Consider the following 56,906-nt stretch of genomic DNA (forward strand, 5'->3'; position numbering starts at 1 on the left):
ACGGATACCTCACTGCCATATTTGATAACTACTAAGTCGGTTTGGGAAACTAAAGCGTGTGCTGGAGATTTATCTTCAAGCTCTGAGAACTGCGCTACAGAAACTGGTTTTTTCATAAGGTTAATTTTTTATATAAAGCCCCCTATGAAGAAATATGTTTTAGGAACGCCAGATCAGTCCACTTTCAAGTGTTTCTTCTTTAATTCTTTGGTTCTGATAAAATAGAGGTAGTTCGCAAGGAAATAAGCGCCTATACCAGAGAAAATATGCCAGAGAAAATGGGTGCCTATTGGTATTATACTAGTGTAATAATGGTCGGCTTGTCTGAAGTATATAGCAAGAACGAAGCAGACCGAACCTAAAACAATACTATACGTTTTCTCCCAATTGTTTTTACGCAGAATCAAAAATATGGGCACCAAAAAGGCTAAGCCACTTATGGCATAAGAAACGTTCAGACCGCTTTGCCCGCCTATTAGATTTAAGGCTGTAAACCTCATTAGGAAGACTGGTACAACCAGCACAAAGCTCATCCACTTTTTGGGGAGTACTTTCGACCAGAAATAGATGGTAATTAACAAGGTGAGAATCATGGCAGGAATAAAATCCATATACAGAAGCCATCTAGAAGTTCTCAAACCATGAAACAAGGTGCTTCCTAACCCATTGAGGAAAAGAAATGGAATAGCTGCTAGTAGAAATGAGTAGTCTTTAGGTTGTTTCCTGATTTTCCACAAGAAATATACGGCAGGTGCGGCTATGGCTAATGATGAAATAGCATTCCATGGCTCTACTATCAAGGCATCAGTAACATGAGTCTCTGCGTACCAAGGTCCACCGTCTGTAATTTGTTCTGGTCCTAAAATCATTCCGTATCAGTCAACCACATTGGATAAACGAAAGTTGCAGCTATTCTGGATTTTTAGAGGTGATCTACAATTCCTTTAATTTATCTGCAGCGGCTTTGAGGGTCTCTTCATTCTTGGCGAAGCAAAACCTAAGCACCTTATTATCTTGCCCGTCTTGATAGAAAACAGAGGTTGGTATGGCGGCAACGCCAATTTCTTTTGTCAACCATTCTGCCATTTCTATATCTGGTTTGTCAGATATGGCAGAATAGTCCATCAACTGAAAGTAAGTACCGCTAGACTTTACAGGTTTGAACCTTGAGCCTTCCATGGCCTTCAAGAAAAAGTCTCTTTTCTCCTGATACATCGCTGCAATAGACTCGTAATTCTCCGGTGTTTTTAGGTAGTCGGCAATGGCATATTGGCTGGGTGCATGTATAGTGAAGGTGTTGTATTGATGAATCTTCAGTATTTCTTTCATAAGAAAATCCGGTCCCACTAAATACCCCATTCTCCACCCTGTGGCATGAAAAGTCTTTCCGAATGAAAAGGTGGCTACAGCTCTTTTTCTTAATTCTTCTGATGCTAAAATAGAATTGTGCTCTTTGCCATCGAAGACGATGTGTTCATATACTTCATCGGAAAGCACCAGTATTTCAGTGTCTTTAGTCAATCTTTCCAGTTCCTTTAAATCATCTTTAGAAATGGTAGCTCCGCTCGGGTTGTGCGGAGAGTTGATGATGATCATCCGAGTTTTATCTGTTATGGCTTGTTCAACAGCTGGCCAATCAATGCTGTAGTCTTTAGGTTGTAAGTTCACCCCAACAGCTTTAGCTCCTTGTAAGTCGATGATGGCTTCGTAGGCATCATAGGCAGGGTTCATAATAATCACTTCATCACCGCTATGTACAAATGCGCTAATGGTGTTGAATATTGCCTCAATGGCCCCACAGGTTACTAGAACATTTTCAACTTGAGGTAACCAGTCATGACTTCTCTCAATTTTCTCTGCAATGGCTTCCCTCAGGTTCAGAACACCGGCCATTGGCGGATACTGATTCTGGCCTTGCTTCATGTAATGGCAAACCTTTTCAATAAGCTCTGGGGCAACATCAAAATCCGGAAAGCCCTGAGAGAGGTTAATGGCTCCGTATTCTTGAGCCATTTTCGACATTTTAGTAAATATGGTAATCCCTACATTGGGTAGCTTCGATTCAATTTGCATGGTTGGAATATAGGCATGCGAAGAACCTTTGACAAACTTCAATTGAAAAGAAAGGACTAGATTAGGGATTGTTTAAGTATAGGCAGATGAAAAGAAAGCCAAATTTTAAGTTCAATTGGAAATATGCCCTTGGTGAAATTGTGCTCATTTTCATAGGTATCAGTTTGGCCATGGGTTTTGATAATTGGAGTCAGAATAAAAGAGAAAGGGAACAGTTGGAAGGGTACTTGGAGACCATTAGGAAGAACGTGGTGAGCGATACGGCAAGTATTGCAGAAACTGATAGTCGTTACAAGAGCTTTCATGAAATAGCCTTGAATCACCTGAATATGGCCATTCACGATGAATATTCTGAAGAAACTCTTCTAGGGTCGTTACAGGTTTTGGCCGAACAATATGTTGTGATAGACCAATCGGGGTTTGAAGCCTTAAAGAGTTCAGGCTTTATAAAAGACTTGCAAGGTACTACCTTAGAAGATGCACTTTTTGCCTATTACACCTCTTATTCAAAAGCACTATTGGAAGAAAACAGCCTCAATAATTTCATAGAAAATATGGAGGCTGAACTTTATAATTCATCGAGTAAAGAGGTGACACATGTCCTTAAATGGACTTCGGCCAAACAATTAGGCCTAGAGTTAGAAGAAGAAGCTCAAATGAATTCCGCATTGAAATGGTTTTTCTCAGAACCTCACCTTTTAGGAATTATTCAACGCTATGCCGATGAAGATAGCCCACGTTACGAGTTAATGCTCTCCAATGCTAAGGAATTGATTAGCCAAATAGATTTAGAGTTGAAAAACTGATTAAGCCCTAAACAATTTCCTTCAACCTGCTTTATAAATTTATGCCAAAGCAGGAAGTTTCCATTGTCTGGTTTAAGCGAGATCTTCGACTCACAGATCACTTGCCTCTGAGAAGAGCGATTGAGTCTGGAGATAAGTTGCTTCTGCTTTACTGTTTCGACCCAGAACTGATTGCAGACCCACATTATGATGTGCGACATTGGCGATTTATTTGGGAATCTATTGAGGATATGAATGAAATTCTCAAGCCTTTAGGTCATCAGGTTGAGGTGTTTTACACTGGTTTTCGAAAATCGTTAACCTACTTCTCTGATATCTATCATCTAAAGTCTATATACTCTCACCAAGAAAGCGGACTTAAGGTTACTTATGATCTAGATAAATGGGTGAAGAAATTCTGCGGTCAGAATGGAGTGCAATGGAATGAGTATTTGCATAATGGTGTGTTACGCGGGGCTAAAAACCGGAAAGATTGGCTGAAGGAGTTTCATGGTTACATGAAGTCTGCTTTGGATCGACCAGATTTAGAAAAACTCCAAACAATTGAACTCGCTGAGTCTGTAAGGCAGAAGTTCGGCAAGCCGGTTCCTAAAGAGTTTCAATCGTACAATCCCAACTTCCAAAAAGGGGGAGCTTCAATTGGTAAGAAGTATATGAAAAGCTTCTTGACCGATAGAGTGCAGCATTATTCTAAGTCAATCTCAAAACCCGAAGAAAGCAGAAAAGGCTGCAGCCGCTTATCTCCTTATATAGCTTGGGGGAATTTGAGTCTCAGAGAAGTCTATCAGGCCAGATTAACTGCTAAAGATCAATTTGGCTTCAAAAGGCAGTTGGCCAACTTTGGTTCTAGACTTCAGTGGCATGCGCACTTTGTGCAAAAGTTCGAAATGGAAGACCGTTACGAGTTTGAGAACATCAACCGGGGATATGATTTCTTAGAGAAGGAAGAAAAACCAGAACTGATTCAAGCTTGGAAAGATGGTAAAACTGGAGTGCCATTGGTAGATGCTTGTATGAGGTGTTTGAAGGAAACGGGCTATATTAATTTCAGAATGAGAGCCATGCTTGTAAGTTTTCTAACGCACCATTTATGGCAACACTGGAAAGAAGGAGCCCAGTACTTGGCTTCACAGTTTTTAGATTTTGTGCCGGGTATTCACTATCCACAGTTTCAGATGCAAGCTGGGATGACCGGCATAAATACCATCAGAATCTACAATCCCATCAAGCAAAGCCAAGATCATGATCCTGAAGGAAAGTTTATCAAGAAATGGGTGCCAGAGCTATCAGATGTGCCTTCTGAGTACATTCATGTGCCTTGGCTGATGCCTCCCTTGGAGGCTCGTATGCTGAACATAAACCCCGAAGATCTTAAGCCAGTGGTAGATGTTAAAGCCGCGGCTGAAAGAGCTAGAAAAGCACTGTGGTCACATCGCAATCACACTGAAGTGAGAAAAGAAAACTACCGCATCCTGAAAAAGCATACCATTCCGGGGAGGCGAATGCAGTAGCCAAAACCTTTCCATATACACGGGGTTATTTGCCTAATGAAAAAAGGACAGTTACCAACCAAGATTTGCCCCGTTTGCAATCGCCCATTTGAGTGGCGCAAGAAATGGAGAAACTGCTGGCAAGAAGTGGTTTACTGTTCAGAAAAATGTAGAAGAAATAAAACCCCTTCGGTTCATGACGACCTTGCTAATAGAAATGGTGGGCTTTCCTGAAAGCTGGTAGAATTAAGGTTGGGTAGTGCTCCCATTGATAAGGGGAGCTGTCCAGAGGACTGAGGGGTAAGGGGTCTATGAAAAAACTAAGACTAATTCTAGGAGATCAGCTGAATCACCAACATTCTTGGTATCAAGAAAAAGAGGGAAATACGCTTTATGTAATGATGGAGATGGGGCAGGAGCTGACCTACACCATACATCATGTTCAGAAGGTTATCGCATTCTTTCTAGCCATGCGAGCCTTTGCTGAGCATTTGGAAAAGCAAGGACATCAAGTGCTCTATCTAAAGCTAGATGATGAAAGGAATCAGCAGTCCTTGACAGATAACCTCTCTTGGATAATAGAGGAGCATAAAATTGAAAAGTTCGAATACCAGATGCCTGATGAATACAGGCTAGATAAGCAACTTCAGGGGTATTGCGGAGCAATTGAAGCAGACTTCGAAGTCTTCGATACAGAGCATTTCATGACTTCTCGAACTGATCTTGCTGACTTTTTTAAAGGTAAAAAGCAGTTGCTCATGGAGTCATTCTACAGAAACATGCGCAAAAAGTATAAGGTGCTAATGGACGAAGGCGAGCCTGTTGGAGGTAAATGGAATTATGACCACGACAATAGGAACAAAATGCCAGAAGATACCTATGTACCTGAACCAAAGTCATTTCAAAGAGATGTAACAGACTTGGTTGAGCTGTTAGAGGAAAGAGGTGTTAAAACAATAGGAAATGTAGATTCTAAAGATTTTCTGTGGCCCGTAACAAGGGAAGAAGGGTTAAAACTCTTCGATTTCTTTCTGAATGATTGTATGCCATTCTTTGGCAAGTATCAAGATGCCATGACCACCAAAGGTTGGTCTTTATTCCACTCGAGAATATCTTTCTTACTGAATTCGAAAATCCTTTCTCCAGAAGAGATTATTCGAAAATCTGAAGAATACGGGCGGAATAATGAGGATGTTCCGCTTTCAGCAATCGAGGGCTTTATTAGGCAAATACTAGGTTGGCGAGAGTATATGCGAGGCATCTATTGGAAATATATGCCGGACTATGCCAAAGAAAACTTCTTCAACCATAAGAGAAAACTACCAGACTGGTTTTGGACAGGTGAAACCAAAATGAAGTGCCTTTCTCACACCATCGGACAATCTCTAGATTATGCTTATGCACACCATATTCAGCGATTGATGGTAACGGGGAATTTTGCGCTGTTGGCGGGCATAGATCCCGATGAGGTAGATCAATGGTATCTAGGTATTTACATAGATGCAATTGAGTGGGTGGAAATTACCAATACTAGAGGAATGAGCCAGTTTGCTGATGGAGGTATAGTGGCTACTAAGCCCTACGTTTCTTCTGCCAATTACATGCATAAAATGAGTCATTACTGTGGTTCATGTCATTACAAGTACAAGGAGAAATTAGGTGAGAAGGCCTGTCCGTTCAACAGTCTATACTGGGATTTTCTCGATAGAAACAGAGAGAAGCTCGAGAAGAATCATCGAATGGGCATGATTTACCGAGTTTGGGATAAAAATTCTACTGAAAAGAAAAACCAAATCATTGAACAAGCGGCTAAGTACCTGAATAAGATGGAGGAAATATGAGCAGGGCGATTTACTGGTTTCGGAACGATTTGAGGTTGGAGGATAATGAAGTCTTAAACAAGGCTGTTGAGGAGAATCCAGAGATTTTGCCCGTTTATGTTTTTGATGAGAGCCTATTGAGGGGAGAGCAGTGGGGTATTGAAAGAATGGGCTCTCATCGTCTTAAATTTCTCTTGGAATCGCTGGCGGATCTTAAGGCTCATTTACAACAACTAGGCTCAGACTTATTGATTAAAGTTGGAGATACAGTTACTGTACTTAACGATATCAGGAAAAACTATAATTGCGATGTGCTTTATGCTCAAAAGGCTTCTGCTTATGATGAAGTACAGTTGGAGAAAAAGCTCTCAGCAACCATAAACACTAAGTTCATTTGGGGTGAAACGCTCTATCACCTGAACGATTTGCCTTATCATTTAGATGAACTTCCAGATATATTCATGCAGTTCAGAAAGTCGGTTGAGAAAAAGGTCGATGTAAGAAAAATACTAGAAGCACCTTTGCAAATTCATTCGCCCCAAGGTTTCGATTCTGAAGTGCCTTCTATGGAAGACTTAGGCTTTGAGCCCGTTGAAGAAGATGATAGGTCAGTTATTCAGTTTCGTGGAGGAGCTAAAGCAGCCAATGATAGGTTGAATTATTATTTATGGGATAAGGAGTTGCTAGGTAACTATAAGCAAACGCGTAATGGCCTTATGGGAGGTGATTACAGCAGCAAGTTCTCTCCTTGGTTGGCTCATGGTTGTACTTCACCACGACAAATCTATTGGCAAGTAAAGAAATTCGAGAAGTACGTAAAGAAAAACAGCTCAACCTATTGGTTGGTTTTCGAACTGGTTTGGCGAGATTATTTCCACTTTGTGGCCAAGAAATACGGCAATCAGATTTATCAGAGAAAAGGAATTTTGGGTGAAGATAAAATCGACTGGGGATCTGATAAACTCTTTCACTTATGGCGAGATGGTAAAACAGGTGAACCTTTTGTTGATGCCAATATGCGGGAAATGAATGCTACGGGATTTATGAGTAACAGAGGAAGGCAAAATGTAGCCTCATACCTAATGCACCAAATGAAGATTGATTGGAGGCTAGGAGCTGCTTATTTCGAGAAAATGCTGATAGACTACGACCCATGTTCAAACTACGGTAATTGGATTTACATTGCCGGAGTTGGAAACGACCCAAGAGAAGGTAGAGAGTTCAACATTGAACGTCAAAAAGAGATGTACGATCCCAAAGGAGAGTACCAGGAGTTGTGGGCAGATTAAGCCTAATTCTTTCTACATTTGGCTATGCAAAACCTTCGTGTAGCTCTTATCCAATCTGATATTCATTGGCATGAAATAGGTGCGAACCTAGCCATGTTTGAAGAGAAAATCTGGCAAATACAGAATGATGTGGACCTTATTCTACTTCCAGAGATGTTCCAGACAGGCTTTACTATGGAGCATAAGGGGTTAGCCGAGCCCATGAACTTCAACACTTTTAAGTGGATGAAGCAAATGTCTGCGCAAAAGAATGCAGCTATTTGCGGTTCTTACATCGTCAAGGAGGAGGGCAAGGTGTTCAATAGGCTCTTGTGGATGCAACCCGATGGACAGTTTAAGACCTATGATAAGCGTCACCTTTTCCGAATGGCCAATGAGCACAAGCATTTCGATATGGGTGCAGAAAAGCTCATAGTAGAGTGGAGGGGCTGGAAAATCTGCCCAATGGTTTGCTATGATCTAAGGTTTCCTGTGTGGTCTAGAAATGTAGACTTAGCCTATGATCTGTTGGTTTATGTGGCGAATTGGCCAGCTGTTAGAGTAAATGCTTGGGATACTTTACTGGAAGCAAGAGCTATTGAGAATGTGAGTTATTCTATTGGTCTCAATCGTGTAGGGAAAGATGGAGTTGGCATTGGATATAATGGTCATTCAGCGGCTTACAGTCCAAAAGGAGAGCAGTTGGCGTTTTCTGAAAAGGAAGAGATTATTTACGTAGAACTTTCTGCTGAAAGCCTTCAGTCGTTCCGTAAGAAGTTTCCTGCTCACCTAGATGCAGATGAGTTTGAAATCAAGAGTTGATAGATTTAGTTAAGACGGCTTTCAACTGTGCGGTAGATTCAAAGTTGTGCACCGGTTGTTTCAACATCTGTAAGACTTTTTGCAGTTGTTGGTTTTTCCCATCAACAAAGAATAGCCGGTTTGCTTTGCTTTTTCTTAAGGCTTCTATCGCTTTGGAAAGAGCGCCTAGACCTTCTGATTCAACTACATCGAAAAAGCATATGACTTGTTCTGATTCAGCTATCATTTTAGCGATCTCCTGAACTAAAAATGGCTCCGATTTACTGTCGGCTTCCACAAAGTTAAACGCTGCATCAATTTCACTTAATACGTCTTTCTCGGTAAAGCTAAAAGCGATTCGCTCTATGGGTTTTATCTGAAAGTAACAGAAGAGGATCATCGCTGAATCAGTATTCTTTTTGTCAAACTCTTTCCGTTATTCGCTCTTACTCGAATAAGGTAAATGCCAGCAGGTAGTGAGCCAAATTGCAAGTTGAGTACTGTGGATTGCTGAATAGGAATAGCTTCTTGAATAAGCTTTCCATTTAAACTTATGATGTCTACACGCCCAGAATTATTAGTCAGTATTTGCGTTTGGTTGTCGGTTGGGTTTGGAGAAATAGAAACTCTCAAATCTGTTTCAGATGAGTTGTCATCTTGTATGTTCCTCAGAAATAATAATCCTCCCTTAGAACTGCCTACCACTAATGAGGGGCTACCGTCACCAAAAAGGTCTACCGCTGCCAAGTAGCTAGCTCGTCCCAGTCTAGTGTTGGTAAGGGTTTCATTATTTAAAAGTAAGTCTTGATTGGTGTCTGACTTTCTAAAATTTTCATCTGCTTGGTCGCTGTGCAGAGTAAGCATTCCACGACTATCTACGGTTATCACTTGTGGCTTTGCATCGGAAGAGAATCTCCCTATGGCAATTGAAAGGTTCTGTCTGCTAAAGTCATTTTCAAAACTACCAAAATCGGTTTGCTCATCGGAGAAAGTGAAGCTTCCTCGATTATAATATGCAGACATGCTTCCGAATTGTTGGCCTATGATGAAGTCATCAAGACCATCACCATTCAAGTCGAATAGAGTAGGGTTACTGGCTTCACTCACGTTTAGTTCTAGGTCTATTGGAGAACCAAAGTTTCCGGAGTTGTCTCTTGGAAGAACAAAAACTCTTGCATCCAAAGGGCCAACACGTGCTTGCAAGATTAGGTCTGTATTGCCGTCTCCATCTAAGTCGGAAAAAAGAGCTTTAAGTTGGCTGAACCCAAGGCTAGAGAGGCTCTGAAAGTCATTAGTTATAAGTTCGAAACTTGGGTTGAAGCGGTTGCCTGTGTTTTCATAGTGCCAAATAGTTCCTATAAATTCACCGTTGATTTGAGTCCCTGAGTTGCTGATGAACATATCCAAATCTCCATCGCTATCTATGTCGAAAAAAGTAGGAAAGGCATTCTCTCCAACATCAATCATCTCGTTTTGTAAAAAGGCTGAAGATGTGTTGAAATCAGGGTTCTCATTAGAGCCTAAATTGATGAATGAATTGACGTTTTTCTGAAAGTCTACCAAGTTGCCAACGTTGTTGTCAAGGTTGCTAGAAACAACGAGGTCCTTCAGTCCATCAAAATTGATATCTTCCAAGAAGGCAGCGGGAAAAAACTGAAGACTCACAGGGTCGTCTGGGGGGTAAGTCTCAAAGGCTGTCATTAGCGCTTGGTTAGCGCTTCCTTCATTCCTGAAAAAGTATAAATTCTCGCAGAGTTCATCGGAAGCAATGATGTCTATGTCACCGTCATTGTCGGCATCAAATGGGGTAATCGTTTTTCCTCCAGCATGCAAAATCACCTGTTGGTCTGAAGGTTCGCTTACTAAATTGCTGAATCCACCTACAGTGCCACAAGGCTGTCCAAACGAAAAATCGTTACATCCACAATCATAAAAATCGCCCCAAGTTCTAGTGACTCGCGTGAAGGTCAAGTTCCCACAGTTGCCAGTGTTTTCATAATAATCAATTGAACCTGCGCTCCCGAATCGGTAGGTGAGAATATCCAGTGCACCGTCTCCATTAACATCTGCAATACCCGGAATGTCAGTTGGAGCCACCTGAATGTTCGACCCAGAATCCCATGTCAGAAATTCGCTGGCCAATTCCCACGTAACACTGTTGGCAGTACTCGTGTTTCTATACACCTTAATCCCCAAAGCCGTGCTAGTGAAAAGGTCCTTTAGCCCATCGCAATCATAGTCTTTCAGAATCATCCAATTCACTACATCTTCAGGAAAAAGGTTTTGGTAATTAGGACTAAAAACCCACTGGTTATTTATGTTTAAGTAAGTTGAAAGGCTTCTTGAGATACGGTGAAAAATTACTAGATCTAAAATTCCATCACCATTTAGGTCCATTGTTTGAAACTGAGCCGAGTTCAATCCTCCTTCAAAAGCCCTGTTCATTATCTCATTGTTTTCTGAAACAGGAATACTCTGATCGAACTTAAATTGAACCTGAGCTTGTATGCTCAGAGCAAAAGAAAGTAGAAAGGCAGTTAGTGAGTACCGCATTGAAAGTTTTCAGCTGGCTAAGTTAAGTTCAACTGGTTAGAATAACGTAATTTCTGGTCGATTGATATTAACTTCGGGCTTATAACTATTTCGAATGATTGAACAGCTGTATCAAACCTTTTTAAAGAGCACTGGTGTTTCTACCGATACTCGTACTATTCAAGATGGAAATATCTGGTTCGCTTTAAAAGGGCCTAATTTCAATGCGAATAAATTTGCTCAACAAGCATTAGAATCTGGGGCCATGGCCGTAGTTGTAGACGACCCTGAATTTGCTAATAATGATCAATGCATTTTGGTTGAAGATGGTCTTGTGACATTACAGAAGTTGGCTAATCATCACCGAAAACAGTTCAAAATTCCGGTTTTGGGCATTACTGGAAGCAACGGAAAAACCACCACAAAAGAACTGGTTAGAGATGTGCTGGCTAAGAAGTTCAATGTTCTAGCCACAAAGGGTAATCTTAACAATCATATTGGAGTGCCTTTAACACTGCTTAGGCTAAATAGTGATATTGAGTTTGCTATTATTGAAATGGGGGCGAATCATCAGAAGGAGATAGCTGCACTTAGTAGCATAGCTGAGCCAGAGTTTGGACTGATTACCAATATTGGTAAGGCTCATTTAGAGGGCTTTGGAGGTCTTGAGGGTGTATTTAAGGGTAAGACAGAGCTTTATGAGTTTATCTCGGCTAGAAAAGGAAAACTATTTGTGAACAGCCGAAATGAAAGATTGCTAAAAAAGGCGCAAGCACTAGTAGACGAGGTTTACACCTATCCAGAAGAAGGAGACTATTTTCACGCTAAGTTGATGTCTAACAAGCCCAATGTTAAACTCAAATCTGATTCAGGCCAGTTGATAAGTACCAATCTTGGGGGAGAGTATAACTTTGAGAATATGTGTGCAGCCTTGTGTATTGGAAGATATTTTGGTGTGGAGGAAGATGATGCACTAGAAGCTATAGCTGCTTATCAGTCAGACAATAACAGATCGCAATTATTAAAAAGAGACTCCAATACTATCTTTTTAGATGCTTATAATGCCAACCCCACATCTATGAGTCTATCGCTACAAAATTTTGCTAGTGAAGAGGGGTATAAGGTGGCGATTTTAGGAGATATGTTTGAGCTAGGCGATGAAGCGCAGCAAGAACATTATGCCATTGGAGAGCTCAGTGCTACACTTTCAATAGACTTGGTAATATTTTGTGGTAAGCTGATGGAAGCTGCACATAGGGCCAACCCAGATTCATTGTACTTTGAGTCTAAGTCTGATTTAGCGTCATTTTTGACTGCTAATAAGCGAACAGACACGTCTTATTTGGTGAAAGGTTCTAGGGGTATGAGTTTAGAGAGCCTAGTAGAATTGCTTTAAAATAGAGAGAGGGACGGCACCACCCATCCCTCAACCTCAACCTAAGAATTGGTGACATGTACTGCTTAACCATTTAAACAATAGTCACCTTTTTTTAATGTCATTTAACCTTGAAGACGGCTGTGTTCTCCTCTTCATTAACTTCAAAGCCTCTACCTTTTTGAACTGCTATAGTTTGAGCTGCGTCTTTCAAACTCGAAAAAGTGGTTGTTATCGGGCTAGTCAATTCGCTTGAAGAGAAGTCATGTTCAATTTCAACCTTGTATAGTCTTTTTATTTCGTTGAGAACTTGCTCAAGAGGAATGCTCTCGTAATCATACTGGCCATTTCTCCAACTATCAATTCTGTCTGCCCTGGTTTCTAGTATTTCGGAAATTGAACCATTTTCTACATTGACGGCCATTCCTGCGGTCAGATATTGTTCATTGCTCTCGTCCTGAGTAGTAACTCTCACTTTTCCCGTTTTACATGCTACATGTAATAAGTTAGCTCTAGAGCGAACATTAAAACTAGTGCCTAGTACCTGTACCAAGCCATTAGTGGTTTCTACAGTAAAGCTGCTGCCCCGTTTCACTTCGAAAAAAGCTTCTCCAGTCAAAATGACTTTGCGAGCCGTGGCCCAGCCCTTCTCAGGAAATGAAACAGAACTTTCAGCATTTAAGTAAACTGTAGAGCCATCTGGTAGCTCAACATTGCGCACTTCCGCAAGGGAAGTTTCTATAGTGATTTGATTGGTATTCTGTTTTAGAATGAAAAAAGCACCGATTGCTAAGATGAAAGAGGCCGCTATTCCGATTACCCAACTTCTTCGCGAAATGGATATTACTTTAGGTGAATAGATTTCTGAAATTCTACTTTCAAGCTTACTCCAAGCCTCTGCTTTAGATATTCCATCTGGAATATTGAGCTGCTTGGCTTTCGAAACGAATTTGTCCAATGACTCGAATTGGAGATCATTTTTAGCCTTTTCTTTGGCTTCTTGACTAGAGATTTTACCCTCAAGCCAATCTTGTTCCCAATCCGTTAGGTGCTCTTTTCCGGTCATTGCGCTCTTAATACCCTGAGCGTCAAGAAGACCCTACTATTATTGGATAAAATTTAGAAGTTTAGATTCAGAAAAATAGATGGGGTCCTGTCTAGTAATATAATATTACGGAAGAGATCTTCTGGTAACTGGGCGTTCGATCCATCACTAATAGCACGCTCAATCTCATCTCTTTTTAGCCTTTTGCTGTGAATGTTCATTCGGTTATACAAGTTGAGTATAGATAGGCCAATCTCACCTTTCATATACTCGTTACCAAATTTCAAGGCAACAGAAATATCCATTCGGTGATAGGCTGGTAGCCTCTCTACTGTTTTTAACGTGTTTACTACCTCGTAGTCAATTATCTGATTTTGGTTGTCTCTTATAAAGTTTATTGTGGGACTATAAAATGGTTTACCACTGCCATATACCCATGTAGCAGATAGATTCCAGTTTGGTAGCTCTAAGATGTTCACCAATTTGAGTTCATTGCGCTGATCTTCTCGCGCAGCAAAAAACTCATTGTTGTTTATTTCTTCAAACCTGTTTTGAGCCCTGCTATGTGTGTAAGAAATCCACCCTTGGTAGTTGCTCCAGCGCTTTTGAAGGAGCACGTCTATGCCTTCAATTTCGCTAGTTCCTTGTGTTATGTTAATGGAAGGCACTTGTTGCTGTTCGGCCGTATTATACAAGTGAGAGATGTTGTATTCAGTGAGGCCAGAAACGTTCTTTTTATAGTACTCAACATCAAAGGTCAGGTCATTCTTCTGATATTGAAAACCGGCTATGTAGTGGTCGGACTCCATTACCGGAAGACTACTTCTACCGTTCGGATCATTTCTGTCGTATGCTAAGTTCCAGCCGTTTTCACTATTAGAATAGGGGTCGTCATACACCTCTTCTCGCATAAATTGAAAATACTTTCCTGTGGTGGCTTTCAGTTCAAGCGAAGGGCTGAGTTGGTAAATAAGTGCCAATCGCTGACCAAAATAGCTGTTGTCACTAACGTTAGTAGTGTTGAATCTCCCGCCTATTTTTAGCTGTAGCTTTTTGCTCAACGAAATATTATCAGAGAAATATGCCGAAAGAATATTGCCCTTAGCACTTGGGTCTCTATTATCGGGAGTTGCTCCAGAAAGGTCTCTAATATTGTTTTGACTGAATACATTGATATTAGAAAATGTTAGGCCAACATTTAAGTTGTGTCTGCTGCCTAAGCTTACTTCGTTTCTAAAGTTTAACTGAAAGTCTTCAACGGAGTTATTTCTTTCTAATTCATAAAGCCCCGTGATGTCACCAGTGTCGGTTCTACGTTCATTATTGTAGAAATAATCGAAGAAATGGCGAGAGTATGCGGCTTGGAGGCTAGAATAATAGTTTCTGTTCCAGTTTCTGGACCATATAAAACCTACTCCTGTATTACCCCAGTCAGCTTTTTCTTTGTAGCTATCTATTTGATCGATTGTCGATGGATCGTTAGGGTCTTGAAAACTGACTATATCAAAGTCAGTGTCTAAGTCATCATTTCCCTTATAAAGGCTCAAGCTCATTACATCTCGTGTAGATACTTTGTAAGAAGCCTTTAGGTTTACATCGTAGAAATGAAAGTCAGGCCTTATAAAATCAGATTCATTCTGGCCATTGTTGAAGGCCTGTTGGTTAACCTGATTCGATTTATTACGATAGTTAGAATATAGGTTTTCAAAAAGATTACTTCGGATGATGTCAGTATAAGCTCGTCTTCCGCTTATATGAATTGCTCCTCTGCCACTTGCAAATGGAAGATTAGCACTGAGTCTAGCACTTAATAAGTTAATACCGAAAGAATAATGGGGTTCATTAAAGTTTCCTGTGGTACCTGTAATGTCTACAACTCCTGATACTCTTCCTCCATATTTAGCATCGTAGCCCCCTTTGTAGACTTGAATATCTCTTACGGCATCCGCATTAATAGCACTAAACACTCCAAAGAAATGGTCTAGTCGGTAAATGGTGAACCCATCAAAAAGTACAAGGTTGTGTGCCGAAGGGCTGTTTCTGATGGTAAGTGCCGAAGAGGTTTCATCTGCACCACCTATTCCAGGTAAGTACTGCAAAGATCGGAAAATGTCTAATTCCCCTAAGCTGGGAAGAGCTGATAAGTTTTTCGGGTCGATGGTGATTTGAGATATTTCATCTCCATACTTTACAGTGGTGAATTTGTTTTCAACCACAGTGAAATCAGAAAGGTCTATCGCACTTTCTTGCATCAAAATTCTCATGGTTTGTTTAGAACCACCCGGCTGTAGTTTAACCTCCTCTTTTTTATAACCTAAATAATTGACCACAATAGTGCTGGTGTCTGATGGTACCTGAGGGAGGGAAAAGTATCCGTCTTTGTTGGTGATTACGCCTTTGCTGAGTCCACTTACACTTACTAAAGCATTAGGAAGGCTTTCTCCTGTGTTGGCATCTTGTACTAGGCCGAATACAGTAATGTCAAAGAGGCTTGGTGTGTTTAGGTCTAGGTCTACATTCTTGGGGATTAGAATTATTTTATCATTCAGTAATTGATAGTCAATGCCCTTATTGGCCAGGATTTTATTCAGAAAGTCGGTTACTGGTCTATTAGAGAAGTCGCCACTTACTGTAGTTCCAGTAATTAAGGCATCATCATAAGCAATTTTCAGGTCGTACTTGTTCTTAAGAATACGCAGTACTTTGGCTAAAGAAGCATTGTCGAAACTTTCTGAAATAACAATGGAATTGATGTCTTGAGCCAGACTGATTTGGCTGAAAATCAACAAGCATATAAAGCACTTGACTAACCGCACTACTCAACTATTACTTGATTGCCTTCGGTTTGAATAGATAACCCCATTGGTACGAAAACAAGTTGTAAGGCTTCTTTCATATTGGTTTTACTAAAAAAACCAGAGTAAAAGCGTTGGCCTATTTCCGACTTTACTTCAATCTCTATCTCGAATTGTCTTTCTAGCTCTTCTATCACGTTGTTCAATGGTTCGCTGTTAAAATAGAAGTTACCCTCTCTCCAGGTAGCAGTTTGGTTTAGGTTGAACTCACTGACAGCTAACTCTCCTTCTATAAGTTGAGCTTCTTCTTCTTTCTCGATAATTACACTGTTGCCTCTCGATTCTACCTGAACCTTACCTGTAAATACGGAAACCTTCAGTTGGTTAGATCTACTATAGACATTAAAAGAGGTGCCCAACACAGTAATGTGCGAATGATTACCTAAGACCTTGAAGGCTTCTCCATGTTCAACATCAAAGAATGCCTCTCCCGAAAGAGTAACCCATCTGTTTTTCTCAAAATCTTTCTCTTTGAAAGAGAGTGTGCTTCCTGCGTTTAGGGTCACAGTTGAATTATCGGGCAGTACAATAGTGGCGAGCTCGCCATCTGAAGCTGTATAGGTTGTTAGCTTTTCTCCTTTATTGAGGTAGCCAAAGACCGCTACTAGGGCTATGATAGCCGCAGCTACTAACCAGAGCCATGGAGTTTTTTTAGTACCGTTCGGTTGTAGGACTCTGAGATTATCTGATGGCTTTGACTCTATTTTGGCGATTAGATCACTCCATGCTTCCTCTTTACTCTTGCCAAAATCAGGCACTTTTAATCTCTCAGTGAATTCAATGACTTCCTCCACCTGAAGTTTCTCTTCAGTAGATAACTCTTTATCGAGCCAGTCTTGTATGAGTTGGTCTTTTTTCACTGTTCTAAAATAGCTTAAATTTTATACTTAATGTGCTCTCTAATATGGCCTAAAGCTCCATGCATTCTTTTTTCTACTGCTTTAACACTCAGCCCTAGCCGGTCAGCAATTTCCTTATAGGTCATTTCTTCAATGCGATTCATCAAGAATACCTCTCTTTGTTTTTCTGGCATGGCCGAAATAACCCTTTCAAGTTCAGCTTTGAACTCTTTCTCTTCTAAGGCAAATTCGGGTGATTGCTCTTCTTGGTGCTTATTCTGTTTCTCAGCAAATGTCAACACTACCTTGTCATGCCTGATTTTATTAAGCAACATGTTATTGGCAATGGTATAAAGATAGCTTTTGACAGTTTCTTGCTGTACATCGTCTCGCTTATCCCATAGCTTCATGAAAACATCTTGGGTAATGTCTTCCGCTAAATCACCGTCACCAGACTTGTAGTACAAGAAGTTCTTGATTGGGGAGTAGTACTGATCAAAAATGCTCTTAAATTCAGAAAGAGTCATGCAAGGTTAAAGCTTTGGCTAAAGATAAAGAAAAATAGATTTTTTGGGAATTCTCTAGGCTTGAGAGCTATGATGAAAAATTTATTAAAATATTTTCGCCTACCTATTTGCATTAATGAAAACTGGGGTTACCTTTGCACTCCCATTACGACAAAAGCAGCTAAAAACTGCGAAAAAGTCAGGAAATGGGCGCTTAGCTCAGTTGGTTCAGAGCACCTCGTTTACACCGAGGGGGTCGGGGGTTCGAATCCCTCAGCGCCCACACAAAAAAAGCCAGTTCAAAAGATCTGGCTTTTTTTATGCTCTATAATTTGGTGTTTGTTTCCCTAGGCATAACTTCATTCTTGTTATGCACACGCTTTATATTCTTTATTCAAAGGGCCTCGATCGATACTATGTCGGTGAAACTGAGGATTTCGATGTTAGATTAGAACAATATAATACAGGTTATTTCAAAGACTCATCAACATCAAATGCCAGTGATTGGGAAGAATATTTAACTGCATTTTGTCAAGATAGGTCTTATGCTAGGAGGGTTGAAATGTTCATCAAGAGGCAGAAGAACCGCGTTTTTGTAGAGTCTTTGAGGGGTGATAGTCAAAAGCTAGGTTCGATTATTAAGAGGTTTATGTAGGTCGGTGGTTCGCCCCGAAGCCTCGGGGCCCTCAGCGCCCACACAAAAAAAGCCAGTTCAAAAGATCTGGCTTTTTTTATGCTCTATAATTTGGTGTTTGTTTCCCTAGGCATAACTTCATTCTTGTTATGCACACGCTTTATATTCTTTATTCAAAGGGCCTCGATCGATACTATGTCGGTGAAACTGAGGATTTCGATGTTAGATTAGAACAACATAATACAGGTTATTTCAAAACCTCATCAACATCAAATGCCAGTGATTGGGAAGAATATTTAACTGCAGTTTGTCAAGATGGGTCTCATGCTAGGAGGGTTGAAATGTTTATCAAGAGGCAGAAGAGCCGCGTTTTTATAGAGTCTTTGAGGGGTGATAGTCAAAAGCTAAGCTCAATTATTGAGAGGTTTATGTAGGTCGGTGGTTCGCCCCGAAGCCTCGGGGCCCTCAGCGCCCACATAAAAAAGCCAGTTCGAAAGATCTGGCTTTTTTTATGACCTATAATTTGGTGTTTGTTTCCCTAGGCATATCTTCATTCTTGTTATGCACACGCTTTATATTCTTTATTCAAAGGGGCTCGATCGATACTATGCCGGTGAAACTGAGGATTTCAATGTTAGATTAGAACAACATAATGCAGGTTATTTCAAAAAATCATCAACATCAAATGCCAATGATTGGGAAGAATATTTAACTGCAGTTTGCCAAGATAGGTCTCATGCTAGGAGGGTTGAAATGTTCATCAAGAGGCAGAAGAGCCGCGTTTTTATAGAGTCTTTGAGGGGTGATAGTCAAAAACTAAGCTCAATTATTGAGAGGTTTGTGTAGGTCGGTGGTTTGCCCCGAAGCCTCGGGGCCCTCAGCGCCCACACAAAAAAGCCAGATCGAATGATCTGGCTTTTTTTGTGCCCTATAATTTGGTGTTTGTTTCCCTAGGTATAACTTCATTCTTGTTATGCACACGCTTTATATTCTTTATTCAAAGGGCCTCGATCGATATTACGTTGGTGAAACTGAGGATTTCAATGTTAGATTAGAACAACATAATACAGGTTATTTCAAAAACTCATCAACATCAAATGCCAGTTATTGGGAAGAATATTTAACTGCAGTTTGTCAAGGTAGGTCTCATGCTAGGAGGGTTGAATTGTTTATCAAGAGGCAGAAGAGCCACGTTTTTATAGAGTCTTTGAGGGGTGATAGTCAAAAACTAAGCTCAATTATTGAGAGGTTTATGTAGGTCGGTGGTTCGCCCCGAAGCCTCGGGGCCCTCAGCGCCCACACAGAAAAGCCAGTTCGGAAGATCTGGCTTTTTTTATGCCCTATAATTTGGTGTCGAGATTTTTGGCGATAACTACTAATACTTTTCAGGTACTATGAATTTCCTATTTAAGGGAGTCAATTATAAAAAGGCAAGTGGTTCAGGGGTTCGCCCCGAGATTCTCTTTAGTTTAAAACTGAAAAATATGGGTATCAAAAAGCCCTTCCATAGAAAGGGCTTCCAATATAAATCTATCACACTGAACTCAGGAAGCTCAGTTAATTACTCCTCAGGAATTTGATTGAGTACAGTTTGGTGTTCTTCTGAGTTTACATCTCCAGAAATAACTAAGGTTCCTTTTAAGCCGCCTTTAGATTCTAACGAATAAAGTGTCGATTCGTCTCCAGGATTGGTCATCCCGTCAAACCTATACTTCTTGATAATCTTAAGGTCGGTAGGCTTAAACTTTTGCTTAGACGCCAAAGCATTTACTCCATCTTCCGTTAATTCAAATTGTTCTTTATATCCTCTCTCATTTAATGTAGCCATTACCTGAGATAGTGTTTCTTCATTTGTTTTCATCATATTTATGAAACGGAGCAGTTCGCTGAATGTTTATTCAAAAGGCTGTTCAATCTGTCTGAATATCTATTTTCGTAGGTCTTTTTATGAAGCTGAGTATTATAATTCCCACACTCAATGAGGCTGCCATTATTGGCAAACAAATACAATCGATAGCCCAAAAAGCCAATACAAAAGACATTGAGATTATTGTGGCCGATGCGTATAGTGAAGACGACACAGCCGATATAGCTAGGGAGGCTGGTGCTAGTGTGGTTTTGGTAGATCGATGCTGCAGAGCTCGTCAAATGAATGAAGGAGCTAAGGTGGCTACGGGCGATGTTTTTTACTTTGTTCATGCAGACCTAACCTTGCCTGATGGTTTTTTCGATGATATACTGGAAGGAGTCGCTGCTAAACGGTCTTACGGTTGCTATCAGGTAGCATTTGACAGGCCTGTAAAGGGGCTTCAGTTTAACAGTAGTTTATCCAAATATCAGGGGATATTTTTTAGAGGAGGAGATCAGACCCTCTATATGACCAAGGCATTCTTTAGTAAGATTGGAGGTTTTGATAATGACATAGTCATAATGGAAGACTATGAGATTCTTCTTCGCGCTAGTCGTTACGAGAAAATAAATATTATGCATGCAAAGGTTATTATCTCAGCAAGGAAGATGGAGCAAAATAATTATTTCAGAACCAATTTGGTTAATGTGCTGGTTTTCAGTCTCTTCTTTCTTGGCGCTTCTCAGAATACCCTTGTTCGTATTTATCAGAGGTTTGTGAAAGGTGCAAAGTACAGAGAGATCGAATAGAATTTTTTTAATAAAAGTTGTCTTCGAAGCTGTTTTAGTAAAACATCATTTTGCATCTTTAGTACAGTCACGACAGGTAGGGCGTATGATTTTGTAGAGGTCGGGCTATTCAACCAAATCTTCTGCTATGAACGTTCTACTGAGTTACCCAATTTTCCCAACAAGTTTCTGGTCTTTTGAAAAAGCCGTACAAGGTATTGGCAAGAAAGCATTTATGCCGCCTCTGAGCCTTGTTACTGTTGCAGCTCTGCTTCCACAAGAATGGAATTTCAGACTTAGGGATAGAAACATTGAGCCTGTTACTGAAGATGACTGGGAGTGGGCCGATATGGTAATGCTTTCTGGTATGATTGCCCAGAAGGAGGACTACATGGCACAAATACAAGAAGCCAAGAGAAGGGACTTGCCTGTAGTTGTTGGCGGCCCTTATGCCACTTCCCTTCCGAATGATATGCTAGCTGCTGGTGCAGATTTTTTAGTTCTAGATGAAGGTGAGTATACCATAAACCTATTTGTAGAGGCCCTTAAAAGGGGTGAAACTTCAGGCATATTTAGGTCGAAAGATAAGCCTGACGTGACTTTGAGTCCAGTGCCTAGGTACGACTTGTTGCAGCTAGACGCTTACTTCTTAATGGCGATTCAATATTCGAGAGGCTGCCCTTTCCAATGCGAGTTTTGCGACATCATTATTCTATATGGAAGAAAGCCTAGGACGAAAACTTTTAGCCAGGTAGAAAAAGAGCTAGACGTCTTATTCGACCTAGGTTGGAGGGGAGGAATCTTCTTTGTAGATGACAACTTCATTGGAAATAAACGAACCGTGAAGCCATTCCTTGAGAACCTTATCGAGTGGCAGACTAATAAGGGGTATCCATTCAGCTTTACCACGGAGGCTTCCATAGATATGGCTCAAGACGATCGTCTTTTGGAGCTTATGGCCTTGAGTAAATTCTCTACTGTATTTATAGGTATTGAAACGCCAGATACGGATAGCTTGAAGCTTACTATGAAGCATCAGAATAACAGAAAGCCAATGAACGAGTCGCTGGAAAAGATTGCGAAATCTGGGCTCAGAATTATGGCGGGCTTCATTATTGGTTTCGATGATGAGAAAAAAGGTGCTGGAGAACGAGTGTTCCAATTTGCAACAGAGAATGCTATTCCTGGGGTAACATTCAGTATGCTACAGGCTTTACCGGGAACAGCTTTGTGGGATCGCTTGAAGGCAAGTGGTAGACTGTTGGATGACGCTAACCTGAATCAAACCACGTTGCTCAACTTTGTGCCTACGCGACCTATCGAAGAAATTGCTGAGGAGTACGTAAATGCATTCTGGAAACTCTATGACCCGAAAGTTTACTTAAAACGAGTGTTTGATCACTTTATGCTGGTTGGGCAAGCCAAGGTTCACCAAGACCCTGAATTAAGAAAGAAACTTGCGAACCAACATAAAACGGACTTCGATCTTAAAGGAGTTTTGTTCGGTCTGAAAATGCTTGCTAAGCTAGGCTTTGTTAGAAGTACACGCTTCGTTTTCTGGAAATACCTCTACTTAATGTTTAAGAAGAACCCTGGTGGAATTGGCAACTTCTTGTCATTCGCTGCATTTATGGAGCATTTCCTTCCATATCGTAAAATGGTGAAGAAAGAGATTCAAGAAGCGTTACAGGCCAGAATCGATGGAAAAGTGAAGGTGTTAGATACCAACATTGAGCTATCGGATGAGCTCACAGAAGGAGTAGAGTGGTATAAGGCGAGTTAATTATTTCAGTATATCTAGCAATTTTTTAGGGTCTTGTCTGTTGTCCCAGAATGCAATAATTATGATTCTGCCTTCTTTGACCTTATAGAATAGACTATAATGATTCATTGCTGCAACTCTGACTTCTGGTAAAGAGGTTTGTGGGTGTTCAAGAGGGAAAGAAGCAACAAGTGTAAGTCTCTGATCTATTTTGTCGAGAAGCTTATTAGAAAATCGATTTGAGTGTGTGCGTTTATTCCAAAAAGAAAGTACCTCTCGAAGCTGTTTGCTGGCTGTCTGTGTCCAGATTATTGTGTTTTGAGCCATTCGCGTTCTTGATCGAATAGTTCTTTATGAGGGATGGTCTGTCCGCTCTCTAAGTCTTGCAGAGACATTTCTATCATCAGCATTTGCTCTTTGGTGAGCTCAATTTGTTTCTCGTCAGAAAAGGTGCTGAGTAGCTTGTCTACGGCATTAAGTATATCCTTATCACTTACTGCCATGAGCTTAGTGATAAGTGTATTTCGAAGGTTTTCAACAGTTGCCATGCTTAAAATTAGAAAACGATTTGATTAGTACTTAGTTGCAAACCCAAAAAAAGCAGTCTTCCCAAACTGCCTACTCTTAATTTATAATCTCTAATTACACATTAATTCCAAAAGCAGGTTGTATTACTTGATCTAGGAATCGAGTAGTTATGCCTGTCAATGAGATAAGAGTATTATGTAGTTTTATCTCGTCAATAAATTAAAACACACACAAATGGAATATCAATCTTTAGAGGTTATTGCTAGCCTCAAAAAACAAATCAATGACGACAAGATCTTTGCTCAAGCACTTGTTCTATCGCTAAAGACAGCAAAAGAGAATGCTACAGGTGGTAAACTCAATGCAGACCTTTATGATGCATTGAATAAGTTGTATGACGACAATGCTTGGCCAACAACATCTGACGATTACCTCAGGTATCTCAAGACTTTTGCTGAAGTGGTTCCTTCAGAAAACCAAGTGCCTGGCTATACAGCCTGGAATAATAACGATCAACAAAACGGCTATAGCCAACAGGTATATGATAGGCTGTGTCAGTTTTATTGGTTGGTAGATCAAGGTCCTAAAGTAGATGGTGCAAAAGTTACTTTGCAGGATTACAAGAGTAAAATCAACGATTTTAGCTTTGCTGAATGGTTAGATCAGTATGCCGATGCTTGGGGAAGCTTCTTGAATACAACGGCCTCCATGACTCCTGAAACGCTCAAGTCTTTTGAAGATGACGTGATGTACAATCTTCCAGACTACTCAGACGATAAGCCTAATTGGACTACATTCAATAAGTTCTTCTTCAGACAACTGAATTCAATTGAGCCTAATTTACAACCTATGCGTCCGGTTGCGGCACCTGATGATAATACCATTATCAGCTCGCCAGCAGACTGTACGTTTAAGGCGATATACAATATTGATGATCAGGGTAATGTAGTTGAGCCGTTGTCCAATGCGGAAGGTATTACCTTGAAGCATACGCATACCATTGGTACTGTACAGCAATTGCTGAATGACAGTCCATTGGCTGAGCGTTTTTACGGAGGCACCTTTGTTCACTACTTTTTGAATCCGTTTGATTATCACCGTTTTCATGTGCCTGTAGCTGGTAAAGTGGTAGATTCTCAAAAAGTGCATGGCAATGTTTTCTTGAATGTTGAGATTACAGATAACCAATTTGATGCTCCTGATGGTGCTGGTGACGGCTATGAGTTTACTCAGGCCAGAGGAGTTATTATCGTGGATACTGCTGGTAGTGATGCTGGCGATGTAGGCTTAGTTGCTACTATTCCAATTGGAATGGCGCAGGTGTCTTCTGTGCACATGGAATTGCAAAACGGTGCTTTGGTAAACAAAGGGGATGAGTTTGGCTATTTTGCTTTCGGTGGGTCCGATATCATTATGGTGTTCGAACGCCCACAAGAGGCCTTAAGGTTTGTAAAGCATTGGGACAACCGACAAGTGAATGCTACAGACGAGCAAAAGCAGATTGCTCCGTTCCACTTTAAATATGGACAGCCTTCAGTGATTTTTAAATAGACTGGGATATAATAGAACTTGAGAGGTGGCTTCCAGAAGCCACTTCTCAAGTTTCTCTTTTCTAACCGAGTGAAGCCAATTTCTCTTCTAAGACCTTAATCTTAGATTCGGCATCGGCCTGCTTCTTCTTCTCATTGGCCACTACTTGCTCAGGAGCTCCATTGACGAACTTTTCGTTGCTCAGCTTTTTCATTACGCTGTTGAGGAAGCCTTTGGTGTACTCCAATTCCTTAGTGATTTCCTCCTTTTCAGCCTCTACATCTATTGAACCTTCAGGTAGTGGTAGGTAGAATTCATCCGATTTGATTACAAAACTCAATGAGTTGTCAATCTTTTCTTCAGTGAATTTCAGTTCTCCAATGTTACAAAGCTTTTTAATGGTGCCTGCAAATCTTTGATAAGCCTCCTGCTCGTTCGCTTTAATGTATAGATCAAGAGAGTCTTTTGGCGAAATGCCTTTGCTACTTCTGGCGTTTCTGATTTGTGAGATCAGTTCAAAAGCCACTTCAGCATTCTTTGTTAGTCCTGAATCGGTACTTCCAACTACTGGCCAAGAAGAAACAATGATGTCATCACCTTCCGCTCTGTCTCTCATTTCAGACCAAATTTCTTCCGATATAAATGGCATGAAAGGATGTAATACCTTCATGATCTTCTCGAAGAAGTTGAGCGTTACTTCATAAGTTGCTGGATCGATTGGTTCACCATAGTTTGGCTTAATCATTTCTAGGTACCAAGAACAGAAGTCGTTCCAGATGAGCTTATAGGTAGCCATTAGTGCATCTGAAATTCTAAACTTGCTGAAATGGTCTTCAATCTCAGCCAATGTCTCATTAAATCTAGAGTCGAACCACTGAATAGCTATTGTATTCTCACCTGGAGTTGAGTTGCCGCTAACTTCCCAGCCCTTAACCAGACGGAAGGCATTCCAAATTTTGTTGGCAAAGTTTCTTCCTTGTTCTACTAGTTTCTCATCGTACAACAAGTCATTTCCGGCAGGAGAAGAGAATAACATTCCCGTTCTAATGGCATCTGCTCCATAGTCTTTAATCAAGTCCAACGGATCAGGTGAGTTGCCCAATGACTTAGACATTTTTCTTCTCTGCTTATCGCGAACAATACCCGTTAGGTATACGTGCTTAAATGGTTTTTCACCAGTGTATTCATAACCAGCAATAATCATTCTGGCTACCCAGAAGAAAAGAATCTCAGGAGCAGTTACTAATACCGAAGTAGGGTAGAAGTAGTCCAAGTCTGCATTCTTTCCTTTGATGATTTTGCCCGTTTCTTTGTCCCAGCAGTCGTCATTGAAGCCATCGAAAACAGACATAGGGAATAACCATGATGAAGCCCATGTGTCTAGTACATCTTCATCTTGGTGTAAATCTGCTTCAGTTAAGTTTTGGTTGCCAGACTTTTCTTTGGCCAATTGAATGGCTTCTTCTAAGCTTTCTGCAACTACGAAGTCATCATCACCTTTACCATAGAAGTAAGCTGGAATTCTTTGCCCCCACCACAGCTGACGAGAAATACACCAGTCGCGTACATTTTCCATCCAGTGGTTGTAGGTGTTCTTGAATTTCGATGGAAGTAACTCTACTTCGTCATTCATTACCACTTCATGGGCTGTTTTGGAAATATCTTTCATGTTGATGAACCACTGAAGCGAAAGCTTCGGCTCAATCACTGTATTAGTTCTTTCAGAACGACCGATTTTGGTAGTGAACTCCTCAAAGCCCATCATAATACCTGCTTCATCTAGGTCTTTGATAATCTGCTTACGAACAGCAAAGCGCTCCATTCCAATATAGGCTTCAACTCCGCACTTTTCATTCAATGTGCCATCAAGATTGATGGTGTCGATTACCTCAAGGTTGTGTCTCTGACCAATTTCGTAGTCATTCGGGTCGTGTGCAGGCGTAACTTTCAGGCAACCAGTTCCGAATTCAATGTCTACATAGTCATCGCCAATAATCGGAATCTCACGATTTACGAAAGGAACAATAGCCATCTTACCGATGAGGTGCTTAAAGCGCTCATCTTTTGGGTTAACGGCAATACCAGTGTCACCCATAATGGTCTCAGGGCGCTGTGTTGCTATAACTAGCGTCTCGTCTGAGTCCTTTATCTTATATTGAACTTTATAGAGTTTTGAAGTTTCTTCTTTATCGGCATAGATTACCTCTTCGTTTGAAACCGTGGTTTGGGCTTCAACATCCCAGTTTACCATTCTCCATCCACGGTAGATGTAGCCCTTTTTGTAAAGGTCAACAAATACCCGAATTACCGACTTATAATAAGCATCGTCCATGGTGAACGCAGTGCGATCCCAGTCACAAGATGCTCCTAATTTCTTAAGCTGCTCAAGGATAATTCCACCATACTTTTCTTTCCATTCCCATGAGTATTTCATGAACTCATCGCGAGAAAGGTCCGATTTCTTGATTCCCTTTTCGCGAAGCATTCTCACCACTTTAGCTTCAGTGGCAATCGATGCGTGGTCGGTACCCGGAACCCAAAGGGCTTCCTTGCCTTCCATTCTGGCTTTACGAATAAGAATATCCTGAATGGTGTTGTTGAGCATGTGGCCCATGTGCAATACACCCGTCACGTTTGGAGGCGGAATGACTATTGTGAATGGCTCTTTTTCCGGATTGACTTTGGCTTTGAAATAGCCTTTATCCATCCAATGCTGATACCATTTGTCTTCTACCTTTTGCGATTCGTATTTACTTGAAAGTGACATAAAAGTGTACTACTTAAAATTGAGGTGCAAAAATAGAGTATTAAGTCGGAAGACGGAAGATGGAAGACGGAAGATTCGTCTGTTTAAGGTTTATTGTTTTAAGTTCTATGTTTTTACCCCTAAATCCCCTGAAGGGGACTTTTGTTAATCTGGGGAACAGGCTTTATCTCTCACCCTTTAGGGCCGGGGTCAAATCCGAGTTAGAACATTGAACTTAAAACTATGAACTAATCCTAATTCTCCAATTCGTAGGATAGTAGTTATTCACTCTTTGCTGAATGCGATTGGCCCAACCAAGTCCGAGTCCTTTGTAAGTGATCAGGTTCCAGCCGTTGGGCATCGATTCAAAGTCGAAACTCTCTTTGCGCAGGTAGTTTAAGGTCTCTTCAAGGTTGAGCTCGAAGGTTGAGGCTTTTTCTAAATTTAATTCGGTTGAAAAGGCCAAAGCTTCATTAGGTATGAGTTTTTTGCCTTTTAGTCTGCCAATGTTAATACCTTCTGAAATGATGTAGAGGTTAGAGTTGATGTCATGAATCACCTCTTTCCAATGATTCGGCAAGGCTATGAACAAGTCGTTGTGTTTGATGAAATCGAACTTTTCTGGGTTCATGAGCCAAGGTTTAATGCTGTCAATCTCTTGTCTCGAAGCGAAGTTCATCGGCTTCTTCTGCTTTCTAAGTTTTTTCTCACGCCCTTCCGTTTTTCTAACTGCGGCAATAAAGAGACCTTCACCTTTTACTTTGTGTGGGTAGGCATGAAAGCCCTTAATGCCGTTCGTTTCTGTTTCGGTAAAGCCCCAGTCATTATTAAGGTTAATAGAAATACCTTCGGCATCTAGTTGCTCATTTAACCATTGAAGATTTTCTTCATTTTCTAGCGAATTGTAGGTACAGGTGGAATAAATCAACACACCTCCCGGTTTTATGGCTGGCCAAATATCGGCCAGAATACGTTGCTGACGAGTTGCACAAAGCTTGACTGCTTCAGGGCTCCACTCGTTCATAGCCTCGGGTTCTCTGCGGAAAAGTCCTTCTCCCGAACAGGGTGCATCCACCACGATTACATCGAATTGTATGTTCAGCCTATCAAAATGTGAAGGATCATTATTGGTGATTACTGTATTAGGCAAGCCCCACTTGGTGATGTTTTCGGAAAGGATATTCGCTCTGCTTTTAATGACTTCATTGGAAACCAATAGGCTGCCTTCGCTCAACAAGCTTTGAATGTGGGTGCTCTTTCCTCCTGGAGCAGCGCAGAGGTCAAGCGCAAAAATGTCTTCCTCTAAATCTACCGCCTGTTTCAAAACCTCCTCCAATACCATGGAGCTTGCTTCCTGTACATAATAGGCTCCGGCATGAAACGCAGAATCTAGGGTGAATGATGGACGCTCTGACAAATAAATACCATTGTCAGCCCAAGGGATTTTTTCACCACCTAACTTACTAGAATAACTTTTTAATGGATTGAAGCGAATGCTGGTTGGAGAATCAGTGTCAAGGGACTGAAAGAAAGCTTCGGCTTCAGAAGGAAGTAGTTCTTGGATTTTGGATTGAAATTCTGCTGGAATCATTTAAATCTTGTAAGCCGTTGTGTGAAGGTTTTCTGAAAGTACAAAAGAACTTTGAACCTGACCTAAATTGGCAATAGTAGAAAGCTTGGTAAGCACAAATGTTTCATATACCTCCATACTTCGCACCACTACTTTTAGCAGGAAATCGTAGTTGCCAGCAATATGGTAGCACTCCATTACCTCAGGGTATTGTTCTACCTCGTTTACAAACTTTTCAAGATAAGACCGTGAATGTTTTGTAAGGCTGATGGATATGAAAGCAATAAGTCGTAAGCCAAGTTTTTTGTTGTCGACTAGGGCCACATATTTCTTAATCAGTCCCTCTCTTTCCAGTCGCTTCACTCGCTCAAAAACGGGAGTAGTGGAGAGGTTCAACTGATCGGCCAAAGCCTTGGTGGTAATTCGAGCATCGCCCTGAAGTACTTCTAATATCTTAATGTCAACAGCGTCTAGCTTAAGCATAGAATATTATTCTAGTTCAAGCTCAAATTTAGCAAAAGAAAATGTGTTTATTCTTTTTTGTATATGATTTGTAGAATGATAGTCTGTTTATGAGAACAATGATGGGGGAATAATACAGCAGGTTCAACTTCTACATAGATTTGTAATAGTGTATTGAAGTATGAGTTGGGGATTCCTGCCTTCGGAGGGATGACAAGTACTCGGAACAGCATCAATTAACCTATGGAAGAATTATTAGAAAAGTTTGAGAATAAGCGGCCTGAGATTGTTTTTGAATGGCAAGATCAGGAAACTGAGGCAGAGGGTTGGGTAGTGATCAACTCCTTACGAGGAGGTGCTGCTGGTGGCGGAACCCGGATGAGAAAAGGCTTGAATAAGCGAGAAGTAGAATCGCTCGCCAAAACGATGGAAGTGAAATTTACTGTGTCTGGTCCTCCGATAGGTGGTGCTAAATCGGGTATCAATTTCGACCCAAACGACCCTAGGAAAGAGGGAGTGCTCCGCAGATGGTTTACTGCTGTAAGCCCATTGTTGAAGTTCTACTATGGTACTGGTGGTGATTTGAATGTAGATGAGGTACACGAGGTAATCTCGATGACCGAAGAAGCTGGAATCTGGCATCCTCAGGAAGGTGTTTTCAACGGCCACTTTAAGCCCAATGAGGCTTCAAAAATCAATAGAATCGGTCAGCTAAGAAATGGCGTGGTTAAAGTGATTGAAAATCCATTTTTTTCTCCTGACGTGAACCGCAAGTACAAGATTGCGGATATGATCACAGGTTATGGTGTGGCAGAGGCAATTCATCATTACTACGATATCTGGGGTGGCGATTATAAAACTAAGAGAGCAGTAATTCAAGGCTGGGGAAATGTAGGTGCAGCAGCCGGATTCTATCTAGCACAAATGGGTGTTTCGGTTGTCGGAATTATCGATAGAGAAGGTGGTGTCTTGAAGCAAGAGGGTTTCACTTTCGAAGAAATTCGCGACTTATTCCTCAATAGAAAAGGAAATCAACTAGTAGCTGATGATATGGTTCCTTATGACGAGATCAACGAACAGATTTGGGATTTAGACTTCGAGATATTTGTGCCAGCGGCTGCCTCTAGGCTAATCACTAGAGAGCAGGTCGATCGCATGATTAAGACGAATTTAGAAGTAGTGTCATGTGGAGCCAATGTTCCATTCAATGACCCTGAAATCTTCTTTGGAGAGACAGGTTTGTATGCAGATAGTAACCTTTCTGTCTTGCCTGATTTCATAGCGAACTGTGGAATGGCGCGCGTTTTTGCGTATCTTATGCAGAGAGGTGTGGCGCTTACCGATGAGGCAATTTTTGCCGATACTTCTGAGGTAATTGCCAAAGCCTTGAAGAACGTACACGATATTTCAAATGACCGTACAGGAATATCAAAAAGAGCGTTAGGCTACTCACTTGAGCAGCTGGTTTGAGCTGAGCCCCCTCTCGGTCCCCCCCAAGGGGGAGATGATTCCTTCAGCTCTTTGAAAGGATCATAGGAGTGAGGAGTCGCAGAAAGAGTAAAGTGAAAATTAATAAAAGGTAAGCTATGCCATTTTATCATCGCCTAGGAAAAATACCGCACAAGCGGCACACCACTTTCAAAAAACCTGATGGTGGTTACTATTACGAGCAACTTTTTGGCACCATTGGTTTCGATGGTATGTCGTCTTTGCTATACCATAATCACAGACCTACACAGGTTAAAGAGGTGCTGAAGTCGTACGATGTGTCACCAAAAATTGCGGTCGATAAGAACATGCTTTCGCTCGGAATTAAGGGGTTCGATGTAAAGCCAAAAGAAGACTTTTTAGATAGCAGAACAGCTGTTTTGGTCAACAATGATTGCGAAATTGTATTGGCTGCCCCTAAGAAATCGCTTAGAGAATACTTCTACAAAAATGCCGATTGTGATGAATTGCTATTCGTACATGAAGGAAGCGGAACTTTAAGAACGCTTTTGGGGAATATTCCATTCTCTTATGGAGATTATCTACTCATTCCTCGTGGAATGATTTATCAGATAGATTTCGATACCGAAGCGAATCGACTGTTTATTGTTGAGTCGCACCGACCCATGTATACCCCGAAAAGGTATCGTAACTGGTTTGGTCAGCATTTGGAGCATTCTCCTTTCTGTGAGCGCGATTTTAGAGCACCATCTGAACTAGAAACGCATGACAAGAAAGGTGACTTTGTCGTGAAGGTGAAAAAGGAGGGGATGATTCATGAGTACGTTTATGCTTCGCACCCTTTCGATGTAGTAGGTTGGGATGGCTATAATTTTCCGTACGCATTCAGTATTCATGATTTTGAGCCAATAACTGGTCGTGTGCATCAGCCGCCACCAGTACACCAAACTTTCGAGACCGATGCGTTCGTGGTTTGCTCTTTCGTGCCAAGGCTTTATGATTATCATCCAGAGGCAGTGCCTGCTCCATACAATCACAGCAATATCGATTCTGATGAAGTGCTGTACTATGTAGATGGAGACTTTATGAGCCGCAATAATATTGAACGTGGTATGATTACGCTGCATCCAGCTGGTATACCTCATGGGCCACATCCGGGAGCCATGGAGCGCAGTCTGGGTAAAAAGTTAACGGAAGAGTTGGCGGTAATGGTGGATACTTTCAAACCGCTGAAAGTAACGGAAGCAGCCATGCAAATGCTTAATAAAGATTACCACAAATCGTGGTTGGAATAGTTGAAGGTTCAAGGTGAGCCCCTAAATCCCCTGAAGGGGGCTTTAGTTCATCATTGACGTAACTTCATCTTTCACCCTCCCGATGTTTCGGGAAGGGTTGGGATAAAAACCTTAAAGCTTAGAGCATAAAACTAGTCGTAGTATTCGTGCCAACAGACCAAAAGAAAAGTAAAACAGTAAACTAAAGAATATGGCAACAGAGAACGTAACCTATTCAGGAGAGAAAATATTTAAAGATGCGCAGGATTTTCTGCCCATTAACGGAACAGACTATGTAGAACTATATGTGGGGAATGCCAAGCAGTCGGCTCACTTCTACAAAACCGCATTTGGCTTTCAGTCGGTGGCCTATGCTGGACTGGAGACAGGTGTTAAGGATCGCGTGTCTTATGTGCTTCAGCAAGATAAAATCAGGTTGGTCTTGACTTCACCGCTGAAGCAAGATGGCGATATCAATGCACACATTAATAAACATGGTGACGGTGTAAAAGTAGTAGCCCTTTGGGTAGAAGATGCTACAAAAGCCTGGGAAGAAACTACTAGTAGAGGTGCTAAGTCTTACTTCGAACCAACAGTGGAGGAAGATGAATACGGAAAAGTGGTTCGTTCAGGAATTCACACTTATGGCGAAACAGTTCACGTGTTTGTGGAGCGCAAAGAATACAAAGGTGCTTTTTTACCTGGATTCAAAGAATGGAAATCAGACTATAACCCTTCAGAGGTTGGCTTGCGCTATATCGATCACATGGTTGGAAATGTAGGCTGGGGCGAAATGAACAAATGGTGTGAGTTCTACGCGAAGGTGATGGGCTTCACGCAATTGGTTTCATTTGACGATAAGGATATTTCTACGGAATACACTGCTTTAATGAGTAAGGTAATGAGCAATGGTTCTGGAAGAATCAAATTCCCGATTAACGAACCAGCAGAAGGTAGAAAGAAGTCGCAGATCGAAGAATACATCGATTTTTATAATGGGGCAGGGGTTCAGCATATCGCTGTGGCCACTAATAATATCCTAGAAACTGTAGCTCAGCTAAGGGAGAGAGGTGTTGAGTTTCTTCGAGTTCCTGAAGTGTATTATGACGATGTGCTTGACCGTGTGGGTGAGATTGATGAAGACCTTGAGCCTTTGAAGGAATTGAACATCTTAATCGATAGGGATGATGAAGGCTATTTGCTGCAGATTTTCACCAAACCTGTTTTGGACAGACCAACTATGTTCTTTGAGATAATTCAAAGAAAAGGGGCTCAGTCTTTCGGTAAAGGAAATTTTAAAGCGCTTTTTGAAGCGATTGAAAGAGAGCAAGAGGCAAGACAAACACTGTAGCAAGTTTAATTTAGAACGTCATTCCCGTGAAAACGGGAATCTCTCAGGTTATTTGGAGATCCCCGCCTGCGCGAGGATGACGAAAAAGAATAAAATATGATCAAAGCAAACGATCCAAAACTTAAAAGTTGGGTAGAAGTACCTGCAAATTCAGACTTTTCAATACAGAATATACCATTCGGTATTTTCAAAACAGATAGCCTAGGGCCAAGAGCCGCTACCGCTATTGGTACGCAAGTACTCGACCTAATGGTGCTTGAGCAGAATGGTTATTTCGAAGGACTAGATTTGCCTGAGAACATTTTCGCTCAGCCAACTTTGAATGCCTTCATGGAATTGGGTAAAGCCAAAACTAGAGCGGTAAGAAACAAAATATCCGACCTATTAGAAGAAGGAAATACCGAGCTGAAGAATAATGCAGAGGTATTAAAAGAAGCCTTCTTTGAACAGTCTGAAGTAGAAATGTGTATGCCTATTCAGGTGCCCAACTACACAGACTTCTATTCTTCGGAACAACACGCATTCAATGTGGGGACTATGTTCCGTGGACCAGAGAATGCACTAATGCCTAATTGGAAACATATTCCGGTGGGTTATCATGGTCGTGCTTCGTCTATTGTGGTTTCAGGTACTGACTTTCATCGTCCAAAAGGACAAACGAAAGCCGATGATGCTGATATGCCGTCTTTCGGGCCTTGCCGATTGCTCGATTTCGAATTAGAGATGGGCTTTATTACCTGTAAGGAGAATCCGCTAGGTCAACCAGTAAGTACTGCCGAAGCTGATGAATACATTTTCGGTTTTGTGCTGCTTAATGACTGGTCGGCTAGAGATATTCAGAAATGGGAATACGTGCCGTTGGGTCCATTCTTGGCCAAGAATTTTGCCTCGCATGTTTCTCCATGGATTGTTACCATGGACGCACTTGAGCCATTTACAGTTACTGGTCCAGTCCAAGACCCAGAAGTATTGCCATACCTAAAATATGAAGGGGATAAACACTTTGACGTGAAGCTTCAGGTGGGTATTCAGCCGGAAGGAGTTGAGGAAACAGTGGTTTCTAACTCCAATTTTAAGTACATGTATTGGAATGTGAAGCAGCAGCTGGCACATCATACAGTCAATGGTTGTAACATGCAGGTGGGCGATCTTTATGGTTCGGGTACTATTTCAGGGCCAACCAAACCAGAGTTTGGTTCCATGTTGGAAATCACTTGGAGAGGAAGTGAGCCAGTAAAAATGGCTGATGGAACGGAACGCAAGTTTATTCAAGATGGTGATACCGTAATTATGAGAGGTCACGCTGAAAAGGACGGTGTTCGGGTGGGCTTTGGTGAGGTAACTGCCAAAGTTTTACCAGCCAAGTAATTGGTTAGATTGTTCATATCTGCAATTGTTGTCGGCTGGCGGATAATCTATTTCATCTGGAAATGAAATACTGCGTATTGCTTTTGAAACATTGATAGATATGAACAGTTCTAAATCCAAAACAATCATCACCTGGGTGTTACGTGTAGTGCCGGCACTCATTATGCTTCAAACCTTATACTTTAAGTTCACGGGTGCAGAAGAGTCGGTCTATATTTTTACTCAAATAGGAATGGAGCCATGGGGTCGATATTTGGTAGGGACCACTGAGTTGATTGCTGGCATTCTTCTATTTACGAGATGGTACGGACTTGGGGCGCTTATTGGCATTGGAGCCATGGCTGGTGCTGTATTTTTCCACCTAACTAGCTTAGGAATTGAGGTGCAAGGCGATGGTGGTTACTTATTCGCTTTAGCACTTACAGTATTAATTAGTTGTGCGGTTCTAGTAATTTTGAACTTCAACGACATAAAAACTAAACTACTTTCAATCATCAAATGATTATAGATCCGAAAGAGATTTCTCAACCACAACTTCACGGTTATATGCTGGGGGTTATAGGGCCTCGGCCAATTGCCTTTGCCAGCACAGTAGATGCTCAAGGCAATGTAAACTTGGCTCCTTATAGCTTTTTTAATGTGTTTAGCTCTAACCCGGGTACACTTATTCTTTCTCCTGCATTACCGCGAGACAAGGCCAAAAAGCATACCCTGACCAACGCTATGGAAACGGGTGAGATTGTCATCAATATAGTGAGCTATCCAATTGTCGAGCAGATGTCTTTGGCAAGCACAGCATATCCGAAAGGTGTAAATGAGTTCGTGAAGTCGGGGCTTACAGAGGAAAAATCTCAATTGGTGAAACCTCCTTATGTGAAAGAAGCCATTGCAGCTTTTGAGTGTAAGGTGAAAGAAGTAGTGCATATGGGTGATGAACCTGGTGCCGGAAACCTGATTATTTGCGAGGTTGTTTTGGCTCATTTGAAAGAAGAGGTGTTAGGTGAGGATGGAATGCCCGACCCTTTCAAAGCAGATTTGGTAGGTAGAATGGGAGGCGACTGGTACTGTCGAGCAAATGGTGATGCTATTTTTAAGTTGCCTAAGCCAAACAGAAACTTGGGGATTGGTGTTGACATGATACCGGATGCAATCCGTAATAGTTCAGTGCTTACTGGCAACAACTTGGGTAGATTAGGGAATATTGAAAAACTACCAGGAGTTGATGCCGTAGAGGCATTTTCTCAGACTGATGAAATAGTTGAAATACGGCAACGTTTTTCTGATGACCGAGCGGGTTTTGTAGATGCATTACATACCTTAGCGCAGAAATTTTTAGAAAATAATCAGCTGGAGAATGCGTGGTTAGCACTTCTTCAAACACCTAAAAAACCTACAAAATGAAAAAACTCTTAATTGTATGCATGTTGATGACCATCGGTTTTGGTGCGTCAGCTCAGTTCACTCTTGGACCAAGAGTGGCTATTACCTCAACTAATCTAGATATCAGAGAAAATGTAGCAGATGTAAAATCGGGAGACGCTGAATTCGGTTTTCAGTACGGTGCATTTGCCAGAGTGAAAGTGCCTATTGTTGGCTTATATGTTCAACCTGAATTACTTTTTAGTAAAACTGAATCTACGGTGACTACAAATACCAGTACTGTAGATTTAAGCTTTAATAGAGTAGATGTCCCTGTTATGATTGGTGGTAAGCTTGGACCATTGAGAATAAATGCCGGTCCATCATTCAGCTTTTTGACTAGTGCTGAAAGTGATGTTGCAGGAACCGTAACGGATATCAAAGACAATTACAGCGATACTACTGTTGGTTTTCAAGCTGGGATAGGCGTTGACTTCTTAAAGTTTGTTATCGACTTAAAGTATGAAGGCTCTCTTAGTGAGAGATTTGGAGAGTCTATTACTGCTGGTGGCGCTACTTTCTCTACTGATGAGAGGCCAAGCCAGTTGCTATTGGCAGTGGGTTTCAAATTATTCTAATCAGATATAGAAATTTTATACATGAAAAAGCCTCGGAGAGAAATCTCTGAGGCTTTTTAGATTAAAGTAGAATTACATCAAAACCCTTCCTGAATCAAGTCGAAATTGATTACAGAACCAACTACAGTTCCTGAAGATACTGCGATTGAAACGGCTCGCATGTTAGATGCGTCTCCACAGGCATAAACACCCGGTACCGTTGTCATTTGTTTGGGATCTACCTCTATAAGTCCATGTTCTCCTATTTCGCAACCTAGACTTTGAGCTATATTAGTGTTTAGCTCGAACTCAGGACCATGATATAGTGCACTGATTGTGTGACTACTGCCGTCTCTTAAAATGATTTTGGAGATCTGCCCATTTTCATGAACAACAGATTGGATCTCTGTTTCAATAATGTTGATATTATTGCGGTTGATGGCCTCCAATTGTTCAACTGGTAAATCAAGCTTGCCATTCGAGAAAATAGTCAGCTCTTTGGTGAGGTTGGAAATGAGTTGAGCATAATGGAAGGCTTTCTCTCCATTAGCTAGTATACCTGTTGGTTGCCCATGAAACTCATAACCGTGGCAGTATGGACAATGTATGACCGATTTTCCCCAGCATTCGGCAACTCCAGGAATATCGGGTAGAATGTCTTTAATGCCAGCAGCTAATACAAGCCTCTTGCTGCTAAAAGAGCCTTGATCTGTTTCTACAGTAAAACCTTCAGGTGTTTTATCGACACTCAAGGCCATGCCATCCAAAAACTCTACCGTTTTGTATTGTTGAACTTGCTCCTTTGCAATTGCGCTGATTTCGGAAGGTTTTCTTCCATCGTGAGTAAGGAAGTTTTGTGAATGAGGGGTGAAGCGATTACATGGCTGACCAGCATCAATAACTAGTGTTTTTCTCAATGACCTACCAAGCGTCAACGCTGCTGAAAGCCCTGCATAACTTCCACCTATAATAATTACCTCATAGTTCTTCATACCCATCTCTTTTGAGCAAAGGTAGTTCAGAAATCAGCAAATGCAACTTTGTTGCATTTTAATTCAGCAAGATAAATTAGTTTGAAGTTGAATTGATTCTGCCAAAACCTTTGCAGCTTTTGGCTTTAACCTAAACCAAAGCTCTGGTTCAATCATTTCCATTTCAATAACCGCAAGCTCATCATTGTTATCTCTGATAATATCAACTCTAGCGTAATGAGGCTGAGGATCACAGGCCGCTACGGCTTTTTCAGCAAAAGTAATTTCTTCAGCTGTTGGTTCATATTCATGCACTGATCCGCCAAAATCGTCTTGTACCCTAAAGTCACCAGGTTTGGCAATTTTGAGTACAGCATGTGTGAACTGCCCACCCATCACCATCAGTGATATCTCGCCTTTTTCTACCACGTTTTTCTGGAAAGGCTGAAGCATCATGGCTTCTTCCTGAATTAGCTTTTGGAAAATAGGCTCATGCTCATGAATGTTAGATAGGTCGATACGGTAGGTATGTCTGGCAGCTCCAGAAATGCAAGGTTTTAAGATGCATTCATTCCATTCTTTCTGGGCAAAAAGAGCTGTAAGGGTAGTTACTACTCCAATTTCAACATAATGGGTTTCAGGGATGTTAATACCTTTCTCTTGTAGATCGCGCAGGTAGTGTTTGTCCATATTCCACTGAATTAGCTCATATGGATTAATCATTTTGGTGACCTTGCTCACTCTTTCGAGCCAAGCTTTCCATTCTTCGTATCTATCGAAATAGTCCCAAGTAGTTCGGAAAATCACAGCTTTGGTGCTTGACCAATCGAAATCAGGATCACTCCAGCTCTTTCGTGCAACTTTGAACCCTTTGCCTTCAAGAGCTTCTTTTACTAGCCCATCTTCCTTCAAAATATTCTGAACGTACCAGTCTGGGTTTTCAGGGATTACATAGCGATCGTCAGTGAGGATTACTACGTCAAAGATTTTTTCGGTCATTACTGAGCTGCGTTATTAGGTGGGTTAAAGGTAAAGCCTCGGGCATCACTACCTTCGTAAAAATCTACCTCTAAGCCAATCAGATACATGGTTTGCCTCTTTTCTACATGAACAGGAATTTCATTAATCGAGTAAGTGATGTCCCCATCTTTGGGTTTGTCAAAACCTAGCATGTAGCCTAAACCGGCACATCCCATGCCTCCTTTAACACCTATTCGTAGGCCATATCCTTCAGGAATACTTTTATTTTCCATGATATTCTTGACCTCGATGATGGCCTTTTCGGTCAACTTCACTGGCTCTAAAGCGGGAATGGTAGAATTTTTCTGCATTTCTCTCGTAAAATTAATAGGTAAAAGAGATTCTCACTATTTTCAAATCCAATTTCAGTCCAAACATTACGGACACCCATTTATGGATTATATAACCGAATTAATCAAAATCTTAGTTCCTGCCTTATTGGTAATGTATGCCATGTTTTTAGTGGTAAGGAATTTTCTTCAAAAACAGTTCGATCAGAAGCTCATTGAAGTGAAGCTAAAGAATACGGAAACTACTTTGCCTTTAAGATTGCAGGCCTATGAGAGAATGGCTCTTTTATTAGAGAGAGTTTCGCCCAACAATATGTTGTTGAGGTTGAGCGAGCCGAGTATCTCCGCTTTTGAATTTCAGCATTTGTTGCAGAAAGAAATTAGGGAAGAGCTGAACCATAACCTCTCCCAGCAGGTCTATATTAGTGATGAAGGCTGGAAGAAAACTAAGGCCGCAGTGAATGAAGTGGTTGCCATAATTCAAGGCGCTGCAGAAAAGATGAATGAGAAAAATAATGCCATTGATTTGGCCGAGGCCATTTTTGATCTTATGATTAAGGAGAACAAAGAGCCGACAGCAGATGCGTTACTTTTTATAAAAGCAGAAGCTAGACAATTACTTTAATATGAGCAGAACTGAACCGAATTCTACTGAGAAAAGATTTTTTGAGCGTTTTAAGCAAAAGGCTACAAAAATTGTGGGCGATTCTTCGGCATTAAAGAATCTATTAGTGAAGGTTCAGAATAAGATGGATGACATGGAAGATGACGATAGCCTCAAAGGTAAAATTGTCGCTTACCTGAATCTTGTGGTTCGAATGATCTCCAATTCTGTTTCGGGTCGATACCCAGATATGCCTTGGCAAACGTTAGTGATGATTGTTGCAGGGCTTATTTACTTCATCGCTCCAATTGATGCTCTGCCTGACTTTATTCCTGTTGCTGGGTTTCTAGATGATGCTACAATACTCGCTTGGCTTGGCAAATCTTTCCAAGACGATCTGAATAAATACAGAGAGTGGGAAGAATTGAACCTTTCGCGTTAGTAGTAGTGTTTGCTCAATGCTAATACATTGAGAATTGAAATGAATATCTCCCCAGAATTACTTAGAACAACATACGATTATTCAACCTACAGAGCACTTATAGATGGGCTTTTGGAAGAAGGAAAGACAACGGGTGCTAACCAATCTGAGTCTTACATCAGTTATGCTTTGATGAACCAGAAGCGGATGCGCAAATGGGAGAAAATTGGTAAGATCAATCTTGAGCTGAAAGAAAGAGTGATGGATGTTGACAAACCCATGACTTGGCTAGTGATTACAGAAGGTTGGTGTGGAGATGCTGCTCAGATTTTGCCTTTTGTGGCCAAACTGGCAGAAGAAAACCCTATGATCAATATGCAGTTGGTTTTGCGCGATGAGCACCCAGAACTAATGGATATGTTTTTAACTAATGGAGGTCGTTCTATTCCCATCATTATAGGGCTGTCGGAGAAAATGGAAGTTCTAGGGCATTGGGGCCCAAGGCCAGAACCAATTCAACGCGAGTTTCTAGAGAATAAAATATCTGGAGCTAAGACTGGTAAGGAATTTTCAGAGTACATGCATTTATGGTATGCCAAAGACAAGGGGGTTAGCTTCCAAAGTGAATTTTTGGCTATTTTAGATGTATGGATTCAAAAACTGCAATCATTGCCGGTGCAAGCGGGTTGATTGGAAAGTCACTCACTCAAAGCCTATTACAAAGTAAGAACTATGGTCAGGTCATTGCTTTGGTTCGCAAGCCATTAGGCATCCAACACGAGAAGCTCAAGGAACTCACGGTAGATTTCGATAAGCTTTCTGAAATGACAGATTTTCCCAAGGGAGATGATATTTTTTGTTGTTTGGGAACCACCATGAAGAAGGCAGGCTCAAAGGAGGCTTTCTACAAAGTAGATTTCACCTATTGTTATGAACTGGCTAAAACTGCTTTAAGTGCAGGAGCCGATCGTTTCTTCCTTATTTCTGCTATGGGTTCAGACAAGAACAGTCGCTTTTTTTACAATAGGGTGAAAGGCGAATTGGAAGATAAAATCTCTTTTCTGAACTATAGAACCATCTACATTTTTAAGCCCTCACTGATTAGAGGCCCTAGAGAAGAGAGACGGCCGGGAGAGAAGTTTGCACAAGTCTTCACTCGCATCATTCCTTTTATTGGTCCACTGAAAAAGTACAAACCCATTCATGCTGACAAAATCGTAGATGCCATGATGAAAGTAGCCCGTCAAGAAGACAAAGGCTGCTATTTCTACGAGTCTGAGATTATGCAGAAGATGTAAAGTGATTTGATGATTCGGTAATGGGTTGATTTGATGATGAAAATTAGAGTTTGGAAGGTTTGGTTGTTGTCGAGTTTGATTATGGCCATTGCTGTCTACTTTTCTACCTCAATTGATCCATTAGATTTAGATAAATCCAATGACGTACAGCTTCATGACACCTATTTTGTTATACAGAATTGGTCGTTTCTGTTGATTTGGACTCTTCTGTTTTTAATAATCAATGGAATTATTGCCCTGATCTATAAACTCATTCGTTACTTCATTGCTTGCTCCACACCCTAACTCATCCTCGTTTCTAACGAGGATGTCTGAACAAAGCATTTTAAATGCTAAATTGAAATACACACAATCTTAACCCTATGTCAGGCGATCAATACAATATTCAAGACCAATACGGTTACTATTTTTTAACAATGACCGTGGTTTATTGGGTAGATGTCTTCACTAGAGCTGAATATCGAGATGTAATTGTTGATTCCCTTAATCACTGTATTGAGCACAAGAATCTAGAATTAAATGCATGGGTTGTGATGTCAAATCATGTTCATCTAGTTGGAAGGGTGAATGGAGGTCAAGGGATGTCTGCATTTTTAAGAGATTTCAAAAAGTATACTTCTAAACGTATTCTAGAGCTAATCGAAGAGCTGCCAGAAAGCAGAAGGGACTGGTTGCTTGATAAGCTTTCATGGGAAGCTAGAAGAACGAAAAGGGCAGAAAACTATAAGTTATGGAAAGACGGAAGTCATGCTATTAGCTTACAAAACATTGATGCCATGGGCAAAGTGGATTACATCCATATGAACCCAGTCAGAGCTTATTTAGTACAAGCCCCAGAACATTATATTTACAGTAGCGCGATTGACTATTCTGGAGGTAAAGGGTTGGTGAAAGTCAATGTTCTTTAATGCGCGATATAATCGCCCTTTTCAAATGTCCTCGTTATAAACGAGGACAAGTTAGGCGCTTCAACTCATCCTCGTTTCTAACGAGTATGCAAGAGCAGTGCATTTTCAATGCTTATACGTTGCTCAATTATTAAGTAGGCTAGGCATTCTTACTTCATAGCTCCATCCACTGTCTTCCTACCACCAACTACTGGCAATGTTAAACTCGTACCGTTAAGGTCAATAGTTAATTGAGTACCCGGTTGTGGGTGAAGAGTGAATTCCTTGTCACTAGAGAAAATCATCAAACCAATCTGCTGGCCGGCTGGAATAATCTGATCATCAGGTTGTAAGTCGAATGAGACAGAGTAGAACTTACCTGGCTCCAAAGGCTCACTCTTGCTAATCGACTTATAGTTCTGTGGATCTGCCCAGCCTCTAGTGATGATGTTATCGTATATCTTGGCATTATCTGCCGTATTCCATGGCAAAGAAACCAACCAAACTGAAAGGTTGGCAGCAGGCTTACTGCTAGCAAGTTTAACTGTTACTTTGGCCACACCAGACAAATGCATTGGTTCGGTTAAAGTAGGAGTTAGGTAAAGCAATCTGTTTTCTGAGTTAGTAGCTTGAGCCAGTTCAGCTCCAGAAATATTTACATCATCAATCAATGTTTCGGTAGTTTTTGACTTTCCTTTTGAGGTAGAAAGTACTCCTGCGCTATTTCCTCCTGCTTGTAAATAGAAAGTGACATCCTTTGCTCCAGGGTTAGGATAATCAGCATAGGCTGTTGGTTCTTGCTGGCTATCATATTCTCTTACAATCTGAGCTTTCGGATCATTTTCTACGCCATTGTCTACTCCGTGAAGATACTTGGTAAACCATCTATTCATCATGCGCATTGGTGGAGGTCCACCATGGCCTGCCTGGTGATAGTAGATTTGAACTGGTAAGCCCATCTTCTTTGCTTGCATGGCTATGCGGTAGCTATGCTCTGGCATTACATTCCAGTCGTTAAAACCATGCGACATTAACAGTGCGGCTTTCATAGGCTTCATTTCGTTCAGGTAATCTCTACCAGCCCAGAAGTCATTATAATCGCCTGTAATTCGGTCTAAATTATTGGCTAGTTCCGTATCTCTTACGGTTTTGTTGTTGTAGGGTCTTTTCGACTCCTCACCACTATGGATGAAGTCGTATAATACATCAATATCTTCGCCTAAATATCCACCAGGGCTTCTTACTAAGCCATTCGATCTATAGTAGTGATAGTACGAGGTGTTAGGAGCAATTGGAATGATGGCTTTTAAAGCGTCTACTCCAGTCGTGGCAGCAGCTAGTGGCAGCGTTCCATTGTATGAAGTTCCTGTCATGCCGACTTTTCCAGTCGACCAATAGGCTTCTACTTTCTCATTTCCTTCGCGGTTTTTGTAACCGTTGTCCTTTCCCGCTAACCACTCAATAACAGCTTTTGGAGCTAAAGACTCATTATCTCCACCAACTGTTGGAGAACCATCAGATAGGCCTGTTCCGGGTGAAGAAGAGTGAATTACTATATATCCTCTTGGTACCCAAGTTCTGATTTGAGAGTTAGATATGATAGGTCTTTCTCCTCTTCTTTGAACTTCTACATGTGTTCTTGGAGGAGGAGTGTCGCCTAATTCATGCTTAACGTCCCAAAAGAGCCCCTTTGCCATGCCAGCAGTACCTGCATAATATGGACTGGTTTCAAATACTACCGGTAGTTTCAGGCCTTCTGTTTCAGTTTGTTTAGGGCGAGTAACAGCTACGTGCATCCTATCCAATTTGCCATCACCGTCAGTATCGAATTCCGTTTCTACCCAAAGGTCTTCACGAATCCATTCTTCAGGATTGCTGAAAGCTTCAACAATTTGTGCCTCACCATCCTTGAAAATGGGTTTAGCATTTTGGGCCAATGAAACTTGAAGAAATAGAGCTAATAGTAATGATATGGAAAGACGCTTCATGACTTGAGTTTTAATGCAGGTCACCAATTTATGAAATTATGCTTTCTAATCTTTGGCTAATTCCATGAGCATGTTTTTGATTACTGATGCGATTAACTCGGGTTGATCTAGATGGATACTATGTCCACTCTTTTTAGCTATGATTTGTTGGCTGTTGGTGGACAATTTCAAAAAGTCTTTTTGAAGCTGCCTCGAGTGTTGCCTTAGTGCTTTGCCACTCCAATTTTCATCACCCTCTGGTTTTTTCTTCTTACCCCCAGTGATAACGACCAGGGGGATATCGCCTAAATCATATTGATCGTAGTGTTCATGCATTTCCTGAAATATTTCGGCCTCATAGGTAGAAGACTGCCCTTTAATATAGGTCCATAGACGTTCATTGTAAATCCAGTTGAATCTTTGCTGATCCTCTTTGCTGAACTTTTCTAACTGATCTCCAAAGTCTCGTTTTGCCTTGAAGGAAGCGATTTCCCTCTCAGGATTTACGGGGTCTGTGGATACTGCGGGGATTTCTTTTTTAGCGTTGAGTCGCATTTGTTTCCACTCCATAGTTTCACTTTCCCGATTGAATATTTTTAAGACTACATCAGGATGAGTAGCATCTACAAATATTAAACCTGCTGTTTCACTTTTGTACTGAACAGCGAACTGATGGGCCAATATCCCGCCCAATGAATGACCTACTATAATGTAAGGCTCAGGAATGTCAGCTTCTTTGAGCATTTGGTAGGAGTCATAAACCTGTTGTATTAGAGAATTACCGTGACCATGTTCGCTCCAGCCTTCTCCATTCTGATCAATGGCTATAGCATGAGCAAACTCCCCCACAAGAGGCAGAACAAGGTTCCAATGTAAAGCGATTTCGCCAGCACCGTGAAAAAATATAACTGTAGGTCCATCCTTAGATTCGCCTGCTTCGAGGTAGTGCATCTTGTAACCACCCATTTCCACCATTTTACCTGGAGGAGGGAAGTCTTTTTCTTGAGCAAAGAGTGCTTGGGAGTAGAGTAAAAGGATTAGTAGTTTCTTCATCTCATTCATTTATGTAAGTGCTTACATAAATGATGTATTGCCTGAAAGAAAAGTTCTATTTGATGTGATGAACTTGAGCTTCAACAAAGTCAGTTCTTCAATTTAGAATTCGGCCAATTTCTATTGATTAGAATTGAAGTGATTAAAACGTAAGCGAGGAAGATGAGTGCCATTTTCGATTCCATAAATTCCGGATACCAACTTTCCCATGCTTCCCATTGCCAGGCTGGGTCGGGAATTGTCTTCCAGATAAAGGTGAGGGGAAGAGAAAGTAGTCCGAGTAAGATCAGCTTTGAGCGGTTGATTTCCTGCAACTCATAGATGATCCATGTTGCTATAAAAGGAAAGCCCAAGAAGATGATGCGCGTCATATCGCCACCAGCCAGAATACCAAAGGCCAGATACAAGCCAGAGTACATCAGTAATAGGTTTCGGGTATTATCGTAGCGATTAGTTTTTCGATAATGGTTAAATGCTAACCAAAGTGCAGGCCCAAAAGCCATCGACATGGCAGCTAACCACCTGACTAATTCAAAAGGGTTTAGAATAGCTTCTTTTGCATGATATGCCAAAGTGATAAAGGCGCCTCTTCCTTCTTCAGCAGGAGGAAAGTAGAAGTTGGCCAAGTATTGTGCAGTTACGGACAATACAATTGCAGCAATGATCAGAGGAACATTATAAAAGCCTTCTTTGGTTCTTCTATCGTGCCAGACAGCATAAATGAAAAGTATAATGGGTAAAGCAATAAATGACTCTTTCTGAATGGTGGCTAGTGGTGCGAGCCATAGCAAATGGATGAACTTTCTTTTCAATACGAGCCAAAGAAAGAGTGCCTGAAAAGTGTAAGTAGGTAAATCCACTGTTATCGGGTCGAAGGCGTTAAGCCGAATCATGCCCGTCCAGTGAAAGATGAGCCAGGTAAATCCTGTCCAAAACCATTTCAGCTCGAAGCCTAAATCTCTCCAGAGTAGGAAGAGTACGGCTACTGAAAGTAAGCTGAAGATCAGGTTGACATATTGAAAGGAAGGGATGATGTCCGAGCCAAAAACTGAAGCTATCAATGGTACGAAAACCCGCTGATGAAAAGGGTGAGGCACTTTGTAGTCTTCGCGATAGCCTTTAAAGTAATCGTAGATATTGCGGTAGTCATTACCATCGAATTGAGGAGCGAAGTCATAGCTCAAAGAAGGTTGAGTCTTCTGGTAAAAGAAAAATGCACCAAGCGTAAGACCGAGAAAAACGAAAAGCCAGTAGCCCTTAATCCGCATAGGGTGAAAATACCAAAACAATCACGTCATGCCGGAAAAATCGTCTATATATTTTCCAATGGACTATTTTATCTGGTATTTCCTATGGCTTGAGATTCTAGATATTTTTATTCTCTCAAGAAAGTTGAGAATAAAAATTCTGGAATGACGAATTAAGCTGTGGTAGATCCCTCGCTCACTCGGGATGAAAACACCCCTAAAACTAATTCAGTGAACTTCCGTCCATTGGTTTAAAGGCTTTTTTACTCACCCTCCCGATGTCTCGGGAAGGGCTGGGGTAGGAATTAGGTTGATTTGATGAGCTAAAATTGAATGCATTTTTGAATTATTCTCATGGACTCTTCAGATTTAGATTGCTAACCCTTTCTTTTGAATCATGATAGCAGTAGTGCAGCGAGTTTCGGAATCGGCAGTGAAAATTGATGGCAAGATAAAAGCCGAGATTGGTATTGGTGTGATGGTTCTTCTGGGAATAGAAGAGGCCGATAATCAGGAGGATGTAGAGTGGCTCAGTAGGAAGATTTCAAACATGCGCATTTTTGATGATGAAGCTGGAGTAATGAATAAAAGTCTTCTCGATATTAATGGTGAGGCTTTGGTAATTAGTCAATTTACGTTGCATGCGAGTACTAAGAAGGGGAACAGACCTTCATATATTAAAGCAGCCAGACCAGATGTCGCGATTCCGCTTTATGAGGCTTTCAAAAAGCAATTAGTGACTGATTTAGGAAAAGAGATAGGTTCCGGTGAATTCGGAGCTGATATGAAAGTATCTTTGGTAAATGATGGTCCAGTCACCATCATCATCGACACAAAAGACAAAAAATAATGAGTATGGATAGTAAAGGAATAAGCGCACTGCAGGAAGAAGTAGATCATTGGATTAAAACAGTGGGAGTTCGATACTTCAATGAATTGACCAATATGGCTCAGTTGAGCGAGGAGGTTGGTGAAGTAGCGAGAATTATTGCACGCAGATATGGAGAGCAGTCGGAAAAGGAATCTGATAAGTCTAAAGACTTGGGCGAAGAATTAGCCGATGTGCTTTTTGTGTTGGTCTGCTTGGCCAACCAAACAGGAACTGACCTTCAAGCTGCTTGGGAAAAGCGAATGGAGAAAAAAACTTCTCGAGATAAGGATAGACACAAGAATAATGAAAAGCTAAAGAAGTAGAATTTTACTTTCTTTGATAACCAAAAGAAAAACCATGAAAAAACTAATTTGCCTAAGCCTAATGTTTGTATCGCTTGCTGCCTTTGCGCAAAAGCCTTACGAATATAACCTGTCTGCTGGAGATAAATTTGAGGTCTCTGTAGATATGGTTCAGAATATCGAACAAAACGTAATGGGACAGAGTGCAGAAACGCAACAAGATGTAAACTCTGTAGACCTTTTCGAGGTGCTCTCTGTTTCCAATGGAATTTATACTATTAAGTCTACAGCTATTTCTAGAAAGGTATCTATCAGTGCGCCAATGATGTCTATGGAAATGAACTCTGATGGAGAAGCTCAAACAGACTTGCCTTTTAAAGTAATGGCGGGTAAAACGTTTCAGTTTACCATGAATAAAAAAGGTGAAGTGTTACAAGTTATGGGCTTGGACAAAGTTAGAGCAGCCATGAAAGATGAGCTTGCTGGGACACCTTTTGCTGCTCAGGTAGATCAGCTGACGGCAACTTATCAAGACGAATTTATCAAAGGTACACTAGATAGCCAGTTCAATATTTACCCTAAAACCAAGCAAGACACATGGGATAAGTCGGTGTCACTTGTTATGAATAATGCGCCAGTAGAAACAGTGGTGAACTTTGCTTACACAGGTGCTAATCAGATTACTGGAACCGGAGATGTAACTATGAAGGGAGAGCAAGAGCAAATGGGGATGACGGTTTCTTCAGATCTTTCTGGGAAGCAATCTTCAGTGTTTGACATCGATGCTAAAACAGGCTTGCCTGCTAAAGTAACGGTTAGCCAAGATGTATCTGGTAATATGTCTGCTCAAGGAATGGACATTCCAATGAAGTTAAAGACAAATGCCACTACCTCTATTACTATGAAGTAATTGTAAGGGGAGGATGAAACTATTCCTCCCCAATAATTTGTTAGCACTCATAATTCTCAACAACACTGGTCATGTTAATTCTAGAAATTATAGGAATCGTTCTTCTGGCATTCCTGGTGCTCAATGTCATTCTTTACTTTGTTGAGCCTAGCCTTATAGCTATTACATTTTCATTAGTGCTACGTCTATTTTTTAGGAATCCGCCTATGGTGGACATGGAAAAGCATTTTAAGGCACATCAAATACTGAAAGATAACTGGAAGGTTATTCAAGAAGAACTATTAGAGGTGCTGAGAGATGAAAAAAGTATCCCTAAGTTTCACGAAGTAGATAAAATTCAGAGATTTATTAATGATGGTGATAAGTCGCCTTGGAGAGTGTTCATGTTTAAGGCTTATGACAACTGGCAAGAAAAGAATTGCGAGAAAGCGCCTAAAACTACCGCTCTGTTAAAGCAAGTGCCAGAAATTACCACGGCCATGTTCTCTATTTTAGGGCCTCAAAAGCATATTCCACCTCACAACGGTTTTTACAAAGGAGTTTACAGATATCATTTAGCGCTGATAATTCCCAAAGAAGGTGAGTGCTACATTGTAAATGGTGGTCAGAGGTACGATTGGAAAGAAGGTGAAGACGTACTTTTTGACGATACGTACAAGCACGCAGTATGGAATGCTACCGATGAAACTAGGGTTGTCCTTTTCTGTGATGTTTTCCGTACAGACCTCCCAAAGATTTTCCAACCTGTGAACAGATGGGTGTATGGCTTAAGAGAAAAAAGCCAAAGGCTTCAGTCTGTTCTTAAAAAGGCCGAGGTACAGGTGGATTTAAAGCCACAAGCAAGTTAATGCCATAGTTGTTTTTGTTGGTCAGCCTACCTGTTTTAAAGGTGTGCATATCGGTAGCATTAAAGATTCCTAATTGCGGTTTTGTTCAAGACGATTGATCATTTTCTTCATCTGATCAATTTCTTTTTCTTGAGCCTTGATAATTTCAATAGCCAGTTGTTTTACTTCAGGGTCTTTTAAGTCAGCATTATTGCTTGTAAGTATGGCAATAGAATGATGAGGTATCATAGCCCTCATCCATTTGACATCGTCAATAGGAACTTGCTGCCTTACTAAAAATGTCGAAACAGAAATTAGCATAACACTGCCAACAATTATAAGGCTGTTCTTCATTCTGTTCTTGTACATGTTTTTCATAAACAGGAACATGATGATAGCCATTCCACCAAGCCCAATGAAGGTCATGTACATTCGTGTCCAACTGAAATATACATGGTTGAACTCATATGTATTGAAATACATAGTCAAATACATTGAAATAGCTGAACAAAATAGCATCAAGATAAACCGAGTATAATTAGCACTTTTCATGAAAAAGAATGTTGATATGAACTGTCTTATTAACAGGGGCAGGGCTATTATGTTAGATTAATTATGCCTTGGAGGGTGCTTTTTAGTCCAATAGTTCTATTAATAATAGGAAATAGCCATGGGTGCTGGGTAGTTTGGTTGGCAGTTATCCGTTAATCGGGAATCAGAAATCAGTACCGGATCCGTCATTGAGAGGCGCAAAATGAACGTAGTGGAATTTTGCAACGAAGCAATCTCTCTGTTAAGATGCAGAGTGCAAAGAACTGGTTGATTGACCGCGTCATAAGTTTGACTTAGGTCAAATTTTCCCCTCGAAAAACAGCTTCAGAGGGAGTAGAAGATAATGACGGATTAATCCCTTTGTTGAGGCTCAGACAGCCCATGACTGACGGATTGCCACGTCATGAATCCTTACTGGCGTAGGATTCATTTCTCGCATTGACGGAATCGATTGATAAAGTGAATTAATGACTTGATTAATAAGTTCTTTGCGAACTTAGCTTTCTATGCGGATAAACCCTTAAACCACCAACTCCCCATTCTTCAATTTCGGTACTACATCAAACTCATTGCAACGAGAGCAGTACTCGATATCTTTTAGTATTCCGAATTTAGAGAGACGCTTGGCATGGTTACTTCGGCTAATGAAGTAGTAAGGGTCTTTTCCCATCGACTGGTAAAGATAGAAAGCCGCAGTGGCAGCATCAGAGTCAAACTCTGCTTGCTTTTTCAGACCATCTAAAACAGCTCCAGCAAAAAGGCTATCTTCTAAGTTGTATTTTCCTTTCCAGCCAGCGCAGAAAAGCAAGATGTCTCGCTTTGATTTAGACAGGTGATTAACTACCGCTTTTAAGTTTAGGAATGCCCCAATAATTACCTCAGGAGCATCTTTTGAAAGGTATAAGGCTCTTGTTCCATTGGTTGTAGTGGTGGCTATTTTCTGCCCTTTCAGGCTCTTTTCCATATAGTCGAAAGGAGAGTTACCTAAGTGGAATTGTGGGAGTTTTTCTCCATTTCTTTCTCCTGCCATTACATAGCCCTGAGCACCTAATGCTTCACATTCCTCTACTGAGGCAACAGGAGTAATACTAGCCACTCCAGAACCCAAGCCTGCTACCATACAAGATGTAGCTCTTAGCACATCAATCACCACAACGGTTTTATCGCTTACATCAAATTGATGAATCAATTCTGGGGTGTAACAAACGTCTATGTTCATTAAATAAGGGTAATGTTCTTTTGTTTAGTTGTGCCCAATGTTGAGGGCGTCATTCTGAGCTTGTTTCAGAGCCTTAGTGTAGAAGCTCCTGAAATAAATTTAGGGTGATGTTTCTTTTGAGGGTTCACATCACCCTTTTATTGTTTTATTTCTTAACGAAAGGTAGTTTTACTACTTCGGCTTTAAGTCTTCTATTTCTTACGGCAACCATTATTTCGGTTCCAGCTTTAGCAAATTCTTTCTTTACATAACCAAGACCAATGCCAACTCCAAGTGTTGGAGACTGACTACCAGAGGTTACTTCTCCGATTACGTTTTCTTCAGCATCCATTAACTCATAATGGCTTCTAGGAATACCTTTGTCAATCATTTTGAAGGCTACTAACTTGGTGTCAACGCCTTCTTCTTTGTCTTTCTTAATGCCTTCGCTGTTGGTGAATTCTTTAGTGAATTTGGTTACCCAACCTAAACCAGCTGCAATTGGAGACGTTTCATCGGTGATGTCATTTCCATAAAGGCAGTAACCCATTTCAAGCCTTAAAGTGTCTCTTGCACCGAGGCCAATTGGTTTAATATCGAATTCAGCCCCCGCTTCAAAAATCTGTTTCCAAACAGTCTCTGCATGGTCATTGTGAACGTAGATTTCGAAACCACCAGCTCCCGTATAACCCGTTGCCGAGATAATAACGTGGTCAACACCTGCCATTGGTCCAACAACAAAGTTGTAGAACTTAATCTCAGAAAGGTCAACACTAGTAAGTTTTTGTAAGCTTTCTACAGCTTTTGGACCTTGTACTGCAAAAAGTGAATAGCCGTCTGAAACGTTTTTCATATTCACACCTTTGGTGTTGAATTGGCTAATCCAGTTCCAGTCTTTTTCAATATTGGAAGCATTCACTACCAACATGTATTTAGTTTCGTTGAAACGGTAAACCAAAAGGTCGTCTACTATACCGCCATTCTTGTTAGGAAGGTATGAATACTGAGCTTGACCATCAACTAACTTAGAAGCGTCATTACTGGTAACTCTTTGGATTAAATCTAGCGCATCTGGGCCTTCTAGAACAAACTCACCCATGTGTGAAACATCAAAAACACCTACACCATTTCTTACGGTGTTATGTTCTTCAATATCAGATGAATATCTCACCGGCATGTTGTATCCGGCAAATGGAACCATCTTGGCTCCAAGGCTTTCGTGAAGGTCGTTTAATGCTACTTTTTTCAATTCCATTTCTTTCTCGTTTACCCGACAAAAGTAAGCATTGAGCTATAAAAATATCATGCGAACCTCATTTATTATAAGCAGTGGTTTTGCATGCAACCAAATCATATTTCCTGTCGTCTTTTTAACAGTCAAACCAAAAACTCAATTAACAACATGTTTCAGAATTTTTTAAAAGTAACAGTCAGGAGTCTGCTGAAGAGCAAGGTGTTTGTTTTCATTAATATAGTCGGATTAGGCTTGGCACTAGCCTGTTGTATTATTGCCTTCCTCAATTATGAATTCGCCCAAACGTTCGATAGGCAGCACGAGAATTTTAGTGAGCTTTATGAAGTCTCTGTTCGAATAGATCAGAACGGAGCAGAGGTGCCTCATGGTTATGTGCCTATGCCTTTGGGGCCCGCAATTAAAGTTGAAAACCCTTCCATAGAAAGAGTGAGCCGTTTTGAAAGAGCGGGAGTCACCATTAAAAAAGGTGATAACGTCTTCAATAGGTCAATGGCCTTTGTAGATGAAGATTTTCTGAAGATGTTCAGCTTTCCCATGCTTCATGGTAATGCCGATAGTTACAGTGAGCTTTCCACAGTACTTATTTCAGAAAAGGTAGCTGTTTCCCTTTTTGGGAGAGAAAATGCCGTTGGAGAAACTATTGAATTGGTAGTGTCTGAAAGACCAAATCTGTTCTTAACAGTAGGAGGCGTCTTTGAAGAACCAGGTCTGCAAAGTTCTTTGCGCTTTCAATTGATAGCCGATTTCGAGAATTTCTATAGAAACTTCAATGTGGAGAAAGGAGATTGGACTCGGTTTGTTGACGGGCTATTCATTCAAACCAATGATGAATCTATAGCTGAAAATTTACCTTCAGCACTCCAGAAATATGCCGCAATTCAGGCCGAAGTAAGGAAAGATTTACCCGCCAGCAGCTTCTGGATTACCCCAATGAAAGATGTTGCTTTTGTACAAAGAGACTATAATGCTACCAACTTAGGGAATGAAACATTGCACCCAGCACATATTTTGGCCCCTAATGTAATGGCATTGCTCATTTTACTTTTGGCGTGCTTCAACTTTACAAATACCGCCATAGCCATGTCTAATAAGCGCCTGAAGGAAATTGGTGTGAGAAAGACAGTGGGTGGCTCTAGAGCTCAATTGGTGTTTCAGTTTTTGGGCGAAAATTTGGTTTTATGTCTGCTAGCATTAGTTATAGGGCTTCTTTTTTCGCTCTGGCTGGTAGATAAGTACAATGGTATGTGGGCGAACCTAGATATACAGGTCACACTTTTAAATAACCCAGGAATGCTGATCTTTCTCGTGGCTACTTTAATAGGAACAGCACTTTTAGCAGGAGGGTACCCTGCCATATTTGTGAGTAGATATAAGCCTGTTGCTATACTTAGAGGAACACTTCGGGTGGGGTCTTCTAGTGTTCTATCGAAGGTGTTATTAGGCTTTCAGATGCTCATTTCTGTAATGGCTTTAGTCTTCGGGTTTACTTTTTTGCAGAACTCTAGTTTCCAAGAAAATATGGATATGGGGTATGAGAAACAAGGAATAGTGATGGCTCCATTAAGTACTCCGCAAGAAGCAGAGCGGTTTAAATTGGCTGTTCAGGCCAACCCTCTAATAGAAAGTATGGCAGTTACTAATGGTCATGTAGCGTGGAGTTCTTACCAAAGAGAAGTGAAGACTGGAGATAATCAGGCTAATGTAATGGTGCTAGATGTAGGGCCAAATTACATGGAGACTTTAGAGTTTAAGCTGTTAGAAGGGAGGCTTTTCACACCGCAAAACCAAGAGTCTGATAAGCTAGGCAGTATAGTTATTAATGAAAAATTTGCAGCTAGATTTGGATGGGATAACCCGATAGGCCAAAGAATTACATTCACCGATAACAATCAATATGCGGTCGTTGGTATGGTGAAAGACTTTTATCAGTTTGGGGTTTGGGGAACCATAGACCCTGTCATGTTCAGGTTAAGAGATGAAAGCGATTTGAGCATGGTAATTGCCAAGACTACTCCTGAGCAAGAAGCGGCTGTAAAAGACTATTTTGAAAAAGTATGGGGTGAAGTTATTTCGAATAGACCTTCAGATGTTTGGACTCACGAAGTTAGCGTTTTGGGAGAAGCCAGAGATATCAATAAAAACATCGTTCAGATGTTTCTCTTCCTTGCGGTAATTGCAGTTGTACTTTCCGCTATAGGTTTGTTTACACTAGTATCAATTAATATTCAGAGCAGAACCAAAGAAATCGGAATTAGGAAAGTATTGGGAGCCTCCATTGCTCGCATTACAACACTTATCAACAAACCCTTCCTGATTATAGTAGGTATTGCTTCTCTTCTGGGTGGAGGAATTGGTATTTATGTTTCGTCTATGCTTATGAGTAGTATTTGGACTTACCACGTTACTCCAGGAATTATTAGTGCTTTGGTGCCCATAGTAGTTATTCTATTAGTGGCATTACTCTCAATTTCAGGTAAGGTTATTAACGCAGCACGAAGAAATCCGGTAGAGTCGTTGAGGTACGAATAGAGAAAGCGGAATATGTCAGCTTTTTTGATGAATTAATCGGCTCATCAGTATGATGTTTTTTGCAGGTTTGAGGCTTACTTTTCTTTTGATTCTCCAAAAGAAAAAGCGACCAACATCAAAACCATCTAGGTTGTGGATTGCCTTTAGTAGCTTTATCAGTCGATGGTCACGTTCCGATATTTATAGGGATTGGAGCCCAACCCTTGTAGATGTAATTATTATATTTTACAATGGTCTGTGGACAATCGTCCATGGACCACCTAAAACAACTCCATCTGTTCTGGTAGCAACCTAAATGACTTTCTGTGATATGGGGTAATCCCTAATTGTCTAATGGCATCTCTGTGTTTTATGGTCGGGTAGCCAGCATTGGTTTCCCAGCCATAGCCAGGGTATTGTTGAGCTAGCTCTGCCATTACACGGTCGCGATGAGTTTTGGCCAAAATAGATGCTGCGGCAATACTCATGTACTTGCCGTCACCTTTCACAATGCACTCGTGAGGAATGCCATCATAAGCCTTAAATCGGTTGCCATCTATTAGTAAGAGATCGGGTTGAATGGAAAGGTCTCTCACCGACAGGTGCATGGCCAAGTATGATGCATTTAGAATGTTGATTTCATCGATTTGAGTATGGCTTACTTCCTGAACCGAATAGGCTAAAGCATCTCTTTTAATCACCTCTTCGAGTATTTCAAGCTGCTTTTTATTGAGCTTTTTGGAGTCGTTAAGAAGTTCGTTTTCGTAATCAGCAGGCAATATAACTGCAGCGGCCACAACAGGACCGGCTAATGGTCCTCGTCCGGCTTCATCGCAACCAGCTTCAACAATTCCTTCTTTAAAATAGGGCTTTAGCATCTGAGGCATTAAACATAATGAATGAGTCTAGAACTTGAAAGCTTTCTCTATTTTTGAACCATGAGCGAAGAGAAGAATCCTTGGAAAACTTTAAGTGGTAAGCTGGTTTATGAAAATCCATGGATTAAGGTTGATGAGTTTCAGGTCATTAATCCATCGGGTAATCCAGGAATCTATGGGAAGGTTTCTTTTAAAGGGTTGGCCGTGGGAATTATCCCTATCGATGAGGAAGGGAATACTTGGTTGGTAGGTCAGTACAGATACACGCTAAACGAGTATAGTTGGGAGATTCCTATGGGAGCGGTTCCTACTTCAGAAACTTATGAAGAAGGGGCTTTGCGTGAACTAAGAGAGGAGACAGGATTAACAGCTCAAAAACTAGAGTTTCTATGCAAAATACATACTTCCAACTCTGTGACTGACGAAGTTGGAATGGTTTACGTAGCTAGGGAACTATCTGAGGGTGAAACAGAGTTTGACGATACCGAAGACATTCAAGTGAAGAAAATTCCTTTTAAAGAAGCCCTAGAATGGGTTATGGATGGAAGGATTACCGATAGCTTGAGTGTTGGCGGAATACTAAAATTAGCTCGCTTGCTGAATATATAATGCAAAGTCCACTCTCATACAAAAATCATTTCGGAAAGACCTTCCACCTAGCATACCCTGTAATGCTTAGTCAGCTTGGCCACATTATGGTGGGCATCGTGGACAGTATTATGGTGGGGCAGCTCGGGCCAACAGAGCTGGCTGCTTCTTCCTTTGCCAATAATTTTATGGCTGTGTTCATGATGTTCGGTATTGGTGTAACCTATGGAATTACGCCAATGGTAGCTCAGGCCGATGGCAAGCAAGATCAATCTAAATTAGTGCGATTACTGAGGCATGGTATTATTCTTAGTTTGATTGTGGGAGTGTTCTTAGTGCTGCTCATGTTCAGTCTTTCCACTCTCTTTCCTTATATGAGGCAACCAGATGAGGTGATTGAAATAGGCAGGCCTTATTTCTTTATTATTGCCAGTTCCTTATTTCCAATGTTGGTTTTTCAAGGGTTCAGGCAGTTCTCTGAAGGCATGTCGGTTACCAAACCAACCATGTTTATTACCATTCTGGCAAACATAGTGAATGTAGTACTGAACTATTTGCTTAT

At 41.0% G+C, this 56,906-nt stretch carries 59 protein-coding genes and 1 tRNA gene (2 of these 60 cut by a window edge); 35 read left to right on the forward strand and 25 right to left on the reverse strand.

Going from position 1 to position 56,906, the window contains the following annotated elements; genetic code table 11:
- The 3 genes from AWW68_RS08055 to AWW68_RS08065 all read right to left on the reverse strand — a co-directional run.
- Positions 1–116, reverse strand: partial view of a glutamate synthase-related protein gene (locus AWW68_RS08055; RefSeq protein ID WP_068219187.1) — the beginning only. The gene continues 1,498 nt to the left of window position 1, outside the view; 116 of the gene's 1,614 nt are visible here — the first part of the coding sequence; its start codon is at positions 114–116; its stop codon lies beyond the left edge, outside the window.
- A 57-nt stretch (positions 117–173) separates the two neighbouring features.
- Positions 174–869: a ceramidase domain-containing protein gene (locus AWW68_RS08060; RefSeq protein ID WP_068219190.1), complete on the reverse strand. Its 696-nt coding sequence runs from the start codon at positions 867–869 to the stop codon at positions 174–176.
- A gap of 64 nt (positions 870–933) precedes the next feature.
- On the reverse strand, positions 934–2,073 hold the full coding sequence (locus AWW68_RS08065; RefSeq protein WP_068220765.1) for a methionine aminotransferase: 1,140 nt from the start codon (positions 2,071–2,073) through the stop codon (positions 934–936).
- A gap of 86 nt (positions 2,074–2,159) precedes the next feature.
- Between AWW68_RS08065 and AWW68_RS08070 the strand changes: the two genes are divergently transcribed.
- From AWW68_RS08070 to AWW68_RS08090, 6 genes are all read left to right on the forward strand, one after another.
- Entirely contained in the window at positions 2,160–2,879 is a 720-nt protein-coding gene (locus AWW68_RS08070; RefSeq protein ID WP_068219192.1) for a hypothetical protein, read from the forward strand.
- A 41-nt stretch (positions 2,880–2,920) separates the two neighbouring features.
- Entirely contained in the window at positions 2,921–4,390 is a 1,470-nt protein-coding gene (locus tag AWW68_RS08075; protein ID WP_068219195.1) for a cryptochrome/deoxyribodipyrimidine photo-lyase family protein, read from the forward strand.
- Between the two features lie 36 nt (positions 4,391–4,426).
- Positions 4,427–4,603, forward strand: a complete 177-nt coding sequence (locus AWW68_RS19920; RefSeq protein WP_084375625.1) for a DUF2256 domain-containing protein — start codon at positions 4,427–4,429, stop codon at positions 4,601–4,603.
- Between the two features lie 77 nt (positions 4,604–4,680).
- Positions 4,681–6,210, forward strand: coding sequence for a cryptochrome/photolyase family protein (locus AWW68_RS08080; protein WP_068219198.1), 1,530 nt, complete (start codon positions 4,681–4,683; stop codon positions 6,208–6,210).
- Positions 6,207–7,478, forward strand: coding sequence for a DASH family cryptochrome (locus tag AWW68_RS08085; protein ID WP_084375626.1), 1,272 nt, complete (start codon positions 6,207–6,209; stop codon positions 7,476–7,478). Before AWW68_RS08080 ends, AWW68_RS08085 begins: the two co-directional genes overlap by 4 nt.
- 24 nt (positions 7,479–7,502) lie before the next feature.
- Positions 7,503–8,279, forward strand: coding sequence for an amidohydrolase (locus tag AWW68_RS08090; RefSeq protein WP_068219204.1), 777 nt, complete (start codon positions 7,503–7,505; stop codon positions 8,277–8,279).
- Here the strand turns inward: AWW68_RS08090 and AWW68_RS08095 are convergent.
- A complete protein-coding gene (locus AWW68_RS08095) occupies positions 8,269–8,658 on the reverse strand; it encodes a hypothetical protein (RefSeq protein ID WP_068219206.1) in 390 nt (129 codons plus the stop codon). The genes AWW68_RS08090 and AWW68_RS08095 overlap by 11 nt on opposite strands.
- On the reverse strand, positions 8,655–10,811 hold the full coding sequence (locus AWW68_RS08100; protein ID WP_068219209.1) for a T9SS type A sorting domain-containing protein: 2,157 nt from the start codon (positions 10,809–10,811) through the stop codon (positions 8,655–8,657). Before AWW68_RS08100 ends, AWW68_RS08095 begins: the two co-directional genes overlap by 4 nt.
- A 94-nt stretch (positions 10,812–10,905) precedes the next feature.
- Between AWW68_RS08100 and AWW68_RS08105 the strand changes: the two genes are divergently transcribed.
- Entirely contained in the window at positions 10,906–12,186 is a 1,281-nt protein-coding gene (locus AWW68_RS08105) for a UDP-N-acetylmuramoyl-tripeptide--D-alanyl-D-alanine ligase (protein ID WP_068219211.1), read from the forward strand.
- Positions 12,187–12,286: 100 nt separating this feature from the next.
- Here AWW68_RS08105 and AWW68_RS08110 read toward each other — a convergent pair whose 3' ends face one another.
- The 4 genes from AWW68_RS08110 to AWW68_RS08125 are packed head-to-tail and all read right to left on the reverse strand — an operon-like array spanning position 12,287 to position 17,431.
- The gene (locus AWW68_RS08110) at positions 12,287–13,231 is read right to left on the reverse strand and encodes a FecR family protein (RefSeq protein ID WP_068219215.1); all 945 of its coding nucleotides are present in this window, start codon (positions 13,229–13,231) and stop codon (positions 12,287–12,289) included.
- 53 nt (positions 13,232–13,284) lie between these two features.
- Positions 13,285–16,026, reverse strand: a complete 2,742-nt coding sequence (locus tag AWW68_RS08115) for a TonB-dependent receptor domain-containing protein (protein ID WP_084375627.1) — start codon at positions 16,024–16,026, stop codon at positions 13,285–13,287.
- Positions 16,026–16,925: a FecR family protein gene (locus tag AWW68_RS08120; RefSeq protein WP_068219221.1), complete on the reverse strand. Its 900-nt coding sequence runs from the start codon at positions 16,923–16,925 to the stop codon at positions 16,026–16,028. Before AWW68_RS08120 ends, AWW68_RS08115 begins: the two co-directional genes overlap by 1 nt.
- A gap of 14 nt (positions 16,926–16,939) precedes the next feature.
- Positions 16,940–17,431 carry an RNA polymerase sigma-70 factor gene (locus AWW68_RS08125; protein WP_068219224.1) on the reverse strand — a complete coding sequence of 164 codons (492 nt, stop codon included), beginning with the start codon at positions 17,429–17,431 and terminating at the stop codon, positions 16,940–16,942.
- Between the two features lie 187 nt (positions 17,432–17,618).
- Between AWW68_RS08125 and AWW68_RS08130 the strand changes: the two genes are divergently transcribed.
- The 5 genes from AWW68_RS08130 to AWW68_RS20460 all read left to right on the forward strand — a co-directional run bounded on the left by AWW68_RS08130 (position 17,619) and on the right by AWW68_RS20460 (position 19,302).
- A tRNA-Val gene (locus AWW68_RS08130) sits at positions 17,619–17,693 on the forward strand.
- A gap of 87 nt (positions 17,694–17,780) precedes the next feature.
- Positions 17,781–18,065 (forward strand): GIY-YIG nuclease family protein, encoded by a 285-nt coding sequence (locus AWW68_RS20445; RefSeq protein WP_068219227.1) that lies wholly within the window; start codon positions 17,781–17,783, stop codon positions 18,063–18,065.
- 128 nt (positions 18,066–18,193) lie between these two features.
- Positions 18,194–18,478 carry a GIY-YIG nuclease family protein gene (locus tag AWW68_RS20450; RefSeq protein ID WP_068219230.1) on the forward strand — a complete coding sequence of 95 codons (285 nt, stop codon included), beginning with the start codon at positions 18,194–18,196 and terminating at the stop codon, positions 18,476–18,478.
- Between the two features lie 127 nt (positions 18,479–18,605).
- Complete coding sequence (locus AWW68_RS20455; protein WP_068219233.1) at positions 18,606–18,890, forward strand: GIY-YIG nuclease family protein; 285 nt, start codon at positions 18,606–18,608, stop codon at positions 18,888–18,890.
- 127 nt (positions 18,891–19,017) lie between these two features.
- Positions 19,018–19,302 (forward strand): GIY-YIG nuclease family protein, encoded by a 285-nt coding sequence (locus AWW68_RS20460; protein WP_068219235.1) that lies wholly within the window; start codon positions 19,018–19,020, stop codon positions 19,300–19,302.
- A 303-nt stretch (positions 19,303–19,605) separates the two neighbouring features.
- Here the strand turns inward: AWW68_RS20460 and AWW68_RS08155 are convergent, their stop codons facing one another.
- Complete coding sequence (locus AWW68_RS08155) at positions 19,606–19,908, reverse strand: hypothetical protein (protein WP_068219238.1); 303 nt, start codon at positions 19,906–19,908, stop codon at positions 19,606–19,608.
- A gap of 83 nt (positions 19,909–19,991) precedes the next feature.
- Between AWW68_RS08155 and AWW68_RS08160 the strand changes: the two genes are divergently transcribed.
- Positions 19,992–20,702: a TIGR04283 family arsenosugar biosynthesis glycosyltransferase gene (locus AWW68_RS08160; protein ID WP_068219240.1), complete on the forward strand. Its 711-nt coding sequence runs from the start codon at positions 19,992–19,994 to the stop codon at positions 20,700–20,702.
- A 127-nt stretch (positions 20,703–20,829) separates the two neighbouring features.
- A complete protein-coding gene (locus AWW68_RS08165; RefSeq protein WP_068219241.1) occupies positions 20,830–22,464 on the forward strand; it encodes a B12-binding domain-containing radical SAM protein in 1,635 nt (544 codons plus the stop codon).
- Here the strand turns inward: AWW68_RS08165 and AWW68_RS08170 are convergent, their stop codons facing one another.
- Positions 22,465–22,770 carry a type II toxin-antitoxin system RelE/ParE family toxin gene (locus AWW68_RS08170; protein ID WP_068219247.1) on the reverse strand — a complete coding sequence of 102 codons (306 nt, stop codon included), beginning with the start codon at positions 22,768–22,770 and terminating at the stop codon, positions 22,465–22,467.
- Complete coding sequence (locus AWW68_RS08175; protein WP_068219249.1) at positions 22,752–22,991, reverse strand: hypothetical protein; 240 nt, start codon at positions 22,989–22,991, stop codon at positions 22,752–22,754. Before AWW68_RS08175 ends, AWW68_RS08170 begins: the two co-directional genes overlap by 19 nt.
- Positions 22,992–23,205: 214 nt before the next feature.
- On the opposite strand from AWW68_RS08175, the gene AWW68_RS08180 reads away from it, so the two are divergent.
- Positions 23,206–24,522 carry a phosphatidylserine decarboxylase gene (locus tag AWW68_RS08180; RefSeq protein WP_068219251.1) on the forward strand — a complete coding sequence of 439 codons (1,317 nt, stop codon included), beginning with the start codon at positions 23,206–23,208 and terminating at the stop codon, positions 24,520–24,522.
- Between the two features lie 61 nt (positions 24,523–24,583).
- Here the strand turns inward: AWW68_RS08180 and AWW68_RS08185 are convergent, their stop codons facing one another.
- From AWW68_RS08185 to AWW68_RS08195, 3 genes are all read right to left on the reverse strand, one after another.
- Positions 24,584–27,268, reverse strand: coding sequence for a valine--tRNA ligase (locus AWW68_RS08185; RefSeq protein WP_068219254.1), 2,685 nt, complete (start codon positions 27,266–27,268; stop codon positions 24,584–24,586).
- Between the two features lie 220 nt (positions 27,269–27,488).
- Positions 27,489–28,838 (reverse strand): methyltransferase RsmF C-terminal domain-like protein, encoded by a 1,350-nt coding sequence (locus AWW68_RS08190; RefSeq protein ID WP_068219255.1) that lies wholly within the window; start codon positions 28,836–28,838, stop codon positions 27,489–27,491.
- Positions 28,839–29,300, reverse strand: coding sequence for an Lrp/AsnC family transcriptional regulator (locus AWW68_RS08195; protein ID WP_068219256.1), 462 nt, complete (start codon positions 29,298–29,300; stop codon positions 28,839–28,841).
- Between the two features lie 222 nt (positions 29,301–29,522).
- On the opposite strand from AWW68_RS08195, the gene AWW68_RS08200 reads away from it, so the two are divergent.
- From AWW68_RS08200 to AWW68_RS08230, 7 genes are all read left to right on the forward strand, one after another.
- Positions 29,523–30,749 carry a Glu/Leu/Phe/Val dehydrogenase dimerization domain-containing protein gene (locus tag AWW68_RS08200; RefSeq protein ID WP_068219257.1) on the forward strand — a complete coding sequence of 409 codons (1,227 nt, stop codon included), beginning with the start codon at positions 29,523–29,525 and terminating at the stop codon, positions 30,747–30,749.
- Positions 30,750–30,865: 116 nt separating this feature from the next.
- Positions 30,866–32,023 (forward strand): homogentisate 1,2-dioxygenase, encoded by a 1,158-nt coding sequence (locus AWW68_RS08205; RefSeq protein WP_068219258.1) that lies wholly within the window; start codon positions 30,866–30,868, stop codon positions 32,021–32,023.
- Positions 32,024–32,213: 190 nt separating this feature from the next.
- Positions 32,214–33,353, forward strand: coding sequence for a 4-hydroxyphenylpyruvate dioxygenase (gene hppD, locus AWW68_RS08210; RefSeq protein WP_068219259.1), 1,140 nt, complete (start codon positions 32,214–32,216; stop codon positions 33,351–33,353).
- 96 nt (positions 33,354–33,449) lie between these two features.
- Positions 33,450–34,721, forward strand: a complete 1,272-nt coding sequence (gene fahA / locus AWW68_RS08215; protein WP_068219260.1) for a fumarylacetoacetase — start codon at positions 33,450–33,452, stop codon at positions 34,719–34,721.
- Positions 34,722–34,821: 100 nt separating this feature from the next.
- Positions 34,822–35,223 carry a DoxX family protein gene (locus AWW68_RS08220; protein WP_068219262.1) on the forward strand — a complete coding sequence of 134 codons (402 nt, stop codon included), beginning with the start codon at positions 34,822–34,824 and terminating at the stop codon, positions 35,221–35,223.
- On the forward strand, positions 35,220–36,122 hold the full coding sequence (locus AWW68_RS08225) for a flavin reductase family protein (protein WP_068219264.1): 903 nt from the start codon (positions 35,220–35,222) through the stop codon (positions 36,120–36,122). The genes AWW68_RS08220 and AWW68_RS08225 overlap by 4 nt, the downstream gene beginning before the upstream one ends.
- Positions 36,119–36,718, forward strand: coding sequence for an outer membrane beta-barrel protein (locus AWW68_RS08230; RefSeq protein WP_068219273.1), 600 nt, complete (start codon positions 36,119–36,121; stop codon positions 36,716–36,718). Before AWW68_RS08225 ends, AWW68_RS08230 begins: the two co-directional genes overlap by 4 nt.
- 77 nt (positions 36,719–36,795) lie before the next feature.
- On the opposite strand, the gene AWW68_RS08235 is transcribed toward AWW68_RS08230, so the two are convergent.
- From AWW68_RS08235 to AWW68_RS08245, 3 genes are all read right to left on the reverse strand, one after another.
- Complete coding sequence (locus AWW68_RS08235; RefSeq protein WP_068220769.1) at positions 36,796–37,689, reverse strand: NAD(P)/FAD-dependent oxidoreductase; 894 nt, start codon at positions 37,687–37,689, stop codon at positions 36,796–36,798.
- A gap of 63 nt (positions 37,690–37,752) precedes the next feature.
- Complete coding sequence (locus tag AWW68_RS08240) at positions 37,753–38,667, reverse strand: ATP-grasp domain-containing protein (protein ID WP_068219275.1); 915 nt, start codon at positions 38,665–38,667, stop codon at positions 37,753–37,755.
- On the reverse strand, positions 38,667–38,999 hold the full coding sequence (locus AWW68_RS08245) for a HesB/IscA family protein (RefSeq protein WP_068219277.1): 333 nt from the start codon (positions 38,997–38,999) through the stop codon (positions 38,667–38,669). Before AWW68_RS08245 ends, AWW68_RS08240 begins: the two co-directional genes overlap by 1 nt.
- Before the next feature lie 82 nt (positions 39,000–39,081).
- Here AWW68_RS08245 and AWW68_RS08250 point away from each other — a divergent pair, with 82 nt between their 5' ends.
- The 6 genes from AWW68_RS08250 (at position 39,082) to AWW68_RS08275 (ending at position 42,209) form a co-directional block, all read left to right on the forward strand.
- Complete coding sequence (locus AWW68_RS08250; protein ID WP_068220772.1) at positions 39,082–39,603, forward strand: DUF7935 family protein; 522 nt, start codon at positions 39,082–39,084, stop codon at positions 39,601–39,603.
- Between the two features lies 1 nt (position 39,604).
- Positions 39,605–40,024, forward strand: coding sequence for a YkvA family protein (locus AWW68_RS20465; RefSeq protein WP_068219278.1), 420 nt, complete (start codon positions 39,605–39,607; stop codon positions 40,022–40,024).
- 39 nt (positions 40,025–40,063) lie between these two features.
- Positions 40,064–40,693, forward strand: coding sequence for a thioredoxin family protein (locus AWW68_RS08260; protein ID WP_157717575.1), 630 nt, complete (start codon positions 40,064–40,066; stop codon positions 40,691–40,693).
- Positions 40,651–41,301 carry an oxidoreductase gene (locus tag AWW68_RS08265; RefSeq protein WP_068219296.1) on the forward strand — a complete coding sequence of 217 codons (651 nt, stop codon included), beginning with the start codon at positions 40,651–40,653 and terminating at the stop codon, positions 41,299–41,301. The genes AWW68_RS08260 and AWW68_RS08265 overlap by 43 nt, the downstream gene beginning before the upstream one ends.
- A gap of 33 nt (positions 41,302–41,334) precedes the next feature.
- A complete protein-coding gene (locus AWW68_RS08270) occupies positions 41,335–41,586 on the forward strand; it encodes a hypothetical protein (protein ID WP_068219298.1) in 252 nt (83 codons plus the stop codon).
- A 77-nt stretch (positions 41,587–41,663) separates the two neighbouring features.
- Complete coding sequence (locus AWW68_RS08275; RefSeq protein WP_068219300.1) at positions 41,664–42,209, forward strand: REP-associated tyrosine transposase; 546 nt, start codon at positions 41,664–41,666, stop codon at positions 42,207–42,209.
- Between the two features lie 149 nt (positions 42,210–42,358).
- Here AWW68_RS08275 and AWW68_RS08280 read toward each other — a convergent pair whose 3' ends face one another.
- From AWW68_RS08280 to AWW68_RS08290, 3 genes are all read right to left on the reverse strand, one after another.
- Positions 42,359–44,176, reverse strand: a complete 1,818-nt coding sequence (locus tag AWW68_RS08280) for a Xaa-Pro dipeptidyl-peptidase (protein ID WP_068219302.1) — start codon at positions 44,174–44,176, stop codon at positions 42,359–42,361.
- A 45-nt stretch (positions 44,177–44,221) separates the two neighbouring features.
- The gene (locus tag AWW68_RS08285; protein WP_157717576.1) at positions 44,222–45,208 is read right to left on the reverse strand and encodes an alpha/beta hydrolase; all 987 of its coding nucleotides are present in this window, start codon (positions 45,206–45,208) and stop codon (positions 44,222–44,224) included.
- A gap of 89 nt (positions 45,209–45,297) precedes the next feature.
- Positions 45,298–46,476: a hypothetical protein gene (locus tag AWW68_RS08290; protein ID WP_068219307.1), complete on the reverse strand. Its 1,179-nt coding sequence runs from the start codon at positions 46,474–46,476 to the stop codon at positions 45,298–45,300.
- A 376-nt stretch (positions 46,477–46,852) separates the two neighbouring features.
- Between AWW68_RS08290 and dtd the strand changes: the two genes are divergently transcribed.
- The 4 genes from dtd (at position 46,853) to AWW68_RS08310 (ending at position 49,386) form a co-directional block, all read left to right on the forward strand.
- Entirely contained in the window at positions 46,853–47,305 is a 453-nt protein-coding gene (dtd, locus tag AWW68_RS08295; RefSeq protein WP_068219310.1) for a D-aminoacyl-tRNA deacylase, read from the forward strand.
- A 5-nt stretch (positions 47,306–47,310) separates the two neighbouring features.
- On the forward strand, positions 47,311–47,649 hold the full coding sequence (locus tag AWW68_RS08300) for a nucleotide pyrophosphohydrolase (RefSeq protein ID WP_068220775.1): 339 nt from the start codon (positions 47,311–47,313) through the stop codon (positions 47,647–47,649).
- A gap of 34 nt (positions 47,650–47,683) precedes the next feature.
- The gene (locus AWW68_RS08305; RefSeq protein ID WP_068219313.1) at positions 47,684–48,538 is read left to right on the forward strand and encodes a DUF6263 family protein; all 855 of its coding nucleotides are present in this window, start codon (positions 47,684–47,686) and stop codon (positions 48,536–48,538) included.
- A gap of 71 nt (positions 48,539–48,609) precedes the next feature.
- Entirely contained in the window at positions 48,610–49,386 is a 777-nt protein-coding gene (locus tag AWW68_RS08310; RefSeq protein ID WP_068219316.1) for an aspartyl/asparaginyl beta-hydroxylase domain-containing protein, read from the forward strand.
- A 69-nt stretch (positions 49,387–49,455) separates the two neighbouring features.
- Here the strand turns inward: AWW68_RS08310 and AWW68_RS08315 are convergent, their stop codons facing one another.
- The 3 genes from AWW68_RS08315 to gcvT all read right to left on the reverse strand — a co-directional run bounded on the left by AWW68_RS08315 (position 49,456) and on the right by gcvT (position 52,370).
- Positions 49,456–49,848, reverse strand: a complete 393-nt coding sequence (locus AWW68_RS08315) for a DUF305 domain-containing protein (RefSeq protein ID WP_317038752.1) — start codon at positions 49,846–49,848, stop codon at positions 49,456–49,458.
- A 589-nt stretch (positions 49,849–50,437) separates the two neighbouring features.
- Positions 50,438–51,136: a 2-phosphosulfolactate phosphatase gene (locus AWW68_RS08320; RefSeq protein ID WP_068219321.1), complete on the reverse strand. Its 699-nt coding sequence runs from the start codon at positions 51,134–51,136 to the stop codon at positions 50,438–50,440.
- A 145-nt stretch (positions 51,137–51,281) separates the two neighbouring features.
- Positions 51,282–52,370 (reverse strand): glycine cleavage system aminomethyltransferase GcvT, encoded by a 1,089-nt coding sequence (gene gcvT / locus AWW68_RS08325; protein ID WP_068219323.1) that lies wholly within the window; start codon positions 52,368–52,370, stop codon positions 51,282–51,284.
- 147 nt (positions 52,371–52,517) lie between these two features.
- Here gcvT and AWW68_RS08330 point away from each other — a divergent pair, with 147 nt between their 5' ends.
- On the forward strand, positions 52,518–54,899 hold the full coding sequence (locus tag AWW68_RS08330; protein ID WP_068219326.1) for an ABC transporter permease: 2,382 nt from the start codon (positions 52,518–52,520) through the stop codon (positions 54,897–54,899).
- A gap of 260 nt (positions 54,900–55,159) precedes the next feature.
- On the opposite strand, the gene AWW68_RS08335 is transcribed toward AWW68_RS08330, so the two are convergent.
- On the reverse strand, positions 55,160–55,756 hold the full coding sequence (locus AWW68_RS08335) for a ribonuclease HII (RefSeq protein ID WP_068220779.1): 597 nt from the start codon (positions 55,754–55,756) through the stop codon (positions 55,160–55,162).
- Positions 55,757–55,816: 60 nt separating this feature from the next.
- Here AWW68_RS08335 and AWW68_RS08340 point away from each other — a divergent pair, with 60 nt between their 5' ends.
- Positions 55,817–56,365 (forward strand): NUDIX domain-containing protein, encoded by a 549-nt coding sequence (locus tag AWW68_RS08340; protein ID WP_068219327.1) that lies wholly within the window; start codon positions 55,817–55,819, stop codon positions 56,363–56,365.
- Positions 56,365–56,906, forward strand: the start of a protein-coding gene (locus tag AWW68_RS08345; protein ID WP_068219329.1) for an MATE family efflux transporter. It continues 808 nt past the right edge of the window; the window shows 542 of its 1,350 coding nt (coding positions 1–542); it begins with the start codon at positions 56,365–56,367; its stop codon lies beyond the right edge, outside the window. The genes AWW68_RS08340 and AWW68_RS08345 overlap by 1 nt, the downstream gene beginning before the upstream one ends.

The sequence above is a fragment of the Roseivirga spongicola genome (genome assembly GCF_001592965.1).
GTDB lineage: Bacteria > Bacteroidota > Bacteroidia > Cytophagales > Cyclobacteriaceae > Roseivirga > Roseivirga spongicola.

Coding starts and splice junctions, on each gene's coding strand:
- AWW68_RS08060 (WP_068219190.1), bottom strand. CDS start 869: ATGATTTTAGGACCAGAACAAATTACAGACGGTGGACCTTGGTACGCA.
- AWW68_RS08065 (WP_068220765.1), bottom strand. CDS start 2,073: ATGCAAATTGAATCGAAGCTACCCAATGTAGGGATTACCATATTTACT.
- AWW68_RS08070 (WP_068219192.1), top strand. CDS start 2,160: ATGAAAAGAAAGCCAAATTTTAAGTTCAATTGGAAATATGCCCTTGGT.
- AWW68_RS08075 (WP_068219195.1), top strand. CDS start 2,921: ATGCCAAAGCAGGAAGTTTCCATTGTCTGGTTTAAGCGAGATCTTCGA.
- AWW68_RS19920 (WP_084375625.1), top strand. CDS start 4,427: ATGAAAAAAGGACAGTTACCAACCAAGATTTGCCCCGTTTGCAATCGC.
- AWW68_RS08080 (WP_068219198.1), top strand. CDS start 4,681: ATGAAAAAACTAAGACTAATTCTAGGAGATCAGCTGAATCACCAACAT.
- AWW68_RS08085 (WP_084375626.1), top strand. CDS start 6,207: ATGAGCAGGGCGATTTACTGGTTTCGGAACGATTTGAGGTTGGAGGAT.
- AWW68_RS08090 (WP_068219204.1), top strand. CDS start 7,503: ATGCAAAACCTTCGTGTAGCTCTTATCCAATCTGATATTCATTGGCAT.
- AWW68_RS08095 (WP_068219206.1), bottom strand. CDS start 8,658: ATGATCCTCTTCTGTTACTTTCAGATAAAACCCATAGAGCGAATCGCT.
- AWW68_RS08100 (WP_068219209.1), bottom strand. CDS start 10,811: ATGCGGTACTCACTAACTGCCTTTCTACTTTCTTTTGCTCTGAGCATA.
- AWW68_RS08105 (WP_068219211.1), top strand. CDS start 10,906: ATGATTGAACAGCTGTATCAAACCTTTTTAAAGAGCACTGGTGTTTCT.
- AWW68_RS08110 (WP_068219215.1), bottom strand. CDS start 13,231: ATGACCGGAAAAGAGCACCTAACGGATTGGGAACAAGATTGGCTTGAG.
- AWW68_RS08125 (WP_068219224.1), bottom strand. CDS start 17,431: ATGACTCTTTCTGAATTTAAGAGCATTTTTGATCAGTACTACTCCCCA.
- AWW68_RS20445 (WP_068219227.1), top strand. CDS start 17,781: ATGCACACGCTTTATATTCTTTATTCAAAGGGCCTCGATCGATACTAT.
- AWW68_RS20450 (WP_068219230.1), top strand. CDS start 18,194: ATGCACACGCTTTATATTCTTTATTCAAAGGGCCTCGATCGATACTAT.
- AWW68_RS20455 (WP_068219233.1), top strand. CDS start 18,606: ATGCACACGCTTTATATTCTTTATTCAAAGGGGCTCGATCGATACTAT.
- AWW68_RS20460 (WP_068219235.1), top strand. CDS start 19,018: ATGCACACGCTTTATATTCTTTATTCAAAGGGCCTCGATCGATATTAC.
- AWW68_RS08155 (WP_068219238.1), bottom strand. CDS start 19,908: ATGATGAAAACAAATGAAGAAACACTATCTCAGGTAATGGCTACATTA.
- AWW68_RS08160 (WP_068219240.1), top strand. CDS start 19,992: ATGAAGCTGAGTATTATAATTCCCACACTCAATGAGGCTGCCATTATT.
- AWW68_RS08165 (WP_068219241.1), top strand. CDS start 20,830: ATGAACGTTCTACTGAGTTACCCAATTTTCCCAACAAGTTTCTGGTCT.
- AWW68_RS08170 (WP_068219247.1), bottom strand. CDS start 22,770: ATGGCTCAAAACACAATAATCTGGACACAGACAGCCAGCAAACAGCTT.
- AWW68_RS08175 (WP_068219249.1), bottom strand. CDS start 22,991: ATGGCAACTGTTGAAAACCTTCGAAATACACTTATCACTAAGCTCATG.
- AWW68_RS08180 (WP_068219251.1), top strand. CDS start 23,206: ATGGAATATCAATCTTTAGAGGTTATTGCTAGCCTCAAAAAACAAATC.
- AWW68_RS08185 (WP_068219254.1), bottom strand. CDS start 27,268: ATGTCACTTTCAAGTAAATACGAATCGCAAAAGGTAGAAGACAAATGG.
- AWW68_RS08190 (WP_068219255.1), bottom strand. CDS start 28,838: ATGATTCCAGCAGAATTTCAATCCAAAATCCAAGAACTACTTCCTTCT.
- AWW68_RS08195 (WP_068219256.1), bottom strand. CDS start 29,300: ATGCTTAAGCTAGACGCTGTTGACATTAAGATATTAGAAGTACTTCAG.
- AWW68_RS08200 (WP_068219257.1), top strand. CDS start 29,523: ATGGAAGAATTATTAGAAAAGTTTGAGAATAAGCGGCCTGAGATTGTT.
- AWW68_RS08205 (WP_068219258.1), top strand. CDS start 30,866: ATGCCATTTTATCATCGCCTAGGAAAAATACCGCACAAGCGGCACACC.
- hppD (WP_068219259.1), top strand. CDS start 32,214: ATGGCAACAGAGAACGTAACCTATTCAGGAGAGAAAATATTTAAAGAT.
- fahA (WP_068219260.1), top strand. CDS start 33,450: ATGATCAAAGCAAACGATCCAAAACTTAAAAGTTGGGTAGAAGTACCT.
- AWW68_RS08220 (WP_068219262.1), top strand. CDS start 34,822: ATGAACAGTTCTAAATCCAAAACAATCATCACCTGGGTGTTACGTGTA.
- AWW68_RS08225 (WP_068219264.1), top strand. CDS start 35,220: ATGATTATAGATCCGAAAGAGATTTCTCAACCACAACTTCACGGTTAT.
- AWW68_RS08230 (WP_068219273.1), top strand. CDS start 36,119: ATGAAAAAACTCTTAATTGTATGCATGTTGATGACCATCGGTTTTGGT.
- AWW68_RS08235 (WP_068220769.1), bottom strand. CDS start 37,689: ATGAAGAACTATGAGGTAATTATTATAGGTGGAAGTTATGCAGGGCTT.
- AWW68_RS08240 (WP_068219275.1), bottom strand. CDS start 38,667: ATGACCGAAAAAATCTTTGACGTAGTAATCCTCACTGACGATCGCTAT.
- AWW68_RS08245 (WP_068219277.1), bottom strand. CDS start 38,999: ATGCAGAAAAATTCTACCATTCCCGCTTTAGAGCCAGTGAAGTTGACC.
- AWW68_RS08250 (WP_068220772.1), top strand. CDS start 39,082: ATGGATTATATAACCGAATTAATCAAAATCTTAGTTCCTGCCTTATTG.
- AWW68_RS20465 (WP_068219278.1), top strand. CDS start 39,605: ATGAGCAGAACTGAACCGAATTCTACTGAGAAAAGATTTTTTGAGCGT.
- AWW68_RS08260 (WP_157717575.1), top strand. CDS start 40,064: ATGAATATCTCCCCAGAATTACTTAGAACAACATACGATTATTCAACC.
- AWW68_RS08265 (WP_068219296.1), top strand. CDS start 40,651: ATGGATTCAAAAACTGCAATCATTGCCGGTGCAAGCGGGTTGATTGGA.
- AWW68_RS08270 (WP_068219298.1), top strand. CDS start 41,335: ATGATGAAAATTAGAGTTTGGAAGGTTTGGTTGTTGTCGAGTTTGATT.
- AWW68_RS08275 (WP_068219300.1), top strand. CDS start 41,664: ATGTCAGGCGATCAATACAATATTCAAGACCAATACGGTTACTATTTT.
- AWW68_RS08280 (WP_068219302.1), bottom strand. CDS start 44,176: ATGAAGCGTCTTTCCATATCATTACTATTAGCTCTATTTCTTCAAGTT.
- AWW68_RS08285 (WP_157717576.1), bottom strand. CDS start 45,208: ATGAAGAAACTACTAATCCTTTTACTCTACTCCCAAGCACTCTTTGCT.
- AWW68_RS08290 (WP_068219307.1), bottom strand. CDS start 46,476: ATGCGGATTAAGGGCTACTGGCTTTTCGTTTTTCTCGGTCTTACGCTT.
- dtd (WP_068219310.1), top strand. CDS start 46,853: ATGATAGCAGTAGTGCAGCGAGTTTCGGAATCGGCAGTGAAAATTGAT.
- AWW68_RS08300 (WP_068220775.1), top strand. CDS start 47,311: ATGGATAGTAAAGGAATAAGCGCACTGCAGGAAGAAGTAGATCATTGG.
- AWW68_RS08305 (WP_068219313.1), top strand. CDS start 47,684: ATGAAAAAACTAATTTGCCTAAGCCTAATGTTTGTATCGCTTGCTGCC.
- AWW68_RS08310 (WP_068219316.1), top strand. CDS start 48,610: ATGTTAATTCTAGAAATTATAGGAATCGTTCTTCTGGCATTCCTGGTG.
- AWW68_RS08315 (WP_317038752.1), bottom strand. CDS start 49,848: ATGTATTTCAATACATATGAGTTCAACCATGTATATTTCAGTTGGACA.
- AWW68_RS08320 (WP_068219321.1), bottom strand. CDS start 51,136: ATGAACATAGACGTTTGTTACACCCCAGAATTGATTCATCAATTTGAT.
- gcvT (WP_068219323.1), bottom strand. CDS start 52,370: ATGGAATTGAAAAAAGTAGCATTAAACGACCTTCACGAAAGCCTTGGA.
- AWW68_RS08330 (WP_068219326.1), top strand. CDS start 52,518: ATGTTTCAGAATTTTTTAAAAGTAACAGTCAGGAGTCTGCTGAAGAGC.
- AWW68_RS08335 (WP_068220779.1), bottom strand. CDS start 55,756: ATGCTAAAGCCCTATTTTAAAGAAGGAATTGTTGAAGCTGGTTGCGAT.
- AWW68_RS08340 (WP_068219327.1), top strand. CDS start 55,817: ATGAGCGAAGAGAAGAATCCTTGGAAAACTTTAAGTGGTAAGCTGGTT.